Raw genomic sequence first — 54380 nt, 5'->3', positions numbered from 1 at the left:
TGCATGACGCATTATCTAGGTCGCTCCGAAGTATCCCGGTACCCATTGCCCCGCACATCTCTGGGCCTCAGCCCTGAACCCTGCTCTGCGTTGAGCCTGGTCCCCTTGCCCCCCGTCGGCTGAGGTGCCGGCAGTCTAGGTTCACCACATCTCCTCAAAATTAGCGAGGCACCATGCCCACCAACAGAACGCGCTCGCGCGCGACCAATCCCGCATGCCTAACCGTCGCCTCCACAGGCCTCCGCGCGAAGCTCGTCACCGACGAGCAGGATACCGAACTTCGAGCCTTAATCGAGCGCTACGAGCAGCTCCTCTGCAACTGGGAGGACCTCTCTCACCGAGCCCTCAAAGCCCTCGCCGATCGCTCCCCTCGCACCCACAAGCGCAGCCATGCCCCTCATCACCCCTGAGGATATCGGCACCACCCTGCGCAGGTGCCTCTCCCCACGTCGACGACTCCAAGCCTGGGAGCGCACGAACGGGAAATGCGTGGTCTGTGGTGACCGCATCGACGGCGTTCGCGAGCGCTGGATCGTGGAACATATTCGCGCCCTTGAACTCGGCGGTGCCGACGAGCTCGACAACATGGGTCCGGCGCACGAGGCGTGCGGACGCGAGAAGACCCGGGACGATCACGCCCGCGCGGCCCAGGCCAAGCGACAGAAGCTCCGCCACATCGGCGCGACGGCATCCGAACGCCCCCTGCCTGGTTCGAAGGCGAGTTCACTCAAGCGCAAAATCAACGGGACTGTAGTGCCAAGGGAAACTGTGCTGTTCGGTAAAACGATCAGATCAATGAATGAACGTGACACATCTACCACTTCGCGGTGGAAGGCGAGCACCGGCGTCAAAAACACTCTGGACGAAAGAACCGATATTTCTTCTGGCTGGATCGGCTCGAGAGAGCCCACATCCGAAGAGGTAGCCTTGACCCCGCAAAATACCGTCTCGCCGATGCCGTCGGCCTTTCCCGGGAAGGTGCCGACGCACGCGTCCCAGGAGCTGCTTCCGGCGCTCCCGGCCCATCTCGCATTCCTGTTCGAGGAGCGCCCGCTGCTGCCGGGCGAGAGTTCGGACCAGTACGACGCGATCCTCACGAGCATCGCCCAGGAGATCAAACCCCGCGACGCCATCGAGGGCATTTGGACGAAAAACGTTGTCGACCTGATCTGGGAAGCCAAACGGCTACGCATCTGGCGCCAGCGGATCCTGATTCAGGCACGCCTGAAGGCAGCCGAGATGCTGATCAAGCCGGTCCTGGAGGATCGCGATAGGGGCGTCTTCCGCCTCGACGACGGTATTGAGAGCGAAGCCCGCACGGCGGCGCTCGGATGGCTGAACGGTTGCGCGTCTGGGACGGCGGTCTTCGAGGAACTGCTGAAGGGAAGGGGGCTGACCACAGCCGACGTGATCGCAAAGGGTTTCGAACTCAAACTGCAAGATCTGGAACGGATCGACCGGATGGTTATGAACGCGGAGGATCGGCGCGACGCGCTTCTGCGGGAGATCGAGCGCAAGCGTGCGAGCTTCGGCAAAGGCCTTCGGGCGGCGACCGACGACATCATTGATGTGGAGCCGATCACCTCCTCCGCGAGCCTCGCGCAGCAGAGCGCCTGAAATGACGTCCGACCGCGCCACCAAAGCGAACCGGCGCAATGCGCAAGCGAGCACCGGTCCGCGCACTTCGTCCGGCAAACAGCGGGCATCTCAGAACGCGCGCAGCCACGGGCTCTCGGCTCGTCACGATGCTGCGGACGACGCTGAAGTCGTCCGCCTCGCTGAGACGATCCTCGGTGATCACGGAAGCGATCCTGAGATCGCAGGCGCCGCACTCGCACTTGCTGAGGCACAGGTCATGCTCGCCCACGTCCTCTCCATCAAGGCGAGGCTGATCCGCGAGGAGGTGGAAGTCGAACCGATCTCCTCGTGCTTGGATGATCAGTTCGCTACCCCGCCGTCCGCCACTCTCCTCCAGCGGCTTGAGCAACTGGATCGCTACGAGCGACGCGCGTTCTCACGACGGAAATCGGTTGCCCGCCGGTTCCTAAACTTGGCTTCCAACGGAGGGGCCTCTCTGTGCCGCGAGGGCGAGGGCCGCCTGCGATGAAACAAGTCTCTCTGGGGAACCCTTCGGCTCCTACCGTGGATGCGACATCCAGCGTCTCAACCTGTCAGCGCGATCATCAGGCCAACACAGACATGACCGCTGACGACCTGTTGGAAGCCGCAGCCGTACCGCTCATGCGCAAAACGATCGAGCTGGCTTTGTCTGGCGACCGCGTCTCCTTGCGCTACTGCCTTGACCGGCTCGCTCGTTCGAAGGCCACCCGTCCAGTGCCTTTCACCCTGCCGGAGGTGAACGCTCCTGAAGACCATCCGAAGGCGACGCGGGCGCTGCTCGAGGCAGTTGCATCGGGTGCACTGCATTCCGAAGATGCGGCGGCCCGTGCAAAGCTGCTCGACGCGCACGTCCAAGCAATGACGCTCCAATCTTTTGTTGATCGCCTGGAGTACCTCGAAGCGAGGCAGGGCCAATGAAGGCGTTGCTGCGCGATATCAAACGACGTATCGAGCGCGTGGAAAAAGATTTGGGATTGCACGAGCAGCTCTTCACGGTCGAAGCCCGCAGCGAATCTGAATGCAATGCAAAAATTGCGGAAATTGAAGCAACTCAGTTCGTCGGAAAGAACGCAATTTTTGTATGGCTTGTGGATTTTTCCGACAACGACGCGAATTAGTCTGCATTTTGACTAAAGTTTTCGACGGTTATTACGTTTTAATAATTACAATAATCTGCGAAATTTAGATTTTTTTCGACGTTTAACGCAAGAAAACAACAATGGTTCCTTTGCATAGCTGCCGCAGTAAGGCCGCATGCAGGGTGATGTTCCTGTATCCCCGCGCAGCCAAGCCTCGCAGCCGGCTTGGATGGAGGTCGGAAAAGCAGCAATTTGGCAAAACGAACCCATTTCGCTGTGTCGTCGTGGGTGCGTCGTCAAAATCTTCAACCAGCACTTCCGACCACCTCCGTCTGCGAACGTCAGACGACCGGCCCAGCCGGGTCGCCCGTCGCATGTTGCGCACAAGCCACGCCACGCCAGGCCGCAAAACACTCCCAAAAATCTGAGGAACAAAGATCCTCGCCCGTGCTTTCCCGCTTAGGTAGTCCGCGGAAGAAATGCGGAAACGCTGAGACGATCTTCCAGATTTAACTCAGATTAATGTATCGGAGACCGCGGTTTTTCCTATCCGCAGATCGCCGATCACGATCAGGGATATCGCTAAAGCGTGGCAGCACTTGCTCTCATCACCGGCGGAGCCGGCTTCATCGGGCGCCATCTCGCGACCGCCCTGCTTCGGCGGGGCTACCAGGTGCGTGTCCTCGACAGCCTCATCGAGCAGGTCCACGGCGGGCGCACGAGCCCGTCCGGCCTCGATCCCGCGGTCGAGTTCGTCGCCGGCGACGTTCGGGACGCGGAAGCGGTTGCCAAAGCGCTCAGCGGCGCCACCCATGTCGTGCACCTCGCCGCCGAAGTCGGTGTCGGGCAGAGCATGTACGCTGTCGAGCGCTACGTCTCGGTCAACGATTGCGGGACCGCCACCCTGTTCCAGGCGCTGATCGATGCGCCCGTGAAACGGATCGTCGTCGCCTCCTCGATGAGCATCTACGGCGAGGGGCTCTACCGCAGGCCGGACGGCGCCACGGTCGAGGACGCCGCGCGCCAGAACCGGCGCCCGGGTGAGCCCTGGGATCCGACGGATGCGGAAGGCCGCCCCCTCGCACCCATCGCGACGCCGGAAGCGAAGAGCCCTGCGCTCGCCTCCGTCTACGCCCTCACGAAATACATGCAGGAGCGGCTGACCCTGACGCTGGCGCCGGCCTACGGCATGGAGGGCGTCGCGCTCCGCCTCTGGAACGTCTACGGGCCGGGCCAGGCCCTCTCGAACCCCTATACGGGCGTGCTGGCGATTTTCGCCTCGCGCCTCCTCAACGGCCAGCCGCCGATGATCTTCGAGGATGGCGAGCAGCGGCGCGATTTCGTCCACGTGGAGGATGTGGCACAGGCCTTCGTCCTGGCGCTCGAGCACCCCGCCGCGGTCGGGCAGGTCTACAATGTCGGCAGCGGCGAGGACCGCTCGGTCCGTGAGGTCGCGCAGCTTCTCGCCCAAGCCATGGGCCGCGAGGACATCGCGCCGGAGGTGACGGGCCAGGCGCGGGCGGGCGACATCCGCCACTGCATCGCGGATATTGCCAAGATCCGGCGGGAGCTCGGCTACGCGCCGCGGCGCGACTTCGCGGAGGGTCTCGCCGAACTCGCCGCCTGGGTGGCCGAGCAGGAGGCGGTCGACCGCGTCGCGGATGCGCGGCGCGAACTCGAAGCCCGCGGGCTCGTCGCGTGAGCGCGCCCGGGACGCTCTCGGGGCAGGGCGGTCGCCCGATCCTCGTCACGGGCGGCGCGGGGTTCGTCGGCGCGAACCTCGCCGACGCGCTCGCCCGCGAGGGTCACGCCGTCATCGTCTACGACGCGCTCGCCCGCGCCGGCGTGGAGGCCAACCTCGCCTGGCTCCGGCAGCGGCATCCGGCGCGCATCAGCGCCGTCGTCGCCGATGTGCGCGATCGCGGCGAGCTCGCCCGAGCGGTGGCGGAGGCCGGCGCCGTGGTCCACTTCGCCGCGCAGGTCGCCGTCACCACGAGCCTCGTCGCCCCGCGCGACGACATGGAGGTGAATCTCGGCGGGACCCTCAACCTCCTGGAGGCGATCCGGGCGCGTAGCGCCCCGGTGCCGCTCCTCTTCGCCTCGACGAACAAGGTCTACGGCAACCTGCCCGACATCGCGCTGGTCCAGGAGGGCGAGGCCTATCTCCCCGGCGACGCATCCTTGCGCGCCCGCGGCATCGGGGAGGACCGGCCCCTCGATTTCCACACCCCCTACGGCTGCTCCAAGGGCGCTGCGGACCAGTACGTCCTCGATTACGCCCGCAGCTACGGCATCCCGACCGTGGTCATGCGCATGAGCTGCATCTATGGCCCCCGCCAGATGGGCAACGAGGACCAGGGCTGGGTCGCCCATTTCCTGATCCGCGCCCTGCAGGGCCTGCCGATCACGCTCTACGGTGACGGGCGGCAGGTGCGCGACATCCTGCACGTGCAGGATGCGGTGGCGGCCTACCGCGCGGCGCTGGCGCGGATCGACCGGGTTGCCGGGCGCGCCTTCAATCTCGGCGGCGGGCCGGAGAATGCGGTCAGTCTGCGCGAGCTCCTCGCCCATCTCGGCACGCTGATCGGACGCACCATCGAGACCGAGTACGCCGATTGGCGCCCGGGCGACCAACGCTACTACGTCTCCGACACGCGCGCGGTCCGCGAGGCGCTGGGCCTCGCGCCCGCCACGCCCTGGCGCGAGGGCGTCGCGATGCTGGCGGCGTGGCTGCGGGAATGGCTCGCGACGGAGCGTGGCCCTGCGCCCCGCACGCGCATGGCGGAGGCGGCGCTGTGAGGGTCGCGCTCGTCAACCCGCCCTGGGATTACCGCAACAGCATCTATTTCGGCTGCCGTGAGCCGCACCTGCCGCTCGAGCTCGGCTATGCCGCGGCGCTGCTGCGCACGGCCGGCCACGAGACCTTGATCGTCGACGCGCATCTCGAGGGCCTCGACGCCGAGGCCGCCGCCGCGGCGGTAGCCGCGTTCGGGCCCGGCATGACGGTGGTGACGACGGCACCGAGCTACCTGTTCTGGCGCTGCGCCCCGCCGGAACTGCGCGTGCCGCGCCTCTTCCTCGACGCGCTCGGGGCTCGCGGCGGGCGAACGGTCGCAGTCGGCCCGCACGGCTCGGCGACGCCCGGCCCCACGCTGGCGAAGCTCGGCTGCGACCTCGTCGTGCGCGGCGAGTGCGAGGAGGTGGTCGCGCGGCTCGCCGACGCCGAGAGCGTGAAGGACGTGCCCGGCACCGCCCTCCGCACAGGCACCGGGACGCTCGTGACCGGCCCGCCCCAATCCGCGCGGTTCACAGACCTGCCCGCCCTGCGCTGGCCCGACGCCTGGATCGCGCGCCACCGCCACCATCATCACCGCTTCGAGGCGGCCCCGGACGGGCCGGGCGCCGAGGTCGAGGCGTCGCGGGGCTGCCCCTACACCTGCAGCTTCTGCGCGAAGATCGACTTCCGCGATGCGTATCGCCGCCGCGACCTCGGCATCCTCCTCGACGAGATCGACGGGCTGATCGCGCAGGGCGCCACCTACCTCTACTTCATCGACGAGATCTTCCTGCCGCAGAAACCCCTCCTCGAAGCCCTCGTCGCCCGCGACGTCCGCTTCGGCATCCAGACCCGGATCGATCTCTGGAAGCCGGACATGCTGGACCTTCTCGGCGCGGCGGGCTGCGTCTCCATCGAGGCCGGGATCGAGAGCCTGACGGAGGAAGGCCGCGCCCGCCTCGACAAGAAGTGCCGCGCCACGACCGACGACCTCGCCGAGCGGCTGATCCACGCCCGCCGCTCGGTCCCCTTCGTCCAGGCGAACCTGATCGCGGTGGCGGGCGACGATGCCGACCTCGTCGCCGCCTGGCGCGACCGGCTGCGGGGGGAGGGGGTCTGGGCGAACGATCCCGTGCCGCTCTACCCCTATCCGAGCTCGCCCGATTACCGGCGCCTTTGGGGCGAGCCCGACGACGCGGCCTGGGAGCGGGCACACGCCCATTACCTCGGCCAGTTCGAGCGCTTCAGCGACATCCAGGAGGAGCGTCCCCTGCCGCTCCCTGAGCTCGAGGCGGCCTGCACATGCCGGTGAGCGCAGGCCACGTCCTGATGAGCGCGGACGCCGTCGGCGGGGTCTGGCAATACGGGCTCGATCTCGCGGGCGGATTGCGCAGCCGGGGCTACGCCGTCACGCTGGCGCTGATGGGCCCGGCGCCCGCCCCCGAGATTCTAGCGGCGGCCGAAGGCGCCACGGGCGCGCGCATCGTTCCGACCGGGCTGCCGCTCGACTGGACCGCGGGCACGCCCGGGGCGATCCGCGATGCGGCCGCCGCGCTCGCCCGTCTCGCCCACGAAATGGGGGCCGATCTCGTCCACCTGCACAGCCCGGCCTTCGCGCTCGCGGAGTTCGGCCGGCCCGTCGTGGCGGTCTGCCATTCCTGCGTCGCGACGTGGTGGGATGCCTGCGGCGAAGGCTGTCTCCCGCGTGACCTCGCTTGGCGCCGCGATCTCGTGGCCGAAGGCTGCCGGCGGGCCGACCGGCTGCTCGCCCCGACCCGGGCCTTCGCGGCGGCGACGCAGAGCGCCTACCGGCTCCCCGCGCCGCCCGTTGTCGTCCGAAACGGCCGCGCGGCCGCGCGCGCCATCTCCGCGGACCGCGCGCCCCACGCCTTCACGGCGGGCCGCCTCTGGGACCGGGCCAAGAACGCCGAGGCGCTCGACCGCGTCGCCGCCCGGCTCGGCCGGCCCCTGCGCGCCGCCGGGCCGGTCGAGGGCCCGAACGGGGAGGCGGCCCGCTTGTCCCATCTGCACCTCCTCGGCCGCCTCGACGATGGGGAAATCGCGCGCGAACTCGCGGGCCGACCCGTCTTCGTGTCGCTTGCGCGCTACGAGCCGTTCGGCCTCGCGGCCCTCGAGGCGGCCGCTGCCGGCTGCGCCCTGGTCCTGTCCGACATCCCGACCTTCCGCGAACTCTGGCAGGGCGCGGCCTTCTTCGTGCCGCCGGACGACGACGCGGCCGCGGCGCGAGCGATCGAGACTCTCGTCGCCGACCCGGCGCGGCGCGGCGACCTCGGGCGGGCGGCGCGCGTCCGCGCGGGCGAATACGGGGTCGAGGCGATGGTCGAGGGCGTGCTCGGCGTGGTCCGTCCGCTCCTCGGCGCCGCGCAGGCGCGGATACCCGGCGAGGCGGCCGCATGAGGATCGCCTACTTCACGCACTCGCTCGCCTCGTGCTGGAACCACGGCAATGCCCACTTCCTGCGCGGCGTGCTGCGGGAATTGATCGCCCTCGGCCACCGGGTCGAGGCCCACGAGCCGGCTGACAGCTGGAGCCTCGCCAACCTGCTCGCCGACCACGGCGAGGCGGGACTCGCGGCTTACCGGAGCGCCTATCCGGACCTGACCTCGCGCACCTTCGCCGGGACGGCCGAGGCGGTGGAGCGGGCGTCCGGCGCCGACCTCGTCCTCGTGCACGAGTGGAACGATCCGGCCCTGATCGCGGCCCTCGGCCGGGCCCGCAAGCGCGGCGCGTTCGGCACGCTCCTGTTCCACGACACCCATCACCGCGCGGTCAGCGCCCCGGAGGAGATGGCCGCCTTCGATCTCTCGGGCTACGACGGCATCCTCGCCTTCGGCGCGGCGCTCGCGGAAGTCTATCGCGGCCGGGGCTGGGGCAGCCGGGCCTTCGTCTGGCACGAGGCCGCCGATACGCGCCTGTTCCGTCCGCCCACCGAGCCCGTGCCGCGCCAGGGCCTCGTCTGGATCGGCAATTGGGGTGACGGCGAGAGGACGCAGGAACTGGAGTGCTTCCTGTTCCGCCCCGCTTTGAGCGCCGGATTGCCGCTCGACATCTACGGCGTCCGCTACCCGGAGACGGCGCTCACCACGCTGGCGCGATACGGGATCCGGTATCACGGCTGGGCGCCGAACGCCGCCGCGCCGGGCCTCTTCGCCCGACACCTCGCCACGATCCACGTGCCGCGCCGCTTCTACGTCGAGGCGCTGCCCGGCATCCCGACGATCCGGGTCTTCGAGGCGCTGGCCTGCGGCATCCCGCTCGCATCCGCCCCCTGGGACGATGCCGAGGCGCTCTTCACGCCGGGCGCCGACTACCTCGTCGCCCGGGACGGCGCCGAGATGGAACGGCACCTGCGCGCTCTGACCGAGGATTCCGCGCTCCGCGCGGCGCTGGCCGCGCACGGTCTCGCGACGATCCGCGCCCGGCATACTTGCCACCACCGTGCGGAGGAACTCCTCGGCATCGCCGCCGGCCTCGGTGCCACCGACCTGATGGAGGCCGCGCAATGAAGATCGCCTTCTACGGCTCCTCCCTGCTCTCGTCCTACTGGAACGGCGCGGCGACCTATTACCGGGGCCTGCTCCGCGATCTCGCCCGGCGCGGCCACCGCATCACCTTCTACGAGCCCGACGCCTTCGAGCGGCAGCAGCATCGCGACATCGACCCGCCCGACTGGGCGGAGGTCTGCGTCTATGCCGCCTCGCCGGGGGCGATGCGCGCCGTCCTGGCCGAGGCGGCGGGTGCGGACGTCGTCGTCAAGGCGAGCGGCGTCGGGATCTTCGACGACGAGCTTCTGGAGGGGATCGTCGCGGCCTCGCGGCCCGAGGCCATCCGCATCTTCTGGGACGTCGATGCGCCCGCCACGCTGGCCGAGATGCGCGCCAACCCCGGACATGCGCTCCACCGCGCGATGCCCGCGCTCGACCTCGTTCTCACCTATGGCGGCGGCCCGCCGGTGGTGGCGGCCTACGAGGGGTTCGGCGCCCGGGCCTGCATCCCGGTCTACAACGCCCTCGACCCGGAGACGCACCACCCGGTCCCTCCGGACCCGCGCTTCTCCGCCGACCTCGCCTTCCTGGGCAACCGCCTGCCGGACCGGGAGGCGCGCGTGGAAAAGTTCTTCCTCGTCGCGGCCGCGCGGCTCCCCGAAAAGTCGTTCCTGATCGGCGGCAACGGCTGGGAGAGCCGGGGACTGCCCGCCAACGTCCGCCATCTCGGCCACGTCTACACGCGGGAGCACAACGCCTTCAACGCGACCCCGCGCGCCGTGCTCAATATCGCCCGCGACAGCATGGCCGCTGTCGGATTCTCGCCCGCGACCCGCGTCTTCGAGGCGACGGGCGCCGGCGCCTGCCTGATCACCGATGCCTGGGAGGGGATCGAGCTGTTCCTCAAGCCGGGCGAGGAGGTTCTCGTCGCCCGCGACGGGCGCGACGTCGCCGAGCACCTCGCGGCCCTCACGCCTGATCGCGCCCGCACCATCGGGGAGGCGGCCCGCGCCCGCATCGTCGCCGAGCACACCTATGCGCGCCGCGGCGCCGAGGTCGACGCGATCCTGAAGCAGGAGGCCGCTCGGAAGGCGGAGGGCGCGCCCCGGCGGAGCGTCGCCTGATGGCCGCTCCCCTCAAGCTCGTCGTCCTGGGCCTCAGCCTGTCCTCCTCCTGGGGCAACGGCCACGCCACCACCTATAGGGCGCTGCTGAAGGCCTTCGTGGCGCGCGGCCACGAGGTGCTGTTCCTGGAGCGGGACGTGCCCTGGTACGCCGCGCACCGCGATCTGCCCGAGCCCGATTTCTGCCGGCTGGTCCTCTACCCGGACCTCCCGAGCCTCCAGCTCCATCGCGGGGCGATCGCGGGCGCCGACGCGGTGATCGTCGGCTCCTACGTGCCGGAGGGGATCGCGGTCGGCGAGCGCGTCCTGGCCGTCGCCAACGGCGTGCGCGCCTTCTACGACATCGACACGCCGGTTACCCTCGCTGCCCTGGAGGCGGGCACCTGCACCTACCTCGCCCGTGCTCAGATCGCGCAATACGATCTCTACCTCTCCTTCACCGGCGGCCCGACCCTGCGGCGCCTGGAAGAGCGCGACGGCTCGCCCGCCGCGCGCGCCCTCTACTGCTCGGTCGACCCGGACGCGCACCCGCCGCTCGACCACGCTCAGGCCTACGACCTCAGCTATCTCGGGACCTACAGCCCGGATCGGCAGCCCACCCTCGAACGCCTCCTGATCGAGCCCGCGCGCCGGGCTCCCGAACTCCGCTTCGCCGTAGCCGGCCCGCAATATCCGGACGGGATCGATTGGCCCGCCAATGTCGACCGGATCGAGCATCTGCCTCCGGAGCGCCATGCGGGCTTCTACGCGGCGAGCCGCTACGCCCTGAACGTGACCCGCGCCGACATGATCCGGGCAGGCTGGAGCCCGAGCGTCCGCCTGTTCGAGGCCGGCAGCATCGGCACGCCGCTGATCAGCGATCGCTGGGACGGGCTCGACGACGTGCTCGTGCCGGGCCGCGAGATCCTGTGCGCCGACACGACGGAGGACGTGCTCGCCATCCTGCGCGACCGCTCCGAGCCGGAGCGCCGCCGGATCGCCGCGGCCGCCCGCACCGCGATCCTCGCCCGCCACAGCGCCGCGCACCGCGCCGCCGAGCTCGAACGCTTCCTGCGCGAGGCCGCGTCCCGGCGCGCGCCTTCCGTGCCTGTCCTTGAAACGCTGAGTGAGTGAAGGGTCGAGCGATGCAGAACGACGGACAGACACGGGTGCTCGTCGCGGGAGGCGCCGGCTTCATCGGGTCGCACCTGATCGACGCGCTGATCGCGGAGGGCGCGCGCGTCACCTGCCTCGATTCCTTCCTCACGGGGCGCAAGGCCAACATCGCCCATCTCGCCCGGGAGCCGCGCTTCGACCTCGTCGAGGCCGACATCATCGATCCGCTGCCCGAACTGCCCCGCTTCGACTGGATCTTCAATCTCGCCTGCGCCGCCTCGCCGCCGCACTACCAGGCGGACCCGCAGCACACGATGATGACCTGCGTCGTCGGCTCGCACCAACTCCTCGAACTCGCGCGGGCGAGCGGTGCCCGCTTCCTCCAGGCCTCGACCAGCGAGGTCTACGGCGACCCCGAGGTGCACCCCCAGGAGGAGAGCTACTGGGGCCACGTCAATCCGACGGGGCCGCGCGCCTGTTACGACGAGGGCAAGCGCTCGGCCGAGACCCTGGCCTTCGACTACGAGCGCCGCTACGACCTCGACATCCGCGTCGCGCGCATCTTCAACACCTACGGGCCGCGCATGCGGGCGGATGACGGGCGCGTCGTCTCGAACGTGATCTGCCAAGCGCTCACGAACCAGCCGATCACTGTCTACGGCGACGGCGAGCAGACCCGTTCCTTCTGCTACGTCAGCGACCTCGTCGACGGGCTGATGCGCCTGATGCGGCTCGACGCGTCGCCCGGCGGACCGGTCAATCTCGGCAATCCGCGCGAGATGACGGTGGCCGAGCTGGTCTCCGTGGTCACGCGCATGACGGGCACGCGCTCGCCGATCGTGCGGCGGCCTCTTCCCGTCGATGATCCGCAGCGCCGCCGGCCGGACATCACCCGCGCCGGCTGCCTGCTCGACTGGTCGCCGCGCATCGTCCTGGAAGCCGGGCTCGAAGCGACGATCGGCTGGTTCGCCGACGAGGTCGCGCGCCGGGAGCCAGCCCCCGCCTTCGCCGGGCTGGCGGGGTCCATCGCCCGCGCGCACAGGCCGGCCGAGCCGGCCCTGCGCGGCCTCGCGCGGGGCTGACGATGTCCCGCGAGCCCGTCCGCGTCGGCATCGTCGGTGTCGGCAATTGCGCATCGTCCTTCGTGCAGGGCCTGCACTATTACCGGGACGCCGGCCCCGAGGAGTCGGTGCCCGGCCTGACGATGCCCGATCTCGGCGGCTACCGGGTTCGCGACGTCACCGTGGTCTCGGCCTTCGACGTCTCGGCCGCCAAGGTCGGCCAGGATCTGGCCGTCGCGATCCTGGCCGAGCCCAACAACACGCATCGTTTCGCCGAGGTGCCGGGGACGGGCGTGACGGTGCGGCGCGGGCCGACGCTCGACGGGATCGGCCGGTATCTCGGCGACGTGATCCCGGAATCGCCCGAGCCCGTCGCCGACGTCGTGCAGGAACTGGAGCGCACGGGGACGCAGGTGCTCGTCTCCTACCTGCCGGTCGGCTCGCAGCGGGCGAGCGAGTTCTACGCGCGCTGCGCCCTCGATGCGGGCTGCGCCTACGTCAACTGCATCCCCGTCTTCCTCGCCTCGGACGAGGCGTGGCGGAAACGCTTCGAGGAGCGCGGCCTCCCGCTCGTCGGCGACGACATCAAGAGCCAGGTCGGCGCCACCATCGTCCACCGGGTGCTGGCCAACCTCCTGCGCGAGCGCGGCGTGAAGCTGGAGCGCACCTACCAGCTCAATTTCGGCGGCAATTCCGACTTCCTGAACATGCTCGAACGCGAGCGGCTCGAATCGAAGAAGCTCTCGAAGACCCGGGCCGTCACGAGCCAGCTCGCGGCGCCGCTCGCACCCGGCGACATCCATGTCGGCCCGAGCGACCACGTGCCCTGGCTCGCCGATCGGAAATGGGCGCATATCCGGCTGGAGGCGACGGGCTTCGGCGGCGTGCCCCTCAACATGGAGCTGAAGCTCGAGGTCTGGGATTCGCCGAACTCGGCCGGCATCGTCATCGACGCCGTGCGCTGCGCCCGCCTCGCCCTCGACCGCGGCATCGGCGGCGCCCTCGTCGGCCCGTCGAGCTGGTTCATGAAGTCGCCGCCCGTGCAGTTCACGGATTCCGAGGCGCACGACCGGATGCTGGCCTTCGTCGCCGGCGAGGCGGATGCCCGCCGCCGGACCGGCGCATGAGGCGCCTGATCCTCGTCCGCCACGCGAGCCACGACCGGCTCGGCCGGATCCTGTGCGGCCGGATGCCCGGCGTGTCCCTGAGCGGGCAGGGCCGCGTCGAGGCGGCCGCGGTCGCGCGGCGGCTCGGCGGGACCGGGGCGACCCGCATCCTGTCGAGCCCGCGGGAGCGCGCGCAGGAGACCGCCGCGCCGATCGCCGAGGCGCTTGGCCTCCCGGTCGAGACGGCGGACGGGCTCGACGAGATCGATTTCGGCGCCTGGACCGGCCGGTCCTTCTCCGAGCTGGCGGGCGAGCCCGCCTGGGTCGCCTGGAACGAGGCCCGCTCCACCGCCCGCCCGCCGGGAGGGGAGAGCATGGCTGAGGCGCAGCGGCGAATCTGGGACCTCGTCGAAGGCTTCGCCGAGGCGGACGAGGTGATCGCGATCCTCGTGAGCCACGGCGACGTCATCCGCGCCGCGATCCTGCGGCTTCTCGGCCTCTCCCTCGACGCCTATGACGGGCTCGTCGTCGACCCCGCCTCCTGCAGCGAGGTGGCGCTCTGGCCGGGAGGCGGCCGCCTGGTCTCCCTCAACGAGAGGGTCGCCCCATGATCGCGATCAACGCCGGGACGTTGCGTGCGAGATCGGAAGCACTCGGCCCGTGGTTCCACAACATCGACCTGGGGGAGGGGGTCTGGACGGCCCCGGACCACTTCCTCGGCGATTATCCGGCGGTGAAATGGCGCCGCTTCAGCCACGCCCTGCCCGCCGACCTGACCGGCCGCAGCGTCCTCGACATCGGCTGCAACGGCGGCTTCTACGCGATCGAGATGAAGCGGCGGGGGGCTGCACGCGTCCTCGCCCTCGATTCCGACGAGCGCTACCTCGCGCAGGGCCGCTTCGCCGCAGACCGGCTCGGCCACGAGATCGAGTTCCGCAACCTCTCGGTCTACGACGTCGGCGCGCTGGGCGAACGCTTCGACGTCGTGCTCTTCATGGGCGTGCTCTACCACCTGCGCCACCCGCTCCTCGCCCTCGACCTGATCCGCGAGCACGTCGTGGGAGACCTCCTCGTCTTCCAGTCGATGCTGCGGGGCTCGCCTGCGGTCGAGAGGGTGCCCGAGGATTGCGATTTCTGGGACATGGACCAGTTCGAGCGCCCGGGCTACCCGCGCCTGCACTTCATCGAGGGCGCCTACGCGCACGACCTCACGAACTGGTGGATCCCGAACCGGGCCGGGATGGAGGCGATGCTGCGCGCGAGCGGCTTCTCGATCGAGAGTCGGCCCGAGCCCGAGGTCTATCTCTGCCGGTGCTCCGAACGCCCCTACGGGGCGGAGGCGGCCTATCCGGCCCGCAATCCGACGCAGGAAGGAGCCCGATGATCGAAGCGGTGATGCTCTGGAACGAGCCCAACAACAAGTCCCACTGGGACCCGGACCTCGATCCCGACTGGCTCCTGTTCGCCGAGATGGTGAAGGCGGCGAGCAGCGCGATCCGGGCCGAGAACGCGCGGCTGCCGCAGGTTCTCGGCGGCATCTCGCCGATCGACCCGGGCTTCATCGGGCGGATGGCCGCCCAGGGCGTGCTCGACGCCGTCGACGCCGTGGCGGTCCACGGCTTCCCCCTCGATTGGAACCTCTGGCAGATCCACGAATGGCCGGCCAAGATCGACGAGATCCGGGCCGTGACCGGTCTGCCGGTCTGGGTCTCCGAGGTCGGCGTGTCGAGCTTCGGCGCCGAGGAGGTGCAGGGCTGGGGCTGCGCCCGCACCGCGGAGCTGCTGAAGGGCCGGGCACCGCGGATCCACTGGTACAGCCTCTACGATCTGCCGCGCGGGTGGGAGGCCACGACGCGGCACCGGGAGGCGGAGGGATCCTCCTACTACCGCCACTTCCACATGGGTCTTCTGCGGCAGGATGGGACGCCGAAGGTGGCGCTCGACGCGTTCGCGAAGCACACGCCCGAGCTCGGCCTGTGCCAATGGTTCCACTTCGAGGATCACCGCCTCGACGATGCGGTCGCCTGGATGAAACGGCTGGGTGTGACCTACCTGCGCACCGGCCTGTCCTGGGCCGACAGCTTCCGCCCCAATGCCCTCGACTGGTTCGACCGCCAGATGGAGGCGCTCGCCGATTTCGACGTGACCGTGACCTTCTGCTTCACGCCCGAGCACCGGGGCATCGCCCCGCACCACACGAGCCCGCCCCTGGTGCGCGAGGAATTCGCCGCGTTCTGCGCCGAGATGGTCCGGCGCTACGCCCCCGGGGCGGCGCTCGCCGCCGAGCCGGGCGACACACAACGTGTGCTGCTGCCGAGCCTCTGACCACCTCTCGGCAGGCACGGCCCTGCCTCGCACGCCCCGGCGCGCAGAGGCAGGGCGCAGGTTCCTTATCGATCCGCCTTCTCGCCCGAGATCGTGAGTTCGAGGTAACGGCGGGTGGTCGGGCCGACGAGCTCGCGGACGCGGCGGGCCATCGCCTCTTCCTCCTTCAGCGATTGCTGGAAGCCGGTGATGCTCCCCCGTTGCCCGGCCGCCTCGGTGATCGTCAGGAGGGATTCGTAGGCCGCGATCTCGAAATTCTCGAAGGCATGGTTCGCGTAGGTGTTCTTCAGGATCTCGTCCTGGGCGGGGGTGTGGCCGATCGCCATCATGTTCCCGACGAAGCCGAGGAAGCCCTCCTTGAGCGCCGACGGGCTGTCGCCCACCGCCTGGAGCGCTTCCTCGAGCCGGGTGCGCTGGCCGTGGGTCTCCTCGATGTGGCGGCGCAGCGCGTCCTCCATCTCGGGATAGCGCTGCAGGCGCTCGACCTGACGCTCCATGATCTGAAGCGCCTGCATCTCCAGGGCATGCGTGTTCTTCAGGGCCGTCACATAGATGTCGCGCGTGTCGAGAGTCATCGAAAATGTCCTCTTTGCGATGCTGGAACGGATTGCAAATCGCAAAGCCTCGGACCTGATGAAAGTTCCTGCGACCGAATTCTTCGGAATGGCCGCGCTTTGCGCGATAGGCGGGAAATTAATTTGGATTAATAAGTGTAATCTTTGCTTGGCGGCTCGGAACAACCGATCTCAGGCGTGATTTCCTCAACGAAACCCGCCCCTTGCCACGTCGCCGGTCGGTCCCTCTTCGCATCGTCGCCGGACAGGATCGTCGCTCACGCACGGAAGATCGTGTCCGCGGCACCCCCGCGGCCGGTCCAGGCGAAGCCATGGGGCTCGGACGTCACGCAGGCTCGCGGCGGGTGTTCCCGGACAACCATCACAGCGCACAGCAGGAGCCGACCCATGTACTATTTCGACAAGCGCACCCAGTACCCCGTCCGCGTCGACAGCCCGGATCCGGTCTACGCCCGCATGCTGCAGCAGGCCATCGGCGGCATCGAGGGTGAGATCCGCGTCTGTATGCAGTACTTCTTCCAGGCCTGGGGCGCCCGCGGTCCGACGACGAAGTACCGCGACATGCTGCTGAACACCGCGACCGAGGAGATCGGCCATATCGAGATGCTCGCCACCGCCGTCGCCCTGAACCTGGAGACGGCCCCCACCAAGGTGCAGGAGGCCGGCGCAGCGGACGCGATCGTAGGGGCGGTGCTGGGCGGCGAGAACCCGCGCCACGTCGCCGAGGGCATGCTGCACAAGACGCTGCTCTCGACCGGCATGTCCGCCTTCCCCGGCAACGCGGACGGCGTGCCGTTCGACATGAGCCACATCTACGCCAGCGGGAACCTCGCCGCGGACATGTACTGCAACGTGGCGGCAGAGGCGACCGGCCGTACCCTGGCGGTGCGCCTGTACAATGCCACGAACGACCCGGGCATGCGCGACATGTGGAGCTTCCTGATCGCCCGCGACACCATGCATCAGCAGCAATGGCTCGCCGTGGTCGAGGACCTTGGGGGCAAGGAGGCCAACCTACCGATTCCGAACAGCTTCCCGCAGGAGGCCGAGAAGCAGGAATTCAGCTACCAGTTCTTCGCGACCTCGCACGACGGTTCGCCGCCCCCCGAAGGCCGCTGGACGAGCGGCCCGTCGCTCGACGGCAAGGGCACGTTCGGCGTGTTCCAGAACAAGCCGATGGGCGAGGAGCCGGTCCTCGGCCCGGCAAGGCCGGACAGCGCCGCACAGACCCAGCAGATGGGCTGAGCGATGGGCGGGCGGAGCCGGAGGCTCCGCCCGCGATCCATCCCATCCGGATTTTTGCAGGAAGGCGGCGCTTCGAGCGCCGGAGGAGATTGGGCATGAGCGCACACAGGCCCCTGAACCAGCAGGTGATCGTCGTCACCGGCGCGTCGAGCGGGATCGGTCTCGCCACTGCGCGCGCCGCCGCATCGCGCGGGGCTCGGGTCGTCCTCGCGGCGCGGAACGTCGAGGCGCTCGCCGAGCTACAATCCGAGATCGCGCGGGAGGGCGGGCGAGCCGAGATCGTGCGCGCGGATGTGAGCGACCGGGCGCAGGTCGAGGCCGTGGCGGAGCGGGCGGTCTCGTGCTTCGGGCGCATCGACACCTGGGTCAACAACGCCGGCCTGTCGATCTTCGGGCGCCTCGAGGAAGTCAGCGACGACGATAGCCGCAGGCTGTTCGAGACGAACTTCTGGGGCGTCGTACACGGCTCTCTGGTCGCTCTGCCTCACCTGAAGCGGAGCGGGGGTGTCCTGATCAACCTCGGCAGCGTCGCCTCGGACCTCGCCTTCCCCCTGCAGGGCATGTACTGCGCGACGAAGCACGCGATCAAAGGCTTCACCGACGCCCTTCGGATCGAGCTGGAGGAGGAGGGCGCACCGGTCGCGGTGACGCTCATCAAGCCGGCGGCGATCGACACGCCCTTCCCGGAGAACGCGAAGAACTACACGGATCGGCAGCCGAAGCTGCCCCCGCCCGTCTACCGGACCGAGGAAGTGGCGGAGGCGATCGTCCACGCCGCCGTTCACCCGCAGCGCGACATCTACGTCGGGGGCGGCGGGCGCGTGATGAGCGCGGCTCAGAGCCTCGCGCCCCGCACCTTCGATCGAGTCGCCCGAACCATGATCGCCCAGCAGCTTCGCGACGAGCCGGCCCACGACCGGGACGGGACGCTCTACAGGCCGGGTCAGGGTGGCCGCACGAGCGGCGATCATCCCGGCTACGTCATGCGCCGCAGCCTCTACACCCGCAGCGTGCTCCATCCCGTCACCGCGGCCGCCGTCGCGGCGGCCATCGGGCTCGCCGCTACGAGCCTGATCGGAAGCGGCCGGCGGCGGAGCTGAGGGGTTCGGCAACTCGGCGGGCGGCCAGTGCGTTGCAGGGATCCTGAAACGCATCCCGAACGGGAGACCCGCCATGCTCAACCGTCTTGCCGGCGCCGCCGGCCTTCTCGCCCTCTCCGCCGGCCTCGCTCTCGCGCAGGCGCCAGCCGCGACCGGCACCGCACCGCAGGCCAACCAGGCCAGCGGCGACCTGAAGGAGTTCCAGGTCGCCAAGCTCGCGAAGGTCAGCCTCGCGCAAGCCCTCGCCACCGCCGAGAGCCAGGGCGACAAGGGCCGGGCGATCGACGCCGATTTCGAGAAGGCCGACGGCAAGAACCCGGCGCATTACAGCATCAAGGTCGTCTATCCCGACGGCAAGCTGATCGAGTACGGCATCGATGCGGATAGCGGCGCCGTCTACAAGAGCGAGAACCAGCCGATCGAGCGCTACTTCACCCGTCTGAAGACCGCCGACTTCCAGAACGCCAAGACCTCGCTCAAGGACGCGCTCGCCATCGCCGAGCAGAAGGCCGGCGGCGGCAAGGCCTACGAGGCGGAGGTCGAGCGCGACGGACAATCCGTGCAGTACGAGATCTCCGTCGCACTCGCGGACCGGTCCCAGGAGGTCAAGGTCGGGCCGGACGGCAAGGTGATCGGGAACTGAGTTGGGGTCCGAGCCGGAGTAACGACACAGATCGGGGAGGGCCGGTTCGCCACGGGGCGGACCGGCCCACTCGCTTCGGGGCCCTGCCGGGAGCGCATACCACTCATGGTAGCGTGGTCCTGTTGCCGCACCCGAAGCCAAGCTATGCTGTTCGCTAAGGCAGATTACGGTCGCGCGTTGAGCAATCCCTTCATCCGCAAGCTGGAGCATGCCGGCTTGCTGTCGGCGGAGGAACGGCAGGCCCTCGCGTCGCTCTCCCAGAACGCGCGCGCGCTCGCAGCGCGTCAGGAGTTCCCGTCCGACGGCGAATTCGAGCGCATCTACATCGTGATGAGCGGTCTCGCCTGCCGCTACAAGACGCTTCTCGACGGCACGCGGCGCATCGTCTCCTTCGTCCTGCCGGGTGACCTCTGCCGCGTTCCGCCACGCAGCAGCCGAGCCACGGAATGGCGGGTTTCCGCGCTCACGCGCACATCCGTCGTCGACGTGTCACGGACTGCGCTGCAGGACGCGATGGCTCGGTATCCCGGGATCAACCGCGCCCTCTGGTGGCTCGCCCTGGTCGAGCTCAACCGCTCCCGCGAGTGGCTCGTCAACGACAGCCGCCCGGCCGTGCAGCGTCTCGCGCACCTGCTCTGCGAGTTGCTCACCTGCCTCAGGGCCGTCGGGCTCGTCGACGGGTCGGGCTGCGAGTTCAACCTCTCGCAAGTCGACCTCGCGGACGCCCTCGGCGTGTCGCACGTCCACATCAACCGGGTCCTGCAGACGCTGCGCAAGGAGGAGTTGATCGTGTGGCAGCGCCACCGGCTACTCGTGCCGGACATGGAGCGGCTGCGGGACTTTGCGGGGTTCGATCCGGCCTATCTCGACCTCGAGGGCCTGTCGGCGTCCTCGGACCCGGTGCCGGCCGGGGACTAGGTCGCCGGCCGGCTCACTCGATATGCGTGCCCCGTCGCCTCAGGCGGTCCGGGCCTCGAGCTTGTTCACGCCGAGCGCGAGCAGCGTCGCGATGGCACCCGACAGCAGATACAGCCCGACGCAGGCCAGCCCGTAGCGGCTGGACAGGCTGAGCACCACGAGCGGCGCGAAGCCGGCACCGACCACCCAGGCGAGATCCGAGCTCAGCGCCGAACCGGTGTAGCGGTAGCGCGTCCCGAAATTCGAGGAGACGGCGCCCGCCGTCTGCCCGTAGGACAGGCCGAGCAGCCCGAAGCCCACCACCACGTAGACCGTCTGTCCCGCCATGCTGTCGCCGAACAGGAGGGGCGCCAGGATGCTGCCGAGCGCGAAGAGCGCGATCAGGCCGGCGCAGATCGCGAGCATGGTCCTGCGCCCGATCTGATCCGCCATCAGGCCGGATGCCAGGATCGCGCCCGCGGCCATGGTCGCACCGGCGAACTGAACCATCAGGAACTCGCCCGCCGAGCGCTGGGTGAACAGCGTGATCCAGCTGATCGGGAAGATCGTGACGAGGTGGAAGAGCGCGAAGCTCGCCAGCGGCACGAAGGCGGCGATGAGGACGTGCCGCCAATGCACCCGCAGCAATTCCAGGACGGGCACCGGCTCCAGCTCCTGCGTCTGGAGGAGGTTGACGAACTCGTCCGTGGCGACGAGGCGCAGCCGCGCGAACAGGGCGACCACGTTCACCGCGAAGGCGACGTAGAACGGGTAGCGCCAACCCCAATCGAGGAAGTCCTCGGGCGTCAGGTTGGCCAGGAAGAACGAGAACAGCGCGCTCGCCAGCATGAAGCCGAGGGGGGCCCCGAGTTGCGGCATGGCCGCGTACCAACCGCGGCGATTCTCCGGCGCGTTCAGCGCCAGCAGCGACGCGAGGCCGTCCCAGGCGCCGCCGAGCGCGAGCCCCTGGCCGATCCGAAAGGCGGCGAGCAGAACGATCGCCGTCTTCCCGAGATGGTCGTAGCTCGGCAGGAAGCTGATCGCGGCGGTCGACGAGCCGAGCAGGAAGAGCGCGATCGTCAGCTTCACGCCGCGCCCGTAGCGCCGATCCACCTCCATGAAGGCGATGGACCCGATCGGGCGCGCCACGAAGGCGAGGGCGAAGATCCCGAAGGCGTAGAGGGTGCCGGTGAGCGGCTCGGCGAAGGGGAAGAACACCTTCGGGAAGATGAGCACCGAGGCGATGCCGAACACGAAGAAGTCGAAGAACTCCGAGGTGCGGCCGATGATGACGCCCATCGCGATCTCGCTCGGGTCGACCTTGTGGTCGGTCGAGACGAGGCGGGCATCGCGCTCGAGCGGGTCGGATGCGGGCAAGGCGTAGTCTGAGCTCATCGTCGGCAGGTCGCTCTCTGAAGCGACGGAAACGGGCCGCCGTTTCCGGAAACGGGAATTATGGCGCGTGCGCACCGCAGGATCACGGCGGCGCGGCGACGCGCCCTCATGCATCCGTTCGGCCGGAGGAACATATCCGGTCCGGTCAACCCTGCCATGCCTGCGGCGCCCACAGGTGAGACATCGGTGCACTTGCCATACCGACATGGTGCAGCGCAGTAAAGCCGCGTGATTCCCGGGGTGCGTTCCGACGCGCCGCGTCCGGGTCCAGAATTGCCGTCCCGGCCCACCATCGATACGATCTGATGCGTCTCAGACAGCTTCGCGCCCTCGCGCTGGTCCCCCTGCTCGGCCTGCTGGCGGGCTGCAACATGGTCGTGATGCAGCCGTTCGGCGACATCGCCGTCCGGCAGCGCGACCTCGTCATCGCCTCGACGGGGCTGATGCTGCTCATCATCCTGCCGGTGATCGCGCTGACGCTCTTCTTCGCGTGGCGGTACCGCGCGTCGAACACGCAGGCCACCTACGATCCCGACTGGCACCACTCGACCCAGCTCGAGGTCGTGATCTGGGCCGCGCCGCTGGTGATCATCATCGCGCTCGGCGCGCTGACCTGGATCAGCACCCACACGCTCGATCCCTACCGGCCCCTGTCCCGGCTCGACGCGTCGCGGCCGCTGCCGGCGGACGTGAAGCCCGTCACGGTCGAGGTCGTCGCCCTCGATTGGAAGTGGCTGTTCTTCTATCCCGATCAGGGCATCGCGACCGTGAACGAGCTCGCGGCACCCGTCGACGTGCCGATCAACTTCAAGATCACCTCGGCCTCGATCATGAACTCGTTCTACATTCCGGCTCTGGCGGGCCAGATCTACGCCATGGCCGGCATGGAGACGAAGCTGCACGCGGTGATCAACAAGGCCGGCACCTACGAGGGCTTCTCGGCCAATTACAGCGGCTCCGGCTTCTCCCGGATGAACTTCAAGTTCCACGGGCTCGATAAGGACGGCTTCGACCAGTGGGTCGCCAAGGTGAAGGCCGACGGCAAGACCCTGACCCGCGAGGCCTACCTGAAGCTCGAGAAGCCGAGCGAGCAGGAGCCGGTCCAGTACTTCGCGTCCTCCGACCAGGGTCTCTACAGCGCGATCCTCAACATGTGCGCGGTGCCCGGCAAGATGTGCATGAGCGAGATGATGCACATCGACGCGATGGGCGGCGCGGGCAAGGAGAGCCACCACAACCGGGAGCGGCTGGAATACGACAACCGCCATGCCGTCTCGGGCGAGGAGGGCGAGGCCGCCACCGTCCCCGCCTCCGGGCGCCCCGCCAAGGGCGATGTGCAGCCGCAGGGCATGAAGCCCGACGGGCAGGACCCCGCCGTCAAAGGCCACGGCGAGGCTCCCGATGCAGGCCACGACCATTCCGGGCACCAGCACGGCACCCCGGCGCCCGCGCAACTGAACCACTGAGCCGGCGCCTCGACGGCCGCCGCACCCCGCCAACGAGCGAAAACCCATGTTCTCGAATCTGGATCTCCAGAAACTGATCTTCGGGCGCCTGACACTCGAAGCGATTCCCTACCACGAGCCGATCCTGATCATCACCTTTATCGGCGTCGTCCTCGGCGGCGTCGCGGTGCTCGGCGCGATCACCTATTTCCGCTTCTGGGGCACCCTCTGGCGCGACTGGATCACGAGCGTCGATCACAAGAAGATCGGCATCATGTACGTGATCCTGGCGCTCGTCATGCTGCTGCGCGGCTTCGCGGACGCGCTCATGATGCGGGCCCAGCAGGCGATGGCCTTCGGCGCCAACGAGGGCTACCTGCCGCCGCACCACTACGATCAGATCTTCACCGCCCACGGCGTGATCATGATCTTCTTCTTCGCCATGCCGCTCGTGACGGGGCTGATGAACTTCGTCGTGCCGCTGCAGATCGGCGCCCGCGACGTCGCCTTCCCGTTCCTCAACAACTTCAGCTTCTGGATGACGGTCAGCGGCGCGGTGACCGTGATGGCCTCGCTCTTCGTCGGCGAGTTCGCCCGGACCGGCTGGCTCGCCTATCCGCCGCTCTCCGGCCCGGCGGCGAGCCCCGGCGTCGGCGTCGACTACTACATCTGGGCGCTGCAGATCGCCGGCATCGGCACCCTGCTCTCCGGCATCAACCTCATCGCCACCATCGTGAAGATGCGGGCGCCCGGCATGACCATGATGAAGATGCCGGTCTTCACCTGGACCGCGCTGTGCACCAACGTGCTCATCGTCGCCGCCTTCCCGATCCTGACCGCCGTCCTCGCGCTGCTGTCGCTCGACCGCTACGTCGGCACGCACTTCTTCTCGAACGACCTCGGCGGCAACCCGATGATGTACGTCAACCTCATCTGGATCTGGGGTCATCCGGAGGTCTACATCCTCATCCTGCCCGCCTTCGGCATCTTCTCGGAGGTCGTCTCGACCTATTCGGGCAAGCGCCTGTTCGGCTATGCCTCGATGGTCTACGCCACGGTCGTCATCACGATCCTGTCCTACCTCGTCTGGCTGCACCACTTCTTCACGATGGGGTCGGGTGCGTCGGTGAACTCGTTCTTCGGGATCACGACGATGATCATCTCGATCCCGACGGGCGCCAAGATCTTCAACTGGCTGTTCACGATGTACCGCGGGCGGATCCGCTTCGAGGTGCCGATGCTCTGGACGGTCGGCTTCATGGTGACCTTCGTCGTCGGCGGCATGACCGGCGTGCTCCTCGCCGTGCCCCCGGCCGACTTCGTGCTCCACAATTCGCTGTTCCTGATCGCCCACTTCCACAACGTGATCATCGGCGGCGTGGTGTTCGGCCTGCTCGCGGGCATCACCTACTGGTTCCCGAAGGCGTTCGGCTTCAAGCTCGACCCGTTCTGGGGGAAGATGTCCTTCTGGTTCTGGCTCACCGGCTTCTGGGTCGCCTTCATGCCCCTCTACATCCTGGGCCTGATGGGGGTGACGCGGCGCCTGCAGCACTTCGATGACCCGTCCCTGCAGATCTGGTTCGTGATCGCGGCCTTCGGCGCCTTCCTGATCCTGCTCGGCATCCTCTCCTTCGGGATCCAGCTCGTCGTGAGCGTCCTCCGGCGCGAGGAACTGCGCGACCTGACGGGCGACCCGTGGAACGGCCGCACGCTCGAATGGTCCACCTCCTCGCCGCCGCCGGACTACAACTTCGCCTTCACGCCCGTGATCCACGATCACGACGCGTGGTGGGACATGAAGAAGCGCGGCTACGACCGGCCGCTGCAGGGATTCCGTGCGATCCACATGCCGAGGAACACCGGCACCGGCTTCATCCTCGGCGTGCTCAGCATCGCCTTCTCGTTCGCGATGATCTGGTACGTCTGGTGGCTCGCGGCGCTGGCCTTCCTGGCGATGTTCGTCGTGACGGTCGGCCACACCTTCAACTACGACCGCGACTTCCACATTCCGGCCGACGACGTCGTCCGGGCCGAGGGCGCGCGCACCGCGCTGATCTCCGGACGGGCCTGAGCCATGGCGACCCTCGCATCCAAGACCCAGGGCCTCGCCGAGACGCCGAGCTTCCACCTGGAGGAGGACCACCATCCGGAAGGCAGCACCATGCTGGGCTTCTGGATCTACCTGATGAGCGACTGCCTCATCTTCGCGGTCCTGTTCGCCACCTACGCCGTGCTCGGCCGCAATTACGCGGCCGGGCCTTCGCCGAAGGACCTGTTCGAGCTGCCGCTCGTGGCTCTCAACACGTCCATGCTGCTCCTCTCCTCCATCACCTACGGCTTTGCCATGCTGGAGATGCAGCGGGACCGGCAGGCCGCCACGCTCGGCTGGCTCGCGGTCACGGGCCTGTTCGGCCTCGGCTTCGTCGGCATCGAGCTCTACGAATTCGCCCACCTGATCCATGAGGGCGCGACGCCCCAGCGCAGCGGCTTCCTCTCCGCCTTCTTCACCCTGGTCGGCACGCACGGCCTGCACGTGAGCCTCGGCATCATCTGGCTCGTGGTGCTGATGATCCAGGTGCGCCAGCGCGGGCTCATCGCCGAGAATCAGCGCCGGCTGATGTGCCTGTCGATGTTCTGGCACTTCCTCGACGTGATCTGGATCGGCGTCTTCACCTTCGTGTACCTGATGGGAGTGCTGCAATGAGCGCCAGCGCCAACTCGCACACCTCCGGCGCGCACGGGGCCGGCCACGGTCACGACCACGGCCATGCCGGCGGCGGCAGCCACGCCACCTTCCGCGGCTACATGACCGGGTTCGTCCTGTCCGTCATTCTCACCGCGATCCCGTTCTGGCTGGTGATGGCGGACGTGCTCGGCGACAACCGCACCACGAGCCTCGTGATCATGGCCTTTGCCGTGGTTCAGATCATCGTGCACATGATCTACTTCCTGCACATGGACACGAAGTCGGAAGGCGGCTGGACCTTCCTGGCGCTGATCTTCACGCTGACACTCGTCGTGATCACGCTGATCGGCTCGCTGTGGGTGATGTATCACCTCAACGCCAACATGATGCCGATGTCGGGCCACGACATGCAGCATCACATGCCGGCCGCGCCCTCCCGCTGACGGGCAGGGCCGTTTCGCGGAGCGCCCATTCGTGAGCGCGCCGAAAGCGGCGCCTCCCCGCCCGACCGGCCGTTTCCTCGGCCTGGTCGGGATCGCGGCGCTCGCCGCCTTCGCAATCCTCGTCGGGCTCGGCACCTGGCAGGTGCAGCGACGGACCTGGAAGCTCGACCTGATCGCCCGGGTCGATGCACGGATCCACGCGGCACCGGCCGCGCCGCCGGCCCGGGAGGCCTGGGCCGCGATCGGAACGGACGACGCCTATCGGCGCCTGCGCGTGCGCGGTCTCTTCCTGCACGACCGGGAGACGCTGGTTCAGGCCGTGACCGAGCTCGGCGGCGGCTTCTGGGTTCTCACCCCCCTCGAGACGCCCGACGGCGACCGGTTCCTGATCAATCGCGGGTTCGTACCGCCCGAGCGCAGAGACGCCGCCACGCGGGCGCAGGGCCAGTTTCCCGGCGAGACGACCGTGACGGGGCTGCTGCGCCTCAGCGAACCCGGTGGCGCCTTCCTGCGTAGCAACGATCCGGCGGGTGGGCGCTGGTTCTCACGCGACGTCGCAGCGATCGCGCAGGCGCGCGGATTGGGGGACGTCGCGCCGTTCTTCATCGATGCGGATGCGAGCGCCAATCCCGGCGGCCTACCGGTCGGAGGCCTGACGATCATCGCGTTCCGGAACGATCACCTCGTCTACGCGCTCACGTGGTACGCCCTGGCCCTGATGGTCGCCGCGGGCACGGCCTACCTGTTCCGCGACGCCCTGCGCCGTCCGCGGCGCGCCTGACGCACCTGCGCGGCCTCAGCCGGGCAGGGCAGGGCCGGAGCGGGCGCGCCGTGCGCCGCTTTGGAGCGGGCGGCGCTCGCGTTCGCCTGCGAGGAGACCGAGCCGGTGCACGAAGGGCGGAATGTCCGGCCGCGGGTCCGTCCATCCGTGCCGCAGCGCGTGACCCGATGAAGGGCGGCCACGTTGCGCGGCCGGCGCCCGATCCTGCGCGACCGCTGCGACGGGCTCAAGGGGCAGGGCGACGGCATCCGAACGGGACAGGCAGGAGAGCACCGAGGGCGACAGGATCGTGCCGCCATCGGTCGTGATCCAGGGCATGCCCGTGTCGTCCTCCAGAACGGCGAAGGCCTCCCCCAGGGCTTGGCGGAGCGTCTCGATCTCCCGCGGCTCGACAGCCTTCGTCTCGACCCCATGCGGCCACAGCGTCAGCAGCGCGGGCCGCTCCAGTTCCTCGTCGCTTATCGTGAGCCCCGTCACCAGCGCCTCCGGGAGCGTCCAGCCTGCGTCGCGGAGGTGCTGCAGCATGCATCGTGCCAGTTCGATCCCCGGCCGGCCGTTCCTCGCGCGAGCGCGCCTGCTTCGCCCGAGCGGAACAGGCGATGAAAGGTCGTCGGAGCGGAGCGCGCCGGGATCGCGGCTGCGCAGTCCGGTGCGTGATTGACTCGCTCGATGTCGATGAAGGCCGCACGTTTCGCGAGGTGACAGACACCTCGAGACCTATCCGTGCGGAGAATGGCGCGCCCGAAAGGATTCGAACCTCTGACCCCCAGATTCGTAGTCTGGTGCTCTATCCAGCTGAGCTACGGGCGCGCTGTCGACGCGGCGGCGTTGTTGGCCGGGCCGGTCGAGGGCGGTGTTTAGTGGGTCGTTCCGGGCTTGGCAAGCCCTTCCGACGGCCGAGTTTCGGTGGCCCCGCCGTGCATCCCCTGGCGCCTGCCAAGTTCGGCCCGGCCACCGCAATGCGGTCCGGTTCGGTGGCGGCTTCGGCGGCGAGCCCCCCCTCTCGGGGCGGGAATTCGACGTTTGCGGACGCACGCCGCCGCGCATGAACAAAATCTGGGCTTCAGATGACCGCGGGGGCACTGGAAATTTGGGCTCGGACCCGCATTATCTCACAAGCTCTGTGGAAGAATGCTGCAGGTACCTAGGCGGTTCGGCCTCGGTATCATGCTATGCAGGGCCCCGGCTGGAATGCGCCGCCACGCACCCCCGCCGGTGAGGCTTGGGTGGACAGCATGGTGGGTATGGTGAACGCTCCGAATGACAGTGCGGGCGCCCTCTGGGATCCGCTCCTGCTCGACAACCAGCTCTGCTACGCTCTCTACGCGGCCGCGCACCGCATGACGAAATCCTATCGTCCACTCTTGGAGCGGCTCGGCCTCACCTACCCGCAATACCTCGTGCTGCTCGTGCTGTGGGAAACGGAGGGGGTCACCGTCTCCGAGATCGGCCGTCGCCTGCGCCTGGATTCCGGCACCTTGACCCCGGTCCTGAAGCGGCTGGAGAGCGCGGGCCTCCTCGTGCGCAACCGGCGCCAGAGCGACGAGCGGGAGGTCGAGATCGGGCTCACCCCGCAGGGGCGCTCGCTGCGGGCCGAGGCGGTGCACGTCCGCCAATCCGTGATGTGCCAGCTCAATCTGAGCGAGCCGGAGATCCAGGCGATGCGCGCCGATCTCAACCATCTGATCGAGAACCTCTCCGCGCACGGCTGATGCCTGTGCCCGTGGCGCGCGTAGCCGGGCCGCGGCCTGAGGGCCCGTCCCAGCCCGCCGCACTCCGAAAATTTTGTTTGCCGGTTAACTTGGTGCTTGAGACACGCCGAGCTTCGCGCATATGGCGGGAGTGGCGAAGGCGTTAGGTCGCGTGCGGTCGTCGCGCTCGCGCCCGCATCGAAGCCCGCTCACGCACCCGCTTTCCCTGGAGGTCTCCGATCATCAGCCCGTCAGGATCCCCGCTCCCGTCACGTGACGCGCCCCCTGCCGCGTGCGGGATTGTCGGCGCGCGCTCGCGCGCGGGCAGGTCATGACGACGATCCCCCACGACGCCGAGCGCCCGACCCAGCGCCAGGTCGGCGCGCTGCCGTTCCGCAAGGCGGCCGATGGCAGCTACGCGGTGATGCTCGTCACCTCGCGCGAGAGCCGGCGCTGGGTCATCCCGAAGGGCTGGCCGATGAAGGGGCGCAAGCCCTTCGAGGCGGCGGCCCGCGAGGCCTACGAGGAGGCCGGCATCATCGGGAACGTCGGCAAGCGGCCGCTTGGATTCTACATCTACGAGAAGCGGCTGAAGAACCGGGACTCCGTGCTCTGCCAAGTGAAGGTGTTCCCGCTCGAGGTGCGCAAGCAGCTCAAGCGCTGGCCGGAGCAGAGCGAGCGCGAGCAGCGCTGGTTCGCGCCCTCGGAAGCGGCGGATGCGGTGGCGGAGCCCGGCCTCGCCGCCATCATCCGGGCCGCCCTGAAGCGCGAGGACGCATCGCGGGGCTGAGGATTGCGGAGCGCGCCACCGCGAAGATCGGCGCCCGCCGCGATTCCGCCGATTGCCAAGCCGGCCGCGATCCGCTAATGCCGCTCGCGGTCGGACGGGAACGCGCCAGCGCGACCCGCCACACCGCTCGCTGCGGTAGCTCAGTGGTAGAGCACCTCATTGGTAATGAGGAGGTCGAGAGTTCAATCCTCTCTCGCAGCACCAGCCCAACCCCTCCGCTTAACCTGACGCTTCGACGGTCGAAGGAATGGCGCGCGCAAGGCGCGGCGATTTCTCTGCCGCACGGCCGAATTCAAGCGGAACCTTTCGCGACATTTGCATGGAGCGGCTCGCGTCGTTCCGGGCGCGAATACCCAAGATTGCATAGACGAGAATGAACAACTCGCCCCATCGGGCGTTCGAATCCTTGGAAACAACCAAGGGAAGAGACATCCAATGACCACCAAGACGATCGCGCTCGCCGCCGCCATGGCCCTCTCGCTGACGGGTGCCGCCTGGGCGCAGACCGCTGCCGGCGGCGGAAGCGCCGAGGGCAACATGAACAGCCCGGGCAGCGTGAAGAGCAACAGCGAGAAGAGCATGGAGCGCGCCACCGGCTCCGCGACCGGCGGCACCGTGGGCGGGGCCGGGGCCGGGGCCACCACGGGCAGCACGGTCGGGGCGGGAAGCCCGCAGAGCGGCGGCACGGCCAAGAGCTCCGGCGGCGCCGAGGGTGGCACCTCGGTCGGCCGGCGCTGAGCGGCCGCGGAACGCGTGTAAGATTCGACGACGAGGGCCGGCATCGCCGGCCCTTTTTCGTGGTGCCGCGCCACGGGGCCCGGGAGGAACACCTCCTTCGCGGCCTCGGTTGGCCCCTGGAGAAGGAGTGTCGCGATGCTGAGACCGCTGCCGACTGCCCTGCTGCTGCTGTTCATCAGCGCCCGCGAGGCCCTCGCCCAGGCGACCTCGCCGGCGCCGCCGATCCCCGAGAGCAAGCCGGCCACGGCGAGCCCGCAGCCGCAGGACGTCGATCTCAACTGGCTCTGGCTCGTCCTGCTGCTGGTGGGCCTGTCGGCCGCGCTCTATCTCTACATGCGCCGGCGCCGGCCGCCGGTCGGACGATAGCCGGGCATCGGCCCGGTCGCGCCGGGAAACGGCTGTCCGCGACGGGAGGGGGAGGCCGATGCCGTCGATCTTCGAGGCCCACAGCTTCGCCATCACGGCGCATGCCGGGCAGATCGACAAGGGCGGCCAGCCCTATATCCGGCATCTCGAGCGCGTCGCCAACGCCGCCGTGAAGCGGGCAGGGCACGCCCGGGCGGTCGACCGCCTCGCCATCGACCCGATGGAGGTGATGCAGGCCGCGATCCTCCACGACGTTCTGGAGGACACGCCCAGGACCGAGGCCGATCTGGCGGCGGCGGGCTTCTCGGCGCCCGTCATCGCCACCGTGAAGATCCTGACGAAGCCGGTGCAGCGCACGCCCTATCCGGAGCGCACGGCCGCGGTGATCGCGAGCGGCAGCCTCGCCGCGATCCTGATCAAAATGTCCGACAACGAGGACAACCTCTCCCCCGACCGCACGCTGCCCGAGGGCGGCTTCCTGCGCGAGCGCTACGAGACATCCTTCGCCGCGCTGCGGGCGGCGGCCGCCTCGCTCGGCTATACCGGCGGCTGAGGCGCGGGGCGGCTTCAGCGCGGCGGGTAGGTGTGCTCGTCGGCCGGGAAGCGGCCGCTGCGGACCTCCTCCGCGTAGGCCTCGACGGCCGCCTCGATCTGCGTGCGCAGCGAGCCGAACGCCTTCACGAATTTCGGTGCGCGGTCGCTCAGGCCGAGCATGTCCTCGAGCACGAGGATCTGCCCGTCGCAGGCGGCGGTGGCCCCGATGCCGATCGTCGCCGCCGTGACGGTGTCGGCCGCCGCGATCACCCGGGCGACCGGCTCGACGATGCCCTCCAGCACGATCGCGAAGGCGCCGGCCTCGCTGATGGCGCGGGCATCCTCCAGGAGACGCGCCTCGTCGCCGGGGCCGCGCCCCTGCACGCGGAAGCCACCCATCGTGTTCACCGATTGGGGGGTCAGGCCGATATGCCCCATCACGGGGATGCCGCGCTTCGTCAGGAAGGCCACGGTGTCGGCGAAATGCGCGCCCCCCTCCATCTTGATCGCGCCGGCACCGGTCTCCTTCAGCACGCGGGCCGCGTTGAGGAAGGCCTGCTCCGGGCTCGCCTCGTAGGAGCCGAAGGGCATGTCGACCACGACCAGCGCCTTCGCGGTACCTCGCATCACCGCCTGCGCCTGCAGGATCATCATCTCGAGGGTGACGGGCAGCGTCGATTCGAGCCCGTGCATGACCATGCCGAGGGAATCGCCCACGAGGATCACGTCGCAATGCCGGTCGAGGATGCTGGCCGTATGGGCGTGGTAGGCGGTCAGCGCGATGATCTTGCGGCCCTCGGCCTTGAACTTCGCAAGGTCGACGGCGCGGACGCGGCGGGACTGCACCATCTGGGACATCGACTCAGGACCCTCGTTCACGCAGGCCGGGGCGGCGCAGCCGGCCGGACCTGTCCGGAAGATGGCCGCCCGCATCCCGTCGCGCGCTTATACAGCGCGCGGCGCCGGAAATCCTGCCGGAATGGGGCTGCACGGTGCGGACGGTGACAGACGTCGCGCGGGATCAAGCAGGGGAAGGGGAGGCGAGGCGAAGGCAGCCCGGGAGTGCCTGCGGCGATGTTTGCGGGGACGGCGTTTCGCCTGTCGTCCCGCTGCCCTTTGCGGGCGTTTCCTCCCAAGACGTCGGGCCGCTCCCGGGCGCTGCCTTTTTTCTGCCACAACCGAGGCAGTGTCAATCGGATCGAGCGCGGGCGGCCGGTCCGATGGCCTGATTTTTTGCGCGAAAGCGCCCGGGCCCGGCCTCTGGGCCGGCGCGTTCAGTACCGCGTGGTCAAGGCGTTGAGCCAGGCCGGGGAGGCCTCGACGAGGGCGGCCTCGGCGCGCTTGTCGAGCCCGGCGAGGATCGCGGCGCCCGCCAGGATCAGGAGAAGGCCGAGCGCGATCTTGAGGCCGTGCCCGGCCTGCAGGAGCCGGGAGCGCCACCCGGCCAGCACCTCGCGCGAGAGGAGGCCGAGCAGGAGGAGGGGGAGGGCGGCGCCGATCCCGAACAGCGTCATCGTGGCGGCCACCTGGGGCAGGTCGCGGCCCTGCGCCGCCAGGAGCGAGGCGGCGCCCAGCGTCGGGCCCACGCAGGGGCTCCAGACCGCTCCGAGCAGCAGGCCGAGACCGAACTGCCCTCCGAGCCCTGCCGTCGAGAAGCCGCCGAAGCGCGCGTCCGTCCAGTTGCTGAGCGGGCCGCCCGCGGCCGCAATCCGCGTCTGCAGCGTGGGAAGCAGGAGAACGAGGCCGAGCGCCAGCATCAGGCTCGCGGCAACCTTGCGGAACAGCTCCCCGTCGAGGCCGGCCGCGAAACCGATCGTGGCCACGAAGAGGCCGATCGCGACGAAGGAGAGCGTGAGACCGGCGGCGAGCGCCGCAGGCCCGAGGCGATGCTCGGAGGACGCCGCGCCGAGGACGAGTGGCAGCAGCGGCAGCACGCAGGGCGAGAGCACGGTCAGGCATCCCGCGAGGAAGGCGAGGGCGAGGCTTCCAGGCATGGCCGGAGATGTCCCGTGATCGGCGCGAGGACCTAGAGCATCTTCTCCAAGAGGGACTCGATCCATTCCGGCTGGGTCTCGCCGACGGAGCGCCCGACCTCGGTCGCGCCCTTGAAGGCGATGAGCGTGCTCTGCTGGCGCGCATCGAAGCGCCGCATCAGGTCCTTCTGCGTGTCGAAATCGATCTCGAAGATCTCGAGCCCCTTGAAGCGCGGATCCTCGGCGAGCTTGGCGAGGATCGGCTTCTGTGTGCGGCAGATCGGGCACCAGGGCGCGGCGACGGCGATGAGGATCGGGCGCCCCCCTTCCTGCGCGGCGGCGAAGGCCTCAGCCGAGAAGGGCCGCCCCGGCGCGGCGCGACCCTCGTTCGGGGCCAGCGCGAGCACGGCCACGGCTCCGAGGGCGAGAAGGGCACGTCGCGTCGTCGTCATCGGGATCTCTGCGGTGCGGGTTCGAGATCGTCGGCTCAGCGCTGCGGGGCGGCGGAGCGGGCCGCCCAGGCCGGGTCCTGGCGGACCACGCTCGTGTCGTGCCTCTCCTGCCAGCCTTCGACGCCCTCGGGCAGCCAGTATATCCGGGTGTAGCCCTTCGCGACGAGGCGCTTGGCCGCGTTCCAGCTGCCCCAGCATTCGGGATGGCAGAAGGTGACGACGGGCTTGCCCCTGTCGCCGCCGGTCAGGTCCTCGACGCGGCGGTAGAACAGGGTCTCCTCGTCCGGCGGCAGGGGCGCTGCGCCGGCATTCGGCAGCCAGGTCGCGCCCGGGATCGAGCGGTGGGCGGGGAGCCAGGGCCGCCCGGCCGGGAAGCCGTCGGGCTTTCGGTCCATGATCGCGACGTCGAGGAGCACGGGCTTCTCGGGCAGCAGCGTGCCCAGCGCGCCGACATCGATAACCGTCGCCCCCTTCAGCGTCGCCGGCGTGTAGCCGTGCTGCGGTCCGGTCCAGAGCTCGGCGGGCTCCGGCACGTCGACGGGCGAATCCGCCGGCGCCGCGGCGAGGAGCGCGGCGAGGGCGAACAGGGCGGCCCCGAGGCGCGGGGCGAGGGCGGATCGCGGCGGGTTCGGCACGCCCGGCCTCAATTGCTCGGCGAGGGCGCGGTGAAGCTGTGCTGCCACTGGCCGCCCTGGTTGTCGGTCGCGGCCACCTTGATCGGTCCGTTGCCCTTCGGCACGAAGGCGAAGTTGATCACCGGGTTCGACGAGATCGAGATGTCGCCGTCCATGGTGAAGACGTTCGCGTCGCCGTAGCTGACGGTCACCTTGTTGATGTAGCGGGCCGGGGTGTAGTCGCGCGTCACTTGGTTCATCTGCATGCCCGAGAAGTTCGGGTGGCGGATCATCAGGGTCGCCTCGACGGGCTTGCCGCTCTGCGCGTCGCCCGAGAACTTCATCTTCATGTCGCCCATGCCGCGCATGGCCTCCTCGTCGCTCATACCCATCGGGGCCGAGCAGCCGCCGGACGCCTTCACGAATTTCTGCGCCTCGAAGAGCTTGCCCTCCGCGGTCTCGGCGACCGCGTGGACGTTCGTGTAGTTGTTGATGCGCACGCGCAGCTTCAGCTCGCCCGGATCGGCGGCGGGGCCGAAGGTGAAGTGGGCGGCGTAAGGCGACGGGTTGTCGTCGATGATGAAATGGACGCCCTTGATCTTGTCCTTCTCGGGCATCGTCAGCGTGATCGGCACGAGCGCCGCGTCCATCGCCCGGGCCGGAGCGTCGACCTTGATCAGCGTGTCCGTCGGCTCGATCTTGCGGTCGCCGAAGATCGAGGTCGCGATCTCGGTCCAGCGGGCCTGACGCTCGGTATCGGAATCCGAGGCGCCGGCCGCGAGGCCCGGCATAGGGGCGAGCGCCGCCGCGAGGGCGGTGGACAGGGCGAGCCCGAGGGCGAGCGGGTGACGAGTCTTCATGGCGTTTCTCCTCACCGGAGGATGTGGCTCCGGGCCTATTCCCACTCAAGTTCCTTGTAGGCCTGCGTCACGTTGCGGCCGTTGTAGCTGTCGAACAAGAGCCAGTGATCGCGCTCGGATTGCGCGACGCTCTGCACCGCCTTCTCGATCGGGACGTCCGAGGCGATGGCGCGGCGCGTCTCGTCGCGCAGGGTGCCGAGATAGCGGGTGAGATCGGCGAGCGCCGGCGCGAGCTCGACGCTCGCCGGGCCGTGGCCGGGCACGGCCCGGGCCGCTCCCATCCGCTTCAACCGCTCGGCCTCCTTCAGCCAGCCGACGAGGCTGCCATCGAGGGAGGGGATCCGGTTGACGAAGAGCAGGTCGGCCGGGAAGAGCAGCCCGCTGCCCGTATCGAGCATGGACAGGTCGCAATTCGTGTGCGCCGTGCCGTGCGCGGTGAGGCGCAGGGTCCGGTCGCCGAGGTCGATCTCCGCTCCGTCCGTCACCGCCTGCGTCGGATAGACCACGCTACCCGTCCGATCGGCTCCCAGAATCTCCGCGAGGCGCTGCCGGTAATACGCGCCGCGCGCCTCGAGGGCGCCGCGCAGGGCGTGGTGGCCGATGATGATCGGCTTGTCCTCCGCGAAGGCCGCCGCGCCGAAGCAGTGATCCGGGTGGACGTGCGTGAGCACGACGTGACGGATCGGCTTATCCGTGCGCTTCCGGATCTCGGCCCGCAGCCATTGCCCGTCCGCGAGGCTCCCGCCCGTCTCGGTGACGAGCACGCCGTCGCGCCCGACGATGAAGCCGATATTCGCGATGGCGTCGGCGTTCTCGGCCGTCGCCTCCTCGTGCAATCCGCACCGGACGAAGACGCCCGGCCCGACCTCGCGCATCTCGAAGGCTTCGGCCGCGGCGCGCCCGAGACGCGGCAGGCAGCAGAGGCAGAGCCCGCCGAACACGGCCTGCCGGCGCGAGAGGGAGCGCGTCACCGCCCGTGCCCCGATGAACCCGAGGTCCCGTGCCGTCCGGCGCGCGATTCCGCCGTCCTCGGCGTCATGCGGTTTCCTCCCGGTTCTTCTCCCAACCATTTAGTAGGTAGATTTCCGGGGGCGTCAATGGGATAACCGGCTCGTGATCACGGCTGCGGCCTCGGGACGTCGGGCATGAGAGACACGCGTGCAGAGCTTCTGGCCGAGGCCGAGACCCTCGTCCGGGGACGCGGCTATTCGGGTTTCAGCTATGCCGACCTCAGCGCGGCGGTGGGCATCCGCAAGGCGAGCATCCACCACCATTTCCGCACGAAGGAGGATCTCGGCTTCGCCCTGATGCAGGCTTACGAGGCGCGCTACGAGACGGCCCTCGACGCGATCCTGGCCGAGAACCCGGACGCAGTCGCCCGGATCGACGCCTACGGGCGGCTCTATCTCGGCGGCGTCGAGCAGGGGCTCGGCTGCCTCTGCGCCGCCCTCGCCACCGAGGGCGAGGCGCTGCCCGCACGCCTGCGCGAGGCCGTGGTCACGTTCTTCGACCGGCACATCGCGTGGCTGGAGAGGGTGCTCCGCCAGGGCCAGGCCGAGGGCAGCGTGCGCGCCGGTCTCGACACCGCCGCCCAGGCCCGTTTCGTCATCTCGACCCTGGAGGGCGCGCTGCTGATGGAGCGGCTGCTCGGCGGTCCACCCGCCTTCTCGGCGACGCTCCGGGCCCTCTGCGCCAGCCTGCGCTGAGCCTCAGCCCGTCGATTCCGCGACGAAGCGCGCGTAGCCCCTGGCCCGCAGGTCGCAGGCCGGGCAGGTGCCGCAGCCATAGCCCCATTCGTGCCGCTCGCCGCGCTCGCCGAGATAGCAGGTGTGGCTCTCCTCGGCGATGAGGTCGACGAGCGCCCGGCCGCCGAGTTCGTCGGCGAGCTTCCAGGTCTGCGCCTTGTCGATCCACATCAGGGGCGTGTCGAGGACGAAGCGGCGCTCCATGCCGAGGTTGAGCGCCACCTGCATCGCCTTCATCGTGTCGTCCCGGCAATCGGGATAGCCCGAATAATCGGTCTCGCACATGCCGCCGACGATGTGGCGCAGGCCTCGCCGGTAGGCCAGCGCCGCCGCGAAGGTGAGGAAGACGAGGTTGCGGCCGGGAACGAAGGTGTTCGGCAGGCCGCCCGCTTCGAAGCCGATCTCGGTGTCGCGGGTCAGCGCCGTCTCGGAGACGGCGCCCAGGGCATCGAGGGCGAGCGTGTGGTCGGCACCGAGGCGGCGCGCCCAGGCCGGCTCGACTTGAGCGAGGCCGTCGCGCAGGCGCGCCCGGCAGGCGAGCTCGATGCGGTGGCGCTGGCCGTAATCGAAGCCCAGCGTCTCCACCCGGGGAAAGCGGTCCAGCGCCCAGGCCAGGCAGGTGGTCGAATCCTGCCCCCCCGAGAACAGAACCAGCGCCCCGTCGTCGGCCCTCGCATCCGCCATCGTGTCAGTCGCCCTCGTACTCCGCCCAGGACATCGGGGTCTCGCAGACCTTCACCCGCGACAATCCGGGCAGGCCGCCCTTGGTGCGATGCCAGATCCAGGCCGCGATATGCTCTGCCGTCGGGTTCTCCAGCCCCTCGATCTCGTTGAGGGTGTGGTGATCGAGGCGGGCAAGGATCGGCGCGAAGACGCGTTCCATGTCGTAGAAGTCGACGATCCAGCCCGTCCGCGGATCGACCTCGCCGCTCACCGTCAGCTCGACCCGGTAGGAATGCCCGTGCATCCGGTGGCAGCGGTGGGTCTCGGGCACGTTGGGCAGGCGGTGGGCCGCCTCGAAGGTGAAGGCCTGGGTGATCTTCATCGAACCATCTTCTGCGTGGTCCCGCGCGCCGTCCGGCGCGGTCAGGGTATGCCGATCATCTTGTGGGTCTGCACGGAGAGGCGCCAGCGCGCGTCCCCCCGGCAATAGGCCACCGCGTCCCGCGTATTCGCCGCGGCCTGCGGCCCGTCCATAGGCTGCAGCCAGCGATGGCGGAAGTCGAGGCCGACGAGGGCGGCCGGGTCGAGGCCGGCCTGGGGATAGACGAGCTTCAGCTCGTGGCCGCTCGTCTGCACGAGGGGATTGCCCGCCTTGGGGCTCACGCAGATCCAGTCGAGGCCGGCCGGCGCGGCCAGCGTGCCGTTCGTCTCGACGGCGATCTCGAAGCCGCGGGCATGGACCGCCGCGATCAGCGCCTCGTCGAGCTGGAGCAGCGGCTCGCCGCCGGTGAAGACCACGAAGCGCCCGTGCTCGCCCCCTTCCCAGGTGATCGCGATCAACGTCGCGAGCGTCGAGGGGTGATCGTATCGACCCCCGTTCGGACCATCCATCCCGACGAAATCCGTGTCGCAGAACGTGCAGGCGGCCCCCGCGCGATCCGCCTCGCGGCCCGACCACAAGTTGCATCCTGCGAAGCGGCAGAACACGGCGGCCCGGCCCGCCTGCGCGCCCTCGCCCTGCAGGGTGTGGAACACTTCCTTGACCGCGTACGCCATGGTCTCGTGAGGGGCCGCCCGGCGCCGGCGCCGGTGAGAAAACATCAATCGCGCCCCGCACATAGGCCGATGGCGGCCGGGACGCCAGCGGGCAGCCATGCGCGCGGCTCGCGCCAAACCTGTGGAGGGCGGCGCCCGCCATCCTCTCGCCACGGATCGCGCGTTGAAGTCGGTGCCAGGACGTCGCACGCTCAGGGTGCGTGTGGAGCGGCTGCGCCCTCTCAGCGTTGCTCCCGACTCGCCGAAGCTTGGCCGCGTCCTAGCTACCGTGCCGACCCGGCGCCGGGCCTGTGCCCGCCCGGCCCCTCTCGAGACAGGCCTGATGCCGAACCGAATGCTGAGCCGTTTCGCCCGAGGATTGTTCGTCGCGGTGGGACTCGTCGGGGCGGGCGCCGCCCACGCCGTCACGGCTCCGATGCTCGTGGTCGACGCCGATTCGGGCAAGGTGCTCTACGCGCAGGGCGCGACCGACCCCTGGTATCCGGCCTCGATCACGAAGCTGATGACCACCTACGTCGCCCTCGATCTGGTACGGCAGGGCAAGGTCACGCTCGACACCCTGCTCACGATCTCGCCCGCCGCGGCCGCGGAGCCTCCGTCCAAGATGGGGTTCAAGCCCGGCACCCAGATCACCCTCGACAACGCCCTGAAGATCATCATGGTCAAGTCGGCCAACGACGTGGCCTGGGCGATCGGCGAGAATCTCGGCGGCTCGGTCGAGGGCTTCGCCGACATGATGAACGAGACGGCGCGCCGCATCGGCATGCGCGAGAGCCGCTGGTCCAATCCGAACGGGCTTCCCGATCCGCGCCAGTGGACCTCGGCCCGCGACATGGCGATCCTCGGGCGCGCATTGATGCGGGACTTCCCCGATTCGCGTCCCCTGTTCTCGATCAGCGCCATCCAGTTCGGGCGTGCCGTGATGGCCAATCACAACGGCCTGCTCGGCCGCTACGCCGGCGCCGACGGCATGAAGACGGGCTTCATCTGCTCGGGCGGCTTCAACGTGGTCGCGAGCGCGACCCGCAACGGCCGCCGCATCATCACCGTCGTGATGGGCCAGCCCTCGGCCCGGGAGCGGGACCTCAAGGCCGCCGACCTGTTCGATTACGGGTTCGGCCAGTCGCCCGGCTGGACGGCCCAGAGCGTCGATGCCCTGCCGAGCTCGTCCCTGTCGGAGCCGCCCGACATGCGCCCCTACATCTGCGACAAGCGCAAGCCGATGCCGGTGGACGAAGGCCAGAGCGCCATCACCGCGAGCGCCGCCGCGGCCGGCGCCAGCGCCGACAACGCCAACGCGCAACTCATGGGTGCCGCCGCGCCGGCCTCCTCCGCGCTCGCCTTCGCCACCATGAACAGCGCGGCGCTCCGGGCGCGCTCCCTACCGCCGCGCGCGCCGCTGCAGCCCGTGCTCGTCTGGGTCGGCCGCGATCCGGCGGAGAGCCAGATCATGCTCAACGAGCAGGAGGAGGCCGAGAAGGCGCAGAAGCTCGCCGCCCGGACGGCGAAGCTCGAAGCCGCTAAGGCCAAGCGGGAGGCGGCCCTCGCCGCGAAGGCCGCCCGCGCAGAGGCGAAGAAGTCGGACGCGAAGCCCGAGGTCAAGCAGGCGGCGCGCAAGCCCGAAGCCCAGAAGGCGGCGGCGCGGGCCGGCGGCGTTCCGAAGGCGGCGACGGCCTACACCTCCGTCGAGACGAAGCCCGCGATTCCGCAGGCGAAGGGCGGCAGCAAGCCTCACGCGGCCAAGCCCGGTGCGGCCAAGCCCAGCGCGACGAAGACCGCTCAGGCCGCTCACAAGCCCGCCGCGAAGCCGACGAAGGCGAAGCCCAAGGAGTGATCTCGACCGGGGCCTGATCGCGCCCCATCCGGCGTGTCCGAGCCCGGTGCATCCTGAGGCCCGCAGCATCCCGCTTGCGGGCACCCGCTTCGGCCGGTAGGCCGATGCGATGACCGACGATCCGAGGCGCCCGGCACCGATCCCGCTCACCGTCCTCACCGGCTTCCTGGGCGCCGGCAAGACCACGCTCCTCAACCGTCTGTTGCGCGACCCGGACTTCGCCGACACCCTCGTCATCGTCAACGAGTTCGGCGAGATCGGACTCGACCATCTGCTGATCGAGACGATCGACGACGACATGGTCTTACTCGGCGCCGGCTGCCTCTGCTGCACCGTGCGGGGCGACCTGATCGCAGCCCTCGAGGACCTGCTGCGACGCCGCGACAACGGGCGGATCCGCGCCTTTCGCCGCGTCGTCATCGAGACGACGGGCCTGGCCGATCCGGGGCCGATCCTCCACGCGCTGATCTACCATCCGTACTTGGCCCTGAGGTATCGGCTGCAGGGCGTCGTCGCTGTGGTCGATGCCGTGAACGGCGCCGCCACGCTCGACACGCATCCGGAGGCGATCCGTCAGGTCGCCGTCGCCGACCGGATCATCCTGGCGAAGTCCGACCTCGATGCCGAGGCTGCAGACCGCTTGCGCGTCCGCCTGACGGCCCTGAACCCCGTCGCTGCGATCGCGGGGCCGGATGTTCCGGCCGCGGATCTCCTCGAAGGCCCGTTCGGCGTGGACGAGCGGATCTCGGGTCTCCGCGCCTGGCTCGGCGAGGCGGTGCCGGACGCCTACGCTCCGCGGGACGGTGACGTGAACCGGCACGACGCGTCGATCCGTGCCTTCTCTCTGACGAGCGACGTGCCGGTGTCCCGGGCGGCGCTCGAGATGTTCCTCGATCTGCTGCGCTCAAGCCAGGGCGCGAACCTCCTGCGCCTGAAGGGGCTCGTCGCGCTTGCCGAGGATCCTGAGCGTCCGCTCGTGCTGCACGGCGTCCAGCACGTCCTGCACGCGCCGGTCAGCTTGGCTTCCTGGCCGGACGAGGACCGGACGTCCCGCCTCGTCCTCATCGTCCGCGATCTCGAGCCGGCCTTCGTGGCCAAGCTCTGGGACGCCTTCCTCGGGCGGCCGCGCGTCGATGCGCCGGACGCGGCCGCGCTCACCGCGAACCCCCTCGCCATTCCCCACGGCTGATCCGGAATCGGGGCACCGGCCGCGGCACCATCCTTGTTCCCTGAGATCCCGCGGCGGCGGTGGGGCGCCGCTTCGTCCCATAGCGGGACGGCGGGCGGGAACGGAACGTAACGATGGTGCAACGTTTCACGGTGATCGCGGGCGGCTTGGCGGGATCCTCCCAGGACCTTCCGGCGGGTGAGCGGCATTGGCGGGTCGATCTGCGCTCGGTCGGCACCGTCGGCGAGCCGGAGATCGCGGCTTGGCGCGCGCTCCTCGTCCGGACCGGCTCCGCGCAGACGCCCTTCGCGGACCCCGACTATCTGTTACCAGCGGCCCGACATCAGAGCGCCGGGAGAGCCGTCGTCCTCGGGTTCGTCTGGTGTCGACGCGACGAGGGAGCCGAAGCACTCAGAGGCGTGCTCCCACTCGTCCTCGGAGGCTCACTCTGGCGCCGCAGCCATGCCGGCTTGTGGTCGCCGCCGGGCCTGCCGCACGGTACCGGACTGAGCATCGAAGCAAGTTGCGCGCAGGAGGTGGCATCGGCCCTCCGTGACGCGCTTGCCCGCGCGGGATGGCGCCTCGCCATGGCGCTCCCGGACCTGAACGCGGGAATGGCGCCGGAATGCCGATTCATGCTGTTGCCTGCGAGCGAGGCCCGATCCGGCCGTCGCGCGGTGCCGACGTCCCACATGGTCGGTGTCCGACCCGCGGATTTCCTCTCCGAAGAGTTCGAGAGCGTCTCCGAGCCAGGCCGCGTCCGCGACGCCGTCGAAGACTTCCTCGCCCTCGACGCGCGGACGGCCCGCCGCCCGATCGTTGCCGATCCGTCGGAAGCGGCGATGGTGCGGGTCGTGACGCGCCTGTTCGCCCGGCGCCGAGCCGTGAGCATCGACCTCGCGAGCCGGTCCGGCCTGATCGTCGCGGGAAGCCTCCGCCTCGGAACGCGGCGGACCCTGTGGCGCAGCGCCGTTGCGGCGGCCCAGACCTGACCCTACTCGTCCTCGCCGAACCTGTCGGCGAGCAGCGCCTCGATCGCGTCGAGGCACGCCTCGGCGTCGATGCCGACCGCGGTGACGGCGATGGAGGTGCCCTGGGCCGCGCCCAGCGTCAGCAGACCCATGATCGAGCGCCCGCCCACGGTCTCGCCCGAGCGCGTGACCGTCACGGTCGAATCGAAGCGCTCGACCATCTGGACGAACTTCGCGGAGGCGCGGGCGTGCAGACCGCGCCGGTTGATGATCGGCAGGATACGAAGGAATCCGCCATCCGGAACCGGTGGCTGTTCTTCGTCGTCGGCGGCGAAGGTCTCGCTCATCGGCTCGGTGCGCTTCCTCTCGGGTCGACTTGGTCACCGGCCGACGCCGGCCCAATGGGCTTCAGCGCGACCGACGGATTCGTTGAACCCGTGCCTAATCAATCGAAAGGGCGAGTGGAAGGCTACTTTCCGGCCAAAACGCGGGAGGCCACGTTGATGTACTTGCGACCCGCCTCCTGCGCGTGAAGGACCGCGTCGCCGAGCGATTCCTCGTCCCGTACGCTCGCGAGCTTGATCAGCATGGGCAGGTTGATGCCGGCCACGACCTCGACGGCGCCGCCGTTCATGCAGGACAGGGCGAGGTTCGACGGTGTGCCGCCGAACATGTCGGTGAGAACCACGACCCCGTTTCCCGAGTTGACCCGACCGACGGCCGACATGATATCCCGCCGACGCAACTCCATATCGTCCTCGGGTCCGATCGTGATTGTCTCGATCTGCTTCTGCGGGCCGACCACGTGCTCCAGCGCGGCCTTGAACTCGGTCGCCAGCAACCCGTGGGTGACGAGCACCATTCCAATCATCGACGCGTTTTCCGACGCCTAGCCAGCGAAGCCGCCATTTTGTGCACCGCACGACGATGCGCAAGGCGGTCGCGACGTTTTGCTCGAAACGACATCACGATCATGCCACGGCGGAGACGAGGGCGCTACGGGGCCTCGGCAGGACCCGGCCCGAGAGCGCCGCACTGCGACCGCGAAGCCACGGCCAGCGCGCTCATCACGTGAGCCGGTGCCTGTCCGGTTTCCCGCACGGCGCGGTCGAGGACCAGGCGCGGCAGTGCGATGCCGAGAACGACTGCGGCTTCGGCCGGTTCCGGCAGCCGTTCCGCCCGTTCTACGCAATCAACCACGAGGCGGAGGATGGCAGCATCGAGCGCCGGAACGGTACGCAGCCCCAGGCCGCGGACCTCGATGAGGCCGACGATCGCCGGGTGCGGCCGCGCGACCAGCCGGCCGTGATGCCGCTCGATGCGGATGCGGTCGTCTCCGACGAGCTGAGCGTGAAGCCCTTCGCGCTCGGCACGATCGAGGAGGCCCAGCGCGAGGGACGACTTGCCGGCACCGGCCGCTCCGCGAATCAGAATGCCGCCCTCGCCGACGACCACGCAGGTCGCGTGAACGGTCGTCGCATCCGGCCCCTCGGCGGGGTCGGTCCGACTCAAGCCGCAGCCGCCTGCCGCGGCGCCAAGGGAAGGCGCACGATAAACCGAGCACCGCGCACGGTGGGCTGCCCCTCCTCGTCCGCCGGTCCGGGCCTGTTCTCGGCGCGGATCGTACCGCGATGCGCCTGCACGATCTGACGTGAGATCGAGAGTCCGAGACCCGAATTCTGCCCGAAGCCCTGTTCCGGACGATCGGTATAGAAGCGCTCGAAAATCCGCTCGATCGCGTGCTCGGGAATGCCGGGCCCCTCGTCCTCGCAGATCATCTCGACCTCGTTGCGTACGCGGCGCAAGGCGACACGCACCTTCGCCTCGGACGGCGAGAAGGAGCGGGCATTGTCGAGCAGGTTGTTCACCACCTGGCCGAGGCGGCTGTCGTGGCCGATGATCGTGAAGGTGTTCTCCTGGTCGGATGCCGCATCGACGTCGAGCTGGATGAGGGCATCCTTCGGGCGGCGACGCTCGTTCGCGACCGAGACGACGGTGTTGAGGAGCTTGCGCAGATCGACCCGCTTCGCCTCGGCCCTGGCGAGTTCCGCGTCGAGGCGGGAGGCATCGGCGATGTCGCTGATCAGGCGGTCGAGGCGCTTCACGTCGTGCTGGATGATCTCCATCAGGCGCCCGCGGGACTCGTCGCTCTTGGCGAGCGGCAGCGTCTCGACGGCACTCCGAAGGGAGGTCAGCGGGTTCTTCAACTCGTGGCTGACGTCGGCCGCGAAGCTCTCGATCGCGTCGATGCGCCGGTAGAGCGCCTGGGTCATGTCGCGCAGGGCGCCGGAGAGATGGCCGATCTCGTCGGTGCGGTAGGTGAAGTCCGGGATCTCCTGTCGGGACTTGATCCCCATCCGCACCTTCTCGGCGGCGTCGGCGAGGCGGCGCACCGGCCCGGCGATGGCGCCCGCGAGCAGGATCGACAGCACCACCATCACCAGGGCCGCCACGAGAAACACCTGCAGGAGGCCGAACCGCTCGGATGCGATCACGCGGTCGATCGCGTCTCCCTGTGTCGAGAGCATCAGAGCGCCCCGGACCGCGCCGCCCCGCTGGATCGGAACGGCGACCGACACGATGGTCTCGCCGAGTTCGTTGCGGCGGACGATGTTTCCCCGCCCCCCGCCGAGCGCCGCCTGGACCTCGCGCAGGGAGCGGCCGTTCTGAGGGCCGACCTCCTCCTGCACTTTGGAACGGTCTCCGACGAGGCCGAAGATCGTGCCCTGGACGTAGTCGAAGACCTGCTCGACGAGGCTGCGCTTGTGCGGGCGGATCGGCGCGGGCTCCGGACGATTGATATCGCCGCGGGCGTAGAGGGAGCGGGTGTCGAAGAGCAACCCGCCCTCCTCGTCGTAGACCCGGGCGCGATTGCCGGTGGGCGTCACGAGGCGGCGGAGCAGGGGCGCGACGCGCTCCGGATTCAGCGAGAAGGCGAGGGGAGAGGGACGGTCGTCGGACGCCCCGCTCTCGCCGGCCTGCTGCTGAAGCAGCTTGTCCGGATCGATCCGGATCGTGTCCGTGTCGACCGAGGCCGAGGCGGCGATGGCCCCCGCGATGATCTCGCTCTGGATCAGCAGGCTCTGGACGCGCGCCTGAATCAGGCCCTGCCGGAACTGGTTGAGGTAGAGGAAGCCGAGCAGGAGGACGATGAGCCCAACGAGGTTGAGCACCACGATGCGCCGCGTCAGGCTCGACGAGGCGCGCTGGCCGACGGCGTGCCACAAGGCGCTCGGCCACGTCAGGGGGCCGCGGCGACCGCCTTCATCATCCTGGCCTGGCACGGATTTCCCGAAAAGGGGTGAGAGCATCGCGAGCGGGGGAGCGGAGACTGCGAAACAGGCGATCTCAGCCTTCCTTGAAGCGATAGCCGACGCCGTACAAGGTCTCGATCATATCGAAGTTGGTATCGACGACCTTGAACTTCTTGCGCAACCGCTTGATGTGGCTGTCGATCGTGCGGTCGTCCACGTAGACCTGATCATCGTAGGCCGCATCCATCAGGGCGTTGCGGCTCTTCACGACGCCCGGCCGCTGCGCGAGCGCCTGCAGAATCAGGAACTCGGTCACGGTCAGCGTCACCGGCTCGCCCTTCCAGGTGCAGGTGTGGCGCTCCGGATCCATCATGAGGAGGCCCCGCTCCAGGGAGCGGGCGGCGGCATCCGCCTCGCGGGCGGGGGCGCCAGGGCCGTCCTTGGGCGCGAATCGCCGAAGCACCGCCTTCACCCGCTCGACCAGCAGACGCTGGGAGAACGGTTTGTGGATGAAATCGTCGGCACCCATCTTCAGGCCGAACAACTCGTCGATCTCCTCGTCCTTCGAGGTGAGAAAGATCACGGGAAGGTCGGATTTCTGCCGCAGGCGTCGGAGAAGCTCCATCCCGTCCATGCGCGGCATCTTGATGTCGAAGATCGCGAGGTCGGGCGGGGAGTGGCGCAGACCGTCGAGCGCAGAAGCGCCGTCGGTATAGGTCTGGATGCGATACCCTTCGGTCTCCAGAGCGATCGACACGGAGGTCAGGATGTTTCGGTCGTCGTCGACGAGGGCGATGGTCGGCATGCGCGTTCCCTACTGATCGGAGGCGGCGCGGGATTGTGCCCACCCGCTTGCCGGCTCCGGCCCCCGACGGGGCAGGCAAAGACACGAACGCAACCACGCGCAGGGCGCGGGGTCCGTTTCGCGCGGAAAGGATGGAGCTTTAACGGCATCGCTGGAAAAAAGCGAGCGTCGTGCGTAGCTTGGCCGTATCCGGTTAACAGGTCGCGGGGTCCGGGGGCTCGTGCCCGTCGCGTCGCGCGCTATGATCCGGGTGGTTGATGCGCGGGGCGGAGTCGGGTCCGATGAGTGAGGAAAGCGGCGCGGGACGATCGGAGCGGCGCGGGCCGGCGCAACCGCTTCCGGCTGCGGAGGCGCCCTTCGACGCGATCGGCCTGGCCCGTACTCTCCTGCGCAGTGTCCGTTCAGGAGCGCTCGCCACGATCGACGCCGTCGACGGCACGCCCTTCGCCTCCCTCGTGACCATCGCGACCGACGTCGACGGCACGCCGCTGATGCTGCTGTCGCGGCTCTCCGCGCATACCCGCAACCTGATCGCCGATTCCCGTTGCTCGCTCCTCTTCTCCCAGGGAGGAAAGGGCGATCCGCTCGCCCACCCACGCCTCACCGTGACGGGCCGCGCCGCGCAGACGGGAGAGAGCCGCGCGCGCGAGCGCTTCCTCGCCCGCCACCCGAAGGCCAAGCTCTACGCCGACTTCCCCGATTTCGGCTTCTTCGCCCTGGCGCCCCAGGCCGGGCACCTCAACGGAGGCTTCGCCAAGGCGGCGACCCTCACCACCGCCGAACTTCTCCTCGACCTGTCCGGCGCCGAAACGGTGGCCGCGGGCGAGCGCGGCGCGGTGGACCATATGAATGCGGACCACGCCGATGCCCTGGCACTCTACGCCGCCGCGGTCGGCGAGGGCGAGGGAACCTGGCGGCTGAGCGGCCTCGACCCGGAGGGGATGGACCTGATGGCGGGGGAGCGCACCGCGCGGATCACCTATCCGGAGCCGGTGCGCGACATGGCGAGCCTTCGCAAATCCCTCGTCGCGATGGCCGCCGCGGCGCGCGAGAAGGCCGGCTGAGCCACCTGTGGAGCGGAATCGCAGCCCGTCCCCGCGCTTGGCGCGCCGGGGCCGCACTGCTATCTGCGGCTCACACGTGCTTCCGAACATGAGACGGCGCCCCGTCGGTCTCCCGACCGCGGGGGTGCCGCAGATGGTTTCTTGATGACCGCGTCCCCGATAGCCAACATCCGCAACTTCTCGATCGTGGCGCATATCGACCACGGCAAGTCGACGCTCGCCGACCGCCTCATCGAGACGACGGGCACCGTGAGTCAGCGCGAGATGGGCGAGCAGATGCTCGACTCGATGGACATCGAGCGCGAGCGCGGCATCACCATCAAGGCGCAGACCGTGCGGCTCGAGTACCGCGCCCAGGACGGGAAGGACTACGTCCTCAACCTGATGGACACGCCCGGCCACGTCGACTTCGCCTACGAGGTCTCTCGCTCTCTCGCGGCCTGCGAGGGCTCGCTCCTCGTGGTCGATGCCTCGCAGGGTGTCGAGGCTCAAACCCTCGCCAACGTCTACCAGGCGCTCGATGCCAACCACGAGATCGTCCCGGTCCTCAACAAGATCGACCTGCCGGCGGCCGAGCCGGACCGCGTGAAGCAGCAGATCGAGGAGGTGATCGGCCTCGATGCGTCCGACGCGGTGCCGATCTCGGCCAAGACCGGCATCAACATCGAGGCGGTTCTCGAGGCGATCGTCACCCGCCTGCCGCCGCCGAAGGGCGACCGGGGCGCGCCGCTCAAGGCGCTCCTCGTCGATTCCTGGTACGACGTCTATCTCGGCGTGGTGGTGCTGGTGCGCATCGTCGACGGCGTGCTCAAGAAGGGCATGACGATCCGCATGATGGGCGCCGATGCCGTGTACGGCGTGGATCGCATCGGCGTGTTCCGGCCCAAGATGGCCGATATCGGCGAGCTCGGCCCCGGCGAAGTCGGCTTCCTCACGGCCTCGATCAAGGAGGTGGCGGACACTCGGGTCGGCGACACCATCACGGAGGACAAGCGTCAGACGACCGAGATGCTGGCCGGCTTCAAGGAAGTGCAGGCGGTCGTCTTCTGCGGCCTCTTCCCGGTGGATGCCGCCGAGTTCGAGAACCTGCGCTCGGCGATGGGTAAACTCCGGCTCAATGACGCGAGCTTCTCCTACGAGATGGAGACGAGCGCGGCCCTCGGCTTCGGCTTCCGCTGCGGCTTCCTGGGTCTCCTGCATCTCGAGATCATCCAGGAGCGGTTGGAGCGAGAATTCAACCTCGACCTGATCTCGACGGCGCCGAGCGTGGTCTACCACCTGCACATGAGCGACGGCACGCTGAAGGAGCTGCACAACCCGGCCGACATGCCCGACATCATGAAGATCGAGTCGATCGAGGAGCCCTGGATCCGCGCAACGATCCTCACGCCCGATGAATATCTCGGCGGCGTCCTTAAGCTCTGCCAGGACCGGCGCGGCATCCAGGTCGACCTCAATTACGTCGGTAAGCGAGCGATGGTCGTCTACGACCTGCCGCTGAACGAGGTGGTCTTCGACTTTTACGACCGGCTGAAATCGATCTCGAAGGGCTACGCCTCCTTCGACTACCACGTCTCGGATTACCGGGAGGGCGACCTCGTGAAGATGTCGATCCTCGTCAACGCCGAGCCCGTGGACGCGCTCTCGATGCTGGTCCACCGCGCCCGTGCCGAGTCCCGGGGACGTGCCATGTGCGAGAAGCTGAAGGATCTGATCCCACGGCATCTCTTCCAGATCCCGGTCCAGGCGGCGATCGGCGGCAAGATCATCGCCCGCGAGACGATCCGGGCTCTCTCGAAGGACGTGACGGCCAAGTGCTACGGCGGCGACATCTCCCGTAAGCGCAAGCTCCTCGACAAGCAGAAGGAGGGCAAGAAGCGCATGCGCCAGTTCGGCCGCGTGGAGATCCCGCAGGAAGCCTTCATCGCCGCCCTGAAGATGGACACGTGAGGGCCGAGGGTAAGGCCTCGCGGAGCCTGTGGCATCGACGGCACAGGAGCCACGCTTCTCACACCGAATGGTTGCGCTCCTTCGAGCGGCTCCAACCCTGCCGGGTTGCCGCGGCGGAGTCCGAATGGCTAAGCTCACCCTCCAGGTGAGCCGGCGGTTCCGTGCCCCTGCAGCACAGAGGGGTAGCTCGTGACTCCACGCTCTCTCGTTGCCTGCACCGCATTCCTGTTGATCGCGACCGGCGCTTCGGCGCAGGGAACGCAGGATCAGCAATCGGCCTGTACGCCGGACGTCCTGCGTCTGTGCAGCGCCTACATTCCCGATGCGGGCCGCATCACCGCCTGCCTGCGCAGCCAGCCGCAGAAGCTCAACACGGCATGCCGGGCCGCCGTGGCCGGCACCCGCAGCACGCGCGACCGCAGCTGAACGGAGCGGATTGCCCGGCCAGTCGGCGGCGGCTCCCGAGAGGGGAGCGACGGCGACGAGGCTAGCCGTAGGTGGCGGGAAGCGTACGGTCGACCTATTCCCGCCACGCGATCATTCGGAATGGCCTGCAAAGGCCAGGATTCGGTCCTGCATCTGGTCGGATCGGAGCAGGTCGGCGCGCATGCGCGCGTGCAGGCTCTCGGTTCGTCCCTGTGCACGGCGCAACAGGAAGGCGCCGAGCCTCTCGGCGCAGCGTGCGCCCGCGAGCGCCGTCGCGATGGCCAGGATGCTGCGGACGAGCCCGCGGGATAGCGTGGCCCCGTCGAGGAGCGGGTCATCGAGAGAGAGGATCGCCTGGAAGCAGCCCGGCTCGCCCTGGCGTCCGCTGCGTCCGGCGAGTTGATCGTCGATGCGGCGGGCATCCTGCCGTTCGACCATGATCACGTGCAGGCCGCCGGCCTCGGCAACCCCGGGCCCGAGCTTGATGTCGGTCCCACGCCCGGCCATGTTCGTCGCGACCGTGATGCGGCCGGGCTGGCCGGCTTCAGAGATGATGTCGGCCTCCGTCCCGTCCTGGGCGGCGCTCAGCACCGTGTGCGGCAGTCCCGCCGCCGTCAGATGCGCACTGGCCTTGGCCGACGCCGCTACGGAACGGGTGCCGACGAGGACGGGGCAGCCGAGGGCGTGGAGCTCCGCGATCCGTGCCGTCACCTGCCGCCATTGGATCGCCGCCTCCGGCAGCACGGCGTCCGGCAGATGCCGCCGCTGTACCGGCCGATGCGTCGGAATGCGGGCGACGGGCAGGCGATAGACGGTCCAGAACTCGGACACCACGCCCGTCGTGGTGCCGGTCATACCCGAGAGCCTCCGGTAGCGCCGGAAGAAGCGCTGGTAGGTCATGCGCGCGATCGTGGTACGCCCCTGCGAGAGGTCGCAGCCCTCCTTGTGCTCGATCATCTGGTGAAGACCGTCGCTCCAAGACCGGTCCGGCATCACGCGGCCTGTATTGGCGTCGACGATGACGACCTTGCCGTCGCGCAGGATGTAATGCTCGTCGCGCAGGAACAGGTGATGCGCCGAGAGCGCCTGCCTGACCAGTTCCTCGCGGGTCACGCGGCCGCGCCAGGCCGCGCCGTCCCTGGCGACGAGTTCGGCGACCCGCTCGCGCCCCGTGTCAGTCAGGATGACGCGGCGCTCACTCTGGTCGATGAGATAATCCCGCGGGCTCGCGAGCAGGGACGCGACGGCCATCGCGCGGGACAGGATTTCCGGACCGAACTGCGTACCCGCCTGCGCCGAGATGATCAGGGGCGTGCGCGCCTCGTCGATCAGCACGCTGTCGGCCTCGTCGACGATGGCGAAGTGGAGGCCGCGCAACCGCAATTTCCCGAGCCGCGCGCCCGGTGCGTGCAGGCTCTCGAGCTTCATCCGCACCTCGCTGGCGCGCTGCCCGAGCGCGATGCGATCCCTCAGGTAATCGAAGGCGAGGTCCTTGTTGGTGCAGTAGGTGATGTCGCAGGCATAGGCCGCGGCGCGCTCGGGCAGTTCCTGTTTCTCCTTCACGATTCCGACGCTGAGGCCGAGGGATGCGTAGAGCGGGCGCATCAGCTCGGCGTCGCGTTCGGCGAGGTAATCGTTGACGGTGACGACGTGGACGGGAAGTCCTGCCAGCGCCGCGGCGCCAGCGGCCAGGGTCGCCGTCAGCGTCTTGCCTTCGCCGGTGGCCATCTGGGCGATCCGACCGTCGAGGAGCGCGGCCGCTCCCATCATCTGCACGCCGTAATGGCGCTGGCCGCTGACCCGGCCCGACATCTCCCGGATCAGCGCGAAGGCCCGGGCGATGTCGCCATCGCGAAAGCGCTCGCGGCCCCGCAGGCGCCCGGCGACGGCGCGGATCTCGGCATCCAGCGCCTCGCGTGGGAGTGCGGCAACGGCCTCGGCCTGCGCCAGTGCATCCCGCGCGATGCGCGCGTAGCGCCGGGTGGCGAGCCCCGAGAATCGGGCCCGCAGCAGGCCGACGACCCGTGCCGCGGCCTGATCCAGGGCGCTCGCCTTCGGGTTCACCCGCTCGGCATAGGCTCGTGCACTCGGGAGGCGCATCGGAGGCTGCTGAGGGAGGGGGAGTGCGTCAGACACGGAACTGGCTCAGGAAGACCTGCCGCAAGCCGCGCAACAAGCGCCACGCGATGGCCTCTCGGCCGTGGTCGAATCGGACGTAGACGCGCTCGCCGAGGACGTCGAGCGGGAGACCTCCGGCGAGCTGCACGTCGAAGATGAAGATGCTCTGGAGCGCCACCGGCTTCTGCGGGTTGCTCGCATCCACGGCGATCGTGCCGCCGCCCTGGGTCGTGAGTGCGAGGCTCGGGATGTCCTGCTGGGCTGCGGGCACCTCGCGGGCGATGGCGCCTCGGCGCACGGTCTCTGGGGCCTCCGCGAGGCGCGCCGCCACCGCGCGCGTGCGGCTGCGGATCAGGTCGACATCGGCCTGCGGCACCACCACCCGCACCACGGGATCGTCGGCGGCGAGCACGTAGCCGATGCGCTCCCCCCGGCGCAGATACCGGCCCGGCAGGTCGGTCGATCCAGGCACGATCAGGCGGCCGGAATGCTCGGCACGCACCGTGAGGTCGGCGCGCCGCTCGCGGAAGACGCGCAGGCTCTCCTGCGTGCTCGCGATCTGCTCTTGGAGGATCTGGGCTTGCACGCGGTCGCCGAGGCGGGCGGCGTCGTAGCGCAGGCGCAATTCCGAGAGTTGCGCCTCCAGGACGGCAACGCGGCTGTCGAGGCTCGGATCGTCCAACGTCGCTACCGCCGCGCCGGCCTCCGCCTCCTGGCCGGGCGTTACGAGGAGCTCGGTCAGGATCCCATCGGTCCGGGCGCGCAATTGTGTGTCGTCCGGTGCCCACACCACCCCCTGCGCCATGGTCGCGTAGGGGAGGGGCACCACGAAAAAGGCAGCGAGCATCGCAAGACAGGCGCCGCCCGTCACGAGGATCGCCCGCCGTCGCCGCCCGTTCAGTTTGGGATCGGCGAAGATGAACTTCAGGCCCTTCACGGCCGGCCCGACGACGATGCCGGTCACCGCCAGGATCGCGAGGAGGACACCGAAGATGAAGTACTGCGTCGCGACGAAGGTCGCGATCGCGAGCGAGACGGTGGTGCGGTAGAGGAAGGCCGCGACCGCGTAGAAGACCATCCAGGACCGCTCGCCCCGGGCCGTGACCGGGCTCTCGGTGCCCTCGATCTTCAGGACGTAGCGCTCGATCAGGTAGAAGACGTAGCGGTTCGCGCGGGAGCCGAGATTCGGGATCTCAAGCAGATCCGCGAGAATGTAGTAGCCGTCGAAGCGCAGCAGCGGGTTGCCGTTGAAGACGAGGGTCGAGACGCTGCCGATCACCATCACGTTGAAGGCCGCGGCGCGCACGAGGCCGGGCTCCGCAAGCGTCCAGACGATGGCGGCGACCGCTGCCAGGAACAGCTCCACGAAGATCCCGGCCGAGGCCACCATCATCCGCTGCCACTTGCTGGCGAAGGCGGCCGAGGACGAGGCATCGACATAGGGGGCCGGGATCAGCACGAGGAGCATGATGCCGACCTCGTGCACCTCCCCGCCCCAGGCCTTGGCCGCGCAGGCATGCCCCGCCTCGTGCAGGGCCTTGATGACGGGATAGAGGCACATCATCAGCGCGACGTTCTGCGCCGAGAGCATCTGGTTGGCCACGTCGCCCGTCAGCTCGTTCCAGTTCAGGGCCGCGAGGACCGCGCCGCTGATCAGCACCGCGAGCCAGAATCCGAAACCCCAGGCGGTGAAGAAGGGGCGGTAGAGGGGGCCGAGGCGGTCGAGCGCGGCGTCGGGATCGAACAGGGGGAAGCGGAGCGCGAGCGGATTGCGCACCCGCGCGATCAGGGTGCGCCGAGCGGTCGATTCCGAGCGCTCGGCGAGTTCCGCGAGATCGGGCGGCAGATCACCCTGAAGGAGGTCCGAGCCGTGCAGCTGCGAGATCAGCCGGATCACGTCGTCCTGGGTCGGCGGATCCTCCTCGTTGCGCCTGGCAACCAGTTCCCAGATCTCCTGCAGGGAACGCCGGCCGTCCATCATGCAGACGATCAAGTTCGCCACCGCCGAGAGGCGGTGGAAACGCCCCGTCTGGTGGTCCTGCAGGATATACCAGACCTCGCCGCGGAAGCGCTGACGATGGATCTCGGCATGGCGGCGCAGCCGCGGCTTCAATCCCGCGACCCGGTACCAGGAGTGGCTGAAGAGGGACTGGGCCATCGTTTTGGTTCAGGGGATCCAGTGCCAGAGGGTGAGGCGGGCCCAGTCGACGAGGGGGCGGGCCCAGATCCAGACCAGCAGGCGCCGCTCCACATCGACCTTGGCAATCCCCTCCATGCCCGGCCGCAGCCGCGTCGAGCCTTGCGTGATCCGGCCCTCCACCCGGAACAGGTTGCGCCCGTTGCGCGCCTCCGCCACCGGCGTGATCGTCTGCACCGTCAGCGCCTGCGGCTCCTCCGGCAGCGAGGA

General features: G+C 69.1%; 56 protein-coding genes, 2 tRNA genes and 1 pseudogene. 38 read left to right on the top strand and 21 right to left on the bottom strand.

Going from position 1 to position 54380, the window contains the following annotated elements:
* Window positions 1-390: 390 nt before the first annotated feature.
* The 16 genes from J2X36_RS23265 (at window position 391) to J2X36_RS23190 (ending at window position 15691) form a co-directional block, all read left to right on the top strand.
* The gene (locus tag J2X36_RS23265) at window positions 391-1617 is read left to right on the top strand and encodes an HNH endonuclease signature motif containing protein (protein WP_310354233.1); all 1227 of its coding nucleotides are present in this window, start codon (window positions 391-393) and stop codon (window positions 1615-1617) included.
* 1 nt (window position 1618) lies between these two features.
* On the top strand, window positions 1619-2107 hold the full coding sequence (locus J2X36_RS23260) for a hypothetical protein (protein ID WP_310354232.1): 489 nt from the start codon (window positions 1619-1621) through the stop codon (window positions 2105-2107).
* Window positions 2108-2199: 92 nt separating this feature from the next.
* Window positions 2200-2538, top strand: a complete 339-nt coding sequence (locus J2X36_RS23255) for a hypothetical protein (RefSeq protein ID WP_310354231.1) — start codon at window positions 2200-2202, stop codon at window positions 2536-2538.
* Complete coding sequence (locus J2X36_RS23250) at window positions 2535-2738, top strand: hypothetical protein (RefSeq protein WP_310354229.1); 204 nt, start codon at window positions 2535-2537, stop codon at window positions 2736-2738. The genes J2X36_RS23255 and J2X36_RS23250 overlap by 4 nt, the downstream gene beginning before the upstream one ends.
* A gap of 550 nt (window positions 2739-3288) precedes the next feature.
* Window positions 3289-4401: an SDR family NAD(P)-dependent oxidoreductase gene (locus tag J2X36_RS23245; RefSeq protein ID WP_310354227.1), complete on the top strand. Its 1113-nt coding sequence runs from the start codon at window positions 3289-3291 to the stop codon at window positions 4399-4401.
* Window positions 4398-5498, top strand: coding sequence for an SDR family NAD(P)-dependent oxidoreductase (locus tag J2X36_RS23240; protein ID WP_310354226.1), 1101 nt, complete (start codon window positions 4398-4400; stop codon window positions 5496-5498). The genes J2X36_RS23245 and J2X36_RS23240 overlap by 4 nt, the downstream gene beginning before the upstream one ends.
* Window positions 5495-6787 (top strand): TIGR04295 family B12-binding domain-containing radical SAM protein, encoded by a 1293-nt coding sequence (locus J2X36_RS23235; protein ID WP_310354225.1) that lies wholly within the window; start codon window positions 5495-5497, stop codon window positions 6785-6787. Before J2X36_RS23240 ends, J2X36_RS23235 begins: the two co-directional genes overlap by 4 nt.
* Window positions 6778-7893: a glycosyltransferase family 4 protein gene (locus J2X36_RS23230; protein WP_310354223.1), complete on the top strand. Its 1116-nt coding sequence runs from the start codon at window positions 6778-6780 to the stop codon at window positions 7891-7893. Before J2X36_RS23235 ends, J2X36_RS23230 begins: the two co-directional genes overlap by 10 nt.
* Entirely contained in the window at window positions 7890-9002 is a 1113-nt protein-coding gene (locus J2X36_RS23225) for a glycosyltransferase (RefSeq protein ID WP_310354221.1), read from the top strand. Before J2X36_RS23230 ends, J2X36_RS23225 begins: the two co-directional genes overlap by 4 nt.
* Window positions 8999-10105: a glycosyltransferase gene (locus J2X36_RS23220; protein WP_310354219.1), complete on the top strand. Its 1107-nt coding sequence runs from the start codon at window positions 8999-9001 to the stop codon at window positions 10103-10105. Before J2X36_RS23225 ends, J2X36_RS23220 begins: the two co-directional genes overlap by 4 nt.
* The gene (locus tag J2X36_RS23215; protein WP_405029844.1) at window positions 10105-11217 is read left to right on the top strand and encodes a glycosyltransferase; all 1113 of its coding nucleotides are present in this window, start codon (window positions 10105-10107) and stop codon (window positions 11215-11217) included. The genes J2X36_RS23220 and J2X36_RS23215 overlap by 1 nt, the downstream gene beginning before the upstream one ends.
* A gap of 11 nt (window positions 11218-11228) precedes the next feature.
* Window positions 11229-12281 (top strand): SDR family oxidoreductase, encoded by a 1053-nt coding sequence (locus J2X36_RS23210; protein ID WP_310354218.1) that lies wholly within the window; start codon window positions 11229-11231, stop codon window positions 12279-12281.
* 2 nt (window positions 12282-12283) lie between these two features.
* Window positions 12284-13387 (top strand): inositol-3-phosphate synthase, encoded by a 1104-nt coding sequence (locus tag J2X36_RS23205; protein WP_310354216.1) that lies wholly within the window; start codon window positions 12284-12286, stop codon window positions 13385-13387.
* The gene (locus J2X36_RS23200; RefSeq protein WP_310354215.1) at window positions 13384-13977 is read left to right on the top strand and encodes a histidine phosphatase family protein; all 594 of its coding nucleotides are present in this window, start codon (window positions 13384-13386) and stop codon (window positions 13975-13977) included. Before J2X36_RS23205 ends, J2X36_RS23200 begins: the two co-directional genes overlap by 4 nt.
* Window positions 13974-14750 (top strand): TIGR04290 family methyltransferase, encoded by a 777-nt coding sequence (locus J2X36_RS23195; RefSeq protein ID WP_310354214.1) that lies wholly within the window; start codon window positions 13974-13976, stop codon window positions 14748-14750. The genes J2X36_RS23200 and J2X36_RS23195 overlap by 4 nt, the downstream gene beginning before the upstream one ends.
* Window positions 14747-15691: a beta-xylosidase gene (locus tag J2X36_RS23190; protein WP_310354213.1), complete on the top strand. Its 945-nt coding sequence runs from the start codon at window positions 14747-14749 to the stop codon at window positions 15689-15691. The genes J2X36_RS23195 and J2X36_RS23190 overlap by 4 nt, the downstream gene beginning before the upstream one ends.
* Window positions 15692-15756: 65 nt before the next feature.
* On the opposite strand, the gene J2X36_RS23185 is transcribed toward J2X36_RS23190, so the two are convergent.
* Window positions 15757-16266, bottom strand: a complete 510-nt coding sequence (locus tag J2X36_RS23185; RefSeq protein ID WP_310354211.1) for a ferritin-like domain-containing protein — start codon at window positions 16264-16266, stop codon at window positions 15757-15759.
* Between the two features lie 387 nt (window positions 16267-16653).
* Here J2X36_RS23185 and J2X36_RS23180 point away from each other — a divergent pair, with 387 nt between their 5' ends.
* From J2X36_RS23180 to J2X36_RS23165, 4 genes are all read left to right on the top strand, one after another.
* Window positions 16654-17511 (top strand): manganese catalase family protein, encoded by an 858-nt coding sequence (locus J2X36_RS23180; protein ID WP_132251067.1) that lies wholly within the window; start codon window positions 16654-16656, stop codon window positions 17509-17511.
* Between the two features lie 89 nt (window positions 17512-17600).
* A complete protein-coding gene (locus J2X36_RS23175) occupies window positions 17601-18611 on the top strand; it encodes an SDR family oxidoreductase (protein WP_405029843.1) in 1011 nt (336 codons plus the stop codon).
* 73 nt (window positions 18612-18684) lie between these two features.
* Window positions 18685-19254 (top strand): PepSY domain-containing protein, encoded by a 570-nt coding sequence (locus tag J2X36_RS23170; RefSeq protein ID WP_310354206.1) that lies wholly within the window; start codon window positions 18685-18687, stop codon window positions 19252-19254.
* A gap of 177 nt (window positions 19255-19431) precedes the next feature.
* Window positions 19432-20172: a Crp/Fnr family transcriptional regulator gene (locus J2X36_RS23165; RefSeq protein WP_310354204.1), complete on the top strand. Its 741-nt coding sequence runs from the start codon at window positions 19432-19434 to the stop codon at window positions 20170-20172.
* 39 nt (window positions 20173-20211) lie between these two features.
* Here the strand turns inward: J2X36_RS23165 and J2X36_RS23160 are convergent, their stop codons facing one another.
* Window positions 20212-21546 (bottom strand): MFS transporter, encoded by a 1335-nt coding sequence (locus J2X36_RS23160; protein WP_310354202.1) that lies wholly within the window; start codon window positions 21544-21546, stop codon window positions 20212-20214.
* Between the two features lie 305 nt (window positions 21547-21851).
* Here J2X36_RS23160 and cyoA point away from each other — a divergent pair, with 305 nt between their 5' ends.
* From cyoA to J2X36_RS23135, 5 genes are read left to right on the top strand one after another with little or no spacing between them, the layout of a single operon-like run.
* Window positions 21852-23012 carry a ubiquinol oxidase subunit II gene (gene cyoA / locus J2X36_RS23155; protein WP_310354200.1) on the top strand — a complete coding sequence of 387 codons (1161 nt, stop codon included), beginning with the start codon at window positions 21852-21854 and terminating at the stop codon, window positions 23010-23012.
* 46 nt (window positions 23013-23058) lie between these two features.
* Complete coding sequence (gene cyoB / locus J2X36_RS23150) at window positions 23059-25062, top strand: cytochrome o ubiquinol oxidase subunit I (RefSeq protein ID WP_310354199.1); 2004 nt, start codon at window positions 23059-23061, stop codon at window positions 25060-25062.
* A gap of 3 nt (window positions 25063-25065) precedes the next feature.
* A complete protein-coding gene (gene cyoC, locus J2X36_RS23145; protein WP_132251053.1) occupies window positions 25066-25695 on the top strand; it encodes a cytochrome o ubiquinol oxidase subunit III in 630 nt (209 codons plus the stop codon).
* Window positions 25692-26120, top strand: coding sequence for a cytochrome o ubiquinol oxidase subunit IV (cyoD, locus tag J2X36_RS23140; RefSeq protein ID WP_310354197.1), 429 nt, complete (start codon window positions 25692-25694; stop codon window positions 26118-26120). Before cyoC ends, cyoD begins: the two co-directional genes overlap by 4 nt.
* A gap of 31 nt (window positions 26121-26151) precedes the next feature.
* Window positions 26152-26901, top strand: coding sequence for an SURF1 family protein (locus J2X36_RS23135; RefSeq protein ID WP_405029842.1), 750 nt, complete (start codon window positions 26152-26154; stop codon window positions 26899-26901).
* Between the two features lie 15 nt (window positions 26902-26916).
* Here the strand turns inward: J2X36_RS23135 and J2X36_RS23130 are convergent, their stop codons facing one another.
* Window positions 26917-27426, bottom strand: a complete 510-nt coding sequence (locus J2X36_RS23130) for a hypothetical protein (RefSeq protein WP_310354196.1) — start codon at window positions 27424-27426, stop codon at window positions 26917-26919.
* A gap of 208 nt (window positions 27427-27634) precedes the next feature.
* Window positions 27635-27711, bottom strand: a tRNA-Arg gene (locus J2X36_RS23125).
* 434 nt (window positions 27712-28145) lie between these two features.
* On the opposite strand from J2X36_RS23125, the gene J2X36_RS23120 reads away from it, so the two are divergent.
* The 6 genes from J2X36_RS23120 to J2X36_RS23095 all read left to right on the top strand — a co-directional run bounded on the left by J2X36_RS23120 (window position 28146) and on the right by J2X36_RS23095 (window position 31039).
* A complete protein-coding gene (locus J2X36_RS23120) occupies window positions 28146-28613 on the top strand; it encodes a MarR family winged helix-turn-helix transcriptional regulator (RefSeq protein WP_132251045.1) in 468 nt (155 codons plus the stop codon).
* 310 nt (window positions 28614-28923) lie between these two features.
* Window positions 28924-29382: an NUDIX hydrolase gene (locus tag J2X36_RS23115; RefSeq protein ID WP_132251043.1), complete on the top strand. Its 459-nt coding sequence runs from the start codon at window positions 28924-28926 to the stop codon at window positions 29380-29382.
* A gap of 129 nt (window positions 29383-29511) precedes the next feature.
* A tRNA-Thr gene (locus tag J2X36_RS23110) sits at window positions 29512-29586 on the top strand.
* A 231-nt stretch (window positions 29587-29817) separates the two neighbouring features.
* Window positions 29818-30120: a hypothetical protein gene (locus J2X36_RS23105; RefSeq protein ID WP_310354194.1), complete on the top strand. Its 303-nt coding sequence runs from the start codon at window positions 29818-29820 to the stop codon at window positions 30118-30120.
* Between the two features lie 135 nt (window positions 30121-30255).
* The gene (locus J2X36_RS23100) at window positions 30256-30486 is read left to right on the top strand and encodes a hypothetical protein (protein WP_132251039.1); all 231 of its coding nucleotides are present in this window, start codon (window positions 30256-30258) and stop codon (window positions 30484-30486) included.
* Between the two features lie 58 nt (window positions 30487-30544).
* Complete coding sequence (locus tag J2X36_RS23095; RefSeq protein ID WP_310354192.1) at window positions 30545-31039, top strand: phosphohydrolase; 495 nt, start codon at window positions 30545-30547, stop codon at window positions 31037-31039.
* Window positions 31040-31053: 14 nt separating this feature from the next.
* Here J2X36_RS23095 and panB read toward each other — a convergent pair whose 3' ends face one another.
* From panB to J2X36_RS23065, 6 genes are all read right to left on the bottom strand, one after another.
* Complete coding sequence (gene panB, locus J2X36_RS23090; protein WP_310354190.1) at window positions 31054-31878, bottom strand: 3-methyl-2-oxobutanoate hydroxymethyltransferase; 825 nt, start codon at window positions 31876-31878, stop codon at window positions 31054-31056.
* 416 nt (window positions 31879-32294) lie between these two features.
* Window positions 32295-33014: a cytochrome c biogenesis protein CcdA gene (locus tag J2X36_RS23085; RefSeq protein ID WP_310354188.1), complete on the bottom strand. Its 720-nt coding sequence runs from the start codon at window positions 33012-33014 to the stop codon at window positions 32295-32297.
* Window positions 33015-33046: 32 nt separating this feature from the next.
* Window positions 33047-33445 carry a thioredoxin family protein gene (locus tag J2X36_RS23080; protein ID WP_310354187.1) on the bottom strand — a complete coding sequence of 133 codons (399 nt, stop codon included), beginning with the start codon at window positions 33443-33445 and terminating at the stop codon, window positions 33047-33049.
* Window positions 33446-33480: 35 nt separating this feature from the next.
* Window positions 33481-34080, bottom strand: coding sequence for a rhodanese-like domain-containing protein (locus J2X36_RS23075; protein ID WP_310354185.1), 600 nt, complete (start codon window positions 34078-34080; stop codon window positions 33481-33483).
* A gap of 8 nt (window positions 34081-34088) precedes the next feature.
* Entirely contained in the window at window positions 34089-34919 is an 831-nt protein-coding gene (locus J2X36_RS23070; RefSeq protein WP_310354183.1) for a quinoprotein dehydrogenase-associated SoxYZ-like carrier, read from the bottom strand.
* Window positions 34920-34954: 35 nt separating this feature from the next.
* Window positions 34955-35890 (bottom strand): quinoprotein relay system zinc metallohydrolase 2, encoded by a 936-nt coding sequence (locus tag J2X36_RS23065; protein WP_310354181.1) that lies wholly within the window; start codon window positions 35888-35890, stop codon window positions 34955-34957.
* Window positions 35891-36064: 174 nt separating this feature from the next.
* Between J2X36_RS23065 and J2X36_RS23060 the strand changes: the two genes are divergently transcribed.
* Window positions 36065-36625 carry a TetR/AcrR family transcriptional regulator gene (locus J2X36_RS23060; protein WP_310354179.1) on the top strand — a complete coding sequence of 187 codons (561 nt, stop codon included), beginning with the start codon at window positions 36065-36067 and terminating at the stop codon, window positions 36623-36625.
* Window positions 36626-36628: 3 nt separating this feature from the next.
* Here the strand turns inward: J2X36_RS23060 and queC are convergent, their stop codons facing one another.
* Genes queC through queE form a run of 3 tightly spaced genes read right to left on the bottom strand, consistent with a single transcriptional unit; the run spans window position 36629 to window position 38383 of the window.
* Complete coding sequence (gene queC / locus J2X36_RS23055) at window positions 36629-37348, bottom strand: 7-cyano-7-deazaguanine synthase QueC (RefSeq protein WP_310354177.1); 720 nt, start codon at window positions 37346-37348, stop codon at window positions 36629-36631.
* Window positions 37349-37352: 4 nt separating this feature from the next.
* Window positions 37353-37709, bottom strand: coding sequence for a 6-carboxytetrahydropterin synthase QueD (queD, locus tag J2X36_RS23050; protein ID WP_132251019.1), 357 nt, complete (start codon window positions 37707-37709; stop codon window positions 37353-37355).
* A 41-nt stretch (window positions 37710-37750) separates the two neighbouring features.
* Window positions 37751-38383 carry a 7-carboxy-7-deazaguanine synthase gene (queE, locus tag J2X36_RS23045; protein ID WP_310354176.1) on the bottom strand — a complete coding sequence of 211 codons (633 nt, stop codon included), beginning with the start codon at window positions 38381-38383 and terminating at the stop codon, window positions 37751-37753.
* Window positions 38384-38705: 322 nt separating this feature from the next.
* On the opposite strand from queE, the gene J2X36_RS23040 reads away from it, so the two are divergent.
* From J2X36_RS23040 to J2X36_RS23030, 3 genes are all read left to right on the top strand, one after another.
* Window positions 38706-40217: a serine hydrolase gene (locus tag J2X36_RS23040; RefSeq protein WP_310354174.1), complete on the top strand. Its 1512-nt coding sequence runs from the start codon at window positions 38706-38708 to the stop codon at window positions 40215-40217.
* A 109-nt stretch (window positions 40218-40326) separates the two neighbouring features.
* A complete protein-coding gene (locus J2X36_RS23035) occupies window positions 40327-41406 on the top strand; it encodes a GTP-binding protein (RefSeq protein ID WP_310354172.1) in 1080 nt (359 codons plus the stop codon).
* A gap of 113 nt (window positions 41407-41519) precedes the next feature.
* The gene (locus J2X36_RS23030) at window positions 41520-42377 is read left to right on the top strand and encodes a hypothetical protein (RefSeq protein WP_310354170.1); all 858 of its coding nucleotides are present in this window, start codon (window positions 41520-41522) and stop codon (window positions 42375-42377) included.
* 2 nt (window positions 42378-42379) lie between these two features.
* Here the strand turns inward: J2X36_RS23030 and J2X36_RS23025 are convergent, their stop codons facing one another.
* The 5 genes from J2X36_RS23025 to J2X36_RS23005 form a co-directional block, all read right to left on the bottom strand.
* Window positions 42380-42703, bottom strand: coding sequence for an HPr family phosphocarrier protein (locus J2X36_RS23025; protein ID WP_132251009.1), 324 nt, complete (start codon window positions 42701-42703; stop codon window positions 42380-42382).
* Between the two features lie 122 nt (window positions 42704-42825).
* Window positions 42826-43227, bottom strand: coding sequence for a PTS sugar transporter subunit IIA (locus J2X36_RS23020; protein ID WP_109887322.1), 402 nt, complete (start codon window positions 43225-43227; stop codon window positions 42826-42828).
* Between the two features lie 125 nt (window positions 43228-43352).
* Window positions 43353-43868 (bottom strand): HPr kinase/phosphatase C-terminal domain-containing protein, encoded by a 516-nt coding sequence (locus tag J2X36_RS23015; protein WP_310354168.1) that lies wholly within the window; start codon window positions 43866-43868, stop codon window positions 43353-43355.
* Complete coding sequence (locus tag J2X36_RS23010; protein WP_132251005.1) at window positions 43865-45667, bottom strand: stimulus-sensing domain-containing protein; 1803 nt, start codon at window positions 45665-45667, stop codon at window positions 43865-43867. Before J2X36_RS23010 ends, J2X36_RS23015 begins: the two co-directional genes overlap by 4 nt.
* A 37-nt stretch (window positions 45668-45704) precedes the next feature.
* Window positions 45705-46415, bottom strand: coding sequence for a response regulator transcription factor (locus tag J2X36_RS23005; RefSeq protein WP_310354167.1), 711 nt, complete (start codon window positions 46413-46415; stop codon window positions 45705-45707).
* 281 nt (window positions 46416-46696) lie between these two features.
* Between J2X36_RS23005 and J2X36_RS23000 the strand changes: the two genes are divergently transcribed.
* The 3 genes from J2X36_RS23000 to J2X36_RS22990 all read left to right on the top strand — a co-directional run bounded on the left by J2X36_RS23000 (window position 46697) and on the right by J2X36_RS22990 (window position 49855).
* On the top strand, window positions 46697-47479 hold the full coding sequence (locus J2X36_RS23000) for a DUF2470 domain-containing protein (RefSeq protein WP_310354165.1): 783 nt from the start codon (window positions 46697-46699) through the stop codon (window positions 47477-47479).
* 144 nt (window positions 47480-47623) lie between these two features.
* A complete protein-coding gene (gene lepA / locus J2X36_RS22995) occupies window positions 47624-49429 on the top strand; it encodes a translation elongation factor 4 (protein WP_310354163.1) in 1806 nt (601 codons plus the stop codon).
* 228 nt (window positions 49430-49657) lie between these two features.
* Complete coding sequence (locus J2X36_RS22990; protein ID WP_310354162.1) at window positions 49658-49855, top strand: hypothetical protein; 198 nt, start codon at window positions 49658-49660, stop codon at window positions 49853-49855.
* A 111-nt stretch (window positions 49856-49966) separates the two neighbouring features.
* On the opposite strand, the gene J2X36_RS22985 is transcribed toward J2X36_RS22990, so the two are convergent.
* From J2X36_RS22985 to J2X36_RS22975, 3 genes and pseudogenes are all read right to left on the bottom strand, one after another.
* The gene (locus tag J2X36_RS22985; protein WP_310354161.1) at window positions 49967-51955 is read right to left on the bottom strand and encodes a preprotein translocase subunit SecA; all 1989 of its coding nucleotides are present in this window, start codon (window positions 51953-51955) and stop codon (window positions 49967-49969) included.
* 28 nt (window positions 51956-51983) lie between these two features.
* The gene (locus J2X36_RS22980; RefSeq protein ID WP_310354160.1) at window positions 51984-54131 is read right to left on the bottom strand and encodes a PqqD family peptide modification chaperone; all 2148 of its coding nucleotides are present in this window, start codon (window positions 54129-54131) and stop codon (window positions 51984-51986) included.
* 9 nt (window positions 54132-54140) lie between these two features.
* Window positions 54141-54380 (bottom strand): annotated as a pseudogene (locus tag J2X36_RS22975) (diguanylate phosphodiesterase); the annotation flags it as partial.

The sequence above is a fragment of the Methylobacterium sp. BE186 genome (assembly GCF_031457035.1).
GTDB classification, from domain to species: Bacteria; Pseudomonadota; Alphaproteobacteria; order Rhizobiales; family Beijerinckiaceae; genus Methylobacterium; species Methylobacterium segetis.
This window is presented reverse-complemented; position numbering and strand designations above follow the sequence as displayed.

What these genes read in the sequence shown, in the direction of transcription:
- J2X36_RS23000 (WP_310354165.1), top strand. Translation starts at nt 46,697, where the DNA reads ATGAGTGAGGAAAGCGGCGCGGGACGATCGGAGCGGCGCGGGCCGGCG.
- queC (WP_310354177.1), bottom strand. Translation starts at nt 37,348, where the DNA reads ATGGCGGATGCGAGGGCCGACGACGGGGCGCTGGTTCTGTTCTCGGGG.
- J2X36_RS23210 (WP_310354218.1), top strand. Translation starts at nt 11,229, where the DNA reads ATGCAGAACGACGGACAGACACGGGTGCTCGTCGCGGGAGGCGCCGGC.
- J2X36_RS23190 (WP_310354213.1), top strand. Translation starts at nt 14,747, where the DNA reads ATGATCGAAGCGGTGATGCTCTGGAACGAGCCCAACAACAAGTCCCAC.
- J2X36_RS23205 (WP_310354216.1), top strand. Translation starts at nt 12,284, where the DNA reads ATGTCCCGCGAGCCCGTCCGCGTCGGCATCGTCGGTGTCGGCAATTGC.
- J2X36_RS23005 (WP_310354167.1), bottom strand. Translation starts at nt 46,415, where the DNA reads ATGCCGACCATCGCCCTCGTCGACGACGACCGAAACATCCTGACCTCC.
- J2X36_RS23250 (WP_310354229.1), top strand. Translation starts at nt 2,535, where the DNA reads ATGAAGGCGTTGCTGCGCGATATCAAACGACGTATCGAGCGCGTGGAA.
- J2X36_RS23115 (WP_132251043.1), top strand. Translation starts at nt 28,924, where the DNA reads ATGACGACGATCCCCCACGACGCCGAGCGCCCGACCCAGCGCCAGGTC.
- J2X36_RS23160 (WP_310354202.1), bottom strand. Translation starts at nt 21,546, where the DNA reads ATGAGCTCAGACTACGCCTTGCCCGCATCCGACCCGCTCGAGCGCGAT.
- J2X36_RS23220 (WP_310354219.1), top strand. Translation starts at nt 8,999, where the DNA reads ATGAAGATCGCCTTCTACGGCTCCTCCCTGCTCTCGTCCTACTGGAAC.
- J2X36_RS23010 (WP_132251005.1), bottom strand. Translation starts at nt 45,667, where the DNA reads ATGCTCTCACCCCTTTTCGGGAAATCCGTGCCAGGCCAGGATGATGAA.
- J2X36_RS23170 (WP_310354206.1), top strand. Translation starts at nt 18,685, where the DNA reads ATGCTCAACCGTCTTGCCGGCGCCGCCGGCCTTCTCGCCCTCTCCGCC.
- J2X36_RS23265 (WP_310354233.1), top strand. Translation starts at nt 391, where the DNA reads ATGCCCCTCATCACCCCTGAGGATATCGGCACCACCCTGCGCAGGTGC.
- J2X36_RS23185 (WP_310354211.1), bottom strand. Translation starts at nt 16,266, where the DNA reads ATGACTCTCGACACGCGCGACATCTATGTGACGGCCCTGAAGAACACG.
- cyoB (WP_310354199.1), top strand. Translation starts at nt 23,059, where the DNA reads ATGTTCTCGAATCTGGATCTCCAGAAACTGATCTTCGGGCGCCTGACA.
- cyoD (WP_310354197.1), top strand. Translation starts at nt 25,692, where the DNA reads ATGAGCGCCAGCGCCAACTCGCACACCTCCGGCGCGCACGGGGCCGGC.
- cyoC (WP_132251053.1), top strand. Translation starts at nt 25,066, where the DNA reads ATGGCGACCCTCGCATCCAAGACCCAGGGCCTCGCCGAGACGCCGAGC.
- J2X36_RS23100 (WP_132251039.1), top strand. Translation starts at nt 30,256, where the DNA reads ATGCTGAGACCGCTGCCGACTGCCCTGCTGCTGCTGTTCATCAGCGCC.
- J2X36_RS23130 (WP_310354196.1), bottom strand. Translation starts at nt 27,426, where the DNA reads ATGCTGCAGCACCTCCGCGACGCAGGCTGGACGCTCCCGGAGGCGCTG.
- panB (WP_310354190.1), bottom strand. Translation starts at nt 31,878, where the DNA reads ATGTCCCAGATGGTGCAGTCCCGCCGCGTCCGCGCCGTCGACCTTGCG.
- J2X36_RS23230 (WP_310354223.1), top strand. Translation starts at nt 6,778, where the DNA reads ATGCCGGTGAGCGCAGGCCACGTCCTGATGAGCGCGGACGCCGTCGGC.
- J2X36_RS23020 (WP_109887322.1), bottom strand. Translation starts at nt 43,227, where the DNA reads ATGATTGGAATGGTGCTCGTCACCCACGGGTTGCTGGCGACCGAGTTC.
- J2X36_RS23025 (WP_132251009.1), bottom strand. Translation starts at nt 42,703, where the DNA reads ATGAGCGAGACCTTCGCCGCCGACGACGAAGAACAGCCACCGGTTCCG.
- J2X36_RS23195 (WP_310354214.1), top strand. Translation starts at nt 13,974, where the DNA reads ATGATCGCGATCAACGCCGGGACGTTGCGTGCGAGATCGGAAGCACTC.
- queE (WP_310354176.1), bottom strand. Translation starts at nt 38,383, where the DNA reads ATGGCGTACGCGGTCAAGGAAGTGTTCCACACCCTGCAGGGCGAGGGC.
- J2X36_RS23030 (WP_310354170.1), top strand. Translation starts at nt 41,520, where the DNA reads ATGGTGCAACGTTTCACGGTGATCGCGGGCGGCTTGGCGGGATCCTCC.
- J2X36_RS23035 (WP_310354172.1), top strand. Translation starts at nt 40,327, where the DNA reads ATGACCGACGATCCGAGGCGCCCGGCACCGATCCCGCTCACCGTCCTC.
- lepA (WP_310354163.1), top strand. Translation starts at nt 47,624, where the DNA reads ATGACCGCGTCCCCGATAGCCAACATCCGCAACTTCTCGATCGTGGCG.
- J2X36_RS23070 (WP_310354183.1), bottom strand. Translation starts at nt 34,919, where the DNA reads ATGAAGACTCGTCACCCGCTCGCCCTCGGGCTCGCCCTGTCCACCGCC.
- J2X36_RS22980 (WP_310354160.1), bottom strand. Translation starts at nt 54,131, where the DNA reads ATGGCCCAGTCCCTCTTCAGCCACTCCTGGTACCGGGTCGCGGGATTG.
- J2X36_RS23260 (WP_310354232.1), top strand. Translation starts at nt 1,619, where the DNA reads ATGACGTCCGACCGCGCCACCAAAGCGAACCGGCGCAATGCGCAAGCG.
- J2X36_RS23255 (WP_310354231.1), top strand. Translation starts at nt 2,200, where the DNA reads ATGACCGCTGACGACCTGTTGGAAGCCGCAGCCGTACCGCTCATGCGC.
- J2X36_RS23180 (WP_132251067.1), top strand. Translation starts at nt 16,654, where the DNA reads ATGTACTATTTCGACAAGCGCACCCAGTACCCCGTCCGCGTCGACAGC.
- J2X36_RS23095 (WP_310354192.1), top strand. Translation starts at nt 30,545, where the DNA reads ATGCCGTCGATCTTCGAGGCCCACAGCTTCGCCATCACGGCGCATGCC.
- J2X36_RS23200 (WP_310354215.1), top strand. Translation starts at nt 13,384, where the DNA reads ATGAGGCGCCTGATCCTCGTCCGCCACGCGAGCCACGACCGGCTCGGC.
- J2X36_RS23080 (WP_310354187.1), bottom strand. Translation starts at nt 33,445, where the DNA reads ATGACGACGACGCGACGTGCCCTTCTCGCCCTCGGAGCCGTGGCCGTG.
- J2X36_RS23215 (WP_405029844.1), top strand. Translation starts at nt 10,105, where the DNA reads ATGGCCGCTCCCCTCAAGCTCGTCGTCCTGGGCCTCAGCCTGTCCTCC.
- J2X36_RS23060 (WP_310354179.1), top strand. Translation starts at nt 36,065, where the DNA reads ATGAGAGACACGCGTGCAGAGCTTCTGGCCGAGGCCGAGACCCTCGTC.
- J2X36_RS23040 (WP_310354174.1), top strand. Translation starts at nt 38,706, where the DNA reads ATGCCGAACCGAATGCTGAGCCGTTTCGCCCGAGGATTGTTCGTCGCG.
- J2X36_RS23105 (WP_310354194.1), top strand. Translation starts at nt 29,818, where the DNA reads ATGACCACCAAGACGATCGCGCTCGCCGCCGCCATGGCCCTCTCGCTG.
- queD (WP_132251019.1), bottom strand. Translation starts at nt 37,709, where the DNA reads ATGAAGATCACCCAGGCCTTCACCTTCGAGGCGGCCCACCGCCTGCCC.
- J2X36_RS23225 (WP_310354221.1), top strand. Translation starts at nt 7,890, where the DNA reads ATGAGGATCGCCTACTTCACGCACTCGCTCGCCTCGTGCTGGAACCAC.
- J2X36_RS23085 (WP_310354188.1), bottom strand. Translation starts at nt 33,014, where the DNA reads ATGCCTGGAAGCCTCGCCCTCGCCTTCCTCGCGGGATGCCTGACCGTG.
- cyoA (WP_310354200.1), top strand. Translation starts at nt 21,852, where the DNA reads ATGCGTCTCAGACAGCTTCGCGCCCTCGCGCTGGTCCCCCTGCTCGGC.
- J2X36_RS23120 (WP_132251045.1), top strand. Translation starts at nt 28,146, where the DNA reads ATGGTGAACGCTCCGAATGACAGTGCGGGCGCCCTCTGGGATCCGCTC.
- J2X36_RS22985 (WP_310354161.1), bottom strand. Translation starts at nt 51,955, where the DNA reads ATGCGCCTCCCGAGTGCACGAGCCTATGCCGAGCGGGTGAACCCGAAG.